The 56,444-nt window shown below is 46.3% G+C and carries 62 protein-coding genes and 1 other annotated feature (1 of these 63 only partly in view); of the genes, 53 read left to right on the top strand and 9 right to left on the bottom strand.

The annotated features are described in order from the left end of the window. The 3 genes from AC4E8B_RS18065 to AC4E8B_RS18055 form a co-directional block, all read left to right on the top strand. Position 1: a 1-nt sliver of a bifunctional cystathionine gamma-lyase/homocysteine desulfhydrase gene (locus AC4E8B_RS18065; protein ID WP_490214702.1), read on the top strand. It extends 1,136 nt beyond the left edge of the window; just 1 of its 1,137 coding nucleotides falls inside the window; the start codon falls outside the window, past its left edge; only part of the stop codon is in view: it crosses the left edge, with 1 base visible at position 1. A gap of 127 nt (positions 2-128) precedes the next feature. Further along, positions 129-389, top strand: coding sequence for a YrhC family protein (locus tag AC4E8B_RS18060; RefSeq protein ID WP_490214701.1), 261 nt, complete (start codon positions 129-131; stop codon positions 387-389). 637 nt (positions 390-1,026) lie between these two features. Continuing rightward, positions 1,027-1,167 (top strand): YrzI family small protein, encoded by a 141-nt coding sequence (locus tag AC4E8B_RS18055; protein ID WP_009796252.1) that lies wholly within the window; start codon positions 1,027-1,029, stop codon positions 1,165-1,167. A gap of 893 nt (positions 1,168-2,060) precedes the next feature. Here AC4E8B_RS18055 and AC4E8B_RS18050 read toward each other — a convergent pair. Next, positions 2,061-2,225 carry a hypothetical protein gene (locus AC4E8B_RS18050; protein ID WP_490214700.1) on the bottom strand — a complete coding sequence of 55 codons (165 nt, stop codon included), beginning with the start codon at positions 2,223-2,225 and terminating at the stop codon, positions 2,061-2,063. A gap of 192 nt (positions 2,226-2,417) precedes the next feature. Between AC4E8B_RS18050 and sigK the strand changes: the two genes are divergently transcribed. Next, the gene (gene sigK / locus AC4E8B_RS18045) at positions 2,418-3,140 is read left to right on the top strand and encodes an RNA polymerase sporulation sigma factor SigK (RefSeq protein ID WP_009796248.1); all 723 of its coding nucleotides are present in this window, start codon (positions 2,418-2,420) and stop codon (positions 3,138-3,140) included. 44 nt (positions 3,141-3,184) lie between these two features. Here the strand turns inward: sigK and AC4E8B_RS18040 are convergent, their stop codons facing one another. Beyond that, entirely contained in the window at positions 3,185-4,144 is a 960-nt protein-coding gene (locus AC4E8B_RS18040) for a F510_1955 family glycosylhydrolase (RefSeq protein WP_490214699.1), read from the bottom strand. A 281-nt stretch (positions 4,145-4,425) separates the two neighbouring features. On the opposite strand from AC4E8B_RS18040, the gene AC4E8B_RS18035 reads away from it, so the two are divergent. The 3 genes from AC4E8B_RS18035 to AC4E8B_RS18025 all read left to right on the top strand — a co-directional run bounded on the left by AC4E8B_RS18035 (position 4,426) and on the right by AC4E8B_RS18025 (position 6,685). Next, a complete protein-coding gene (locus tag AC4E8B_RS18035) occupies positions 4,426-4,617 on the top strand; it encodes a hypothetical protein (protein WP_490214698.1) in 192 nt (63 codons plus the stop codon). A gap of 17 nt (positions 4,618-4,634) precedes the next feature. Further along, positions 4,635-4,778, top strand: a complete 144-nt coding sequence (locus tag AC4E8B_RS18030; RefSeq protein WP_490214697.1) for a hypothetical protein — start codon at positions 4,635-4,637, stop codon at positions 4,776-4,778. 110 nt (positions 4,779-4,888) lie between these two features. After that, complete coding sequence (locus tag AC4E8B_RS18025; RefSeq protein WP_490214696.1) at positions 4,889-6,685, top strand: M3 family oligoendopeptidase; 1,797 nt, start codon at positions 4,889-4,891, stop codon at positions 6,683-6,685. Between the two features lie 52 nt (positions 6,686-6,737). Here AC4E8B_RS18025 and pssA read toward each other — a convergent pair whose 3' ends face one another. Further along, a complete protein-coding gene (gene pssA, locus AC4E8B_RS18020) occupies positions 6,738-7,277 on the bottom strand; it encodes a CDP-diacylglycerol--serine O-phosphatidyltransferase (RefSeq protein WP_490214695.1) in 540 nt (179 codons plus the stop codon). 125 nt (positions 7,278-7,402) lie between these two features. Between pssA and AC4E8B_RS18015 the strand changes: the two genes are divergently transcribed. Beyond that, on the top strand, positions 7,403-8,188 hold the full coding sequence (locus AC4E8B_RS18015; RefSeq protein WP_490214694.1) for a phosphatidylserine decarboxylase: 786 nt from the start codon (positions 7,403-7,405) through the stop codon (positions 8,186-8,188). 95 nt (positions 8,189-8,283) lie between these two features. Here AC4E8B_RS18015 and AC4E8B_RS18010 read toward each other — a convergent pair whose 3' ends face one another. Then, positions 8,284-8,424 (bottom strand): sporulation histidine kinase inhibitor Sda, encoded by a 141-nt coding sequence (locus AC4E8B_RS18010; protein ID WP_009796240.1) that lies wholly within the window; start codon positions 8,422-8,424, stop codon positions 8,284-8,286. Positions 8,425-8,964: 540 nt separating this feature from the next. Between AC4E8B_RS18010 and AC4E8B_RS18005 the strand changes: the two genes are divergently transcribed. From AC4E8B_RS18005 to AC4E8B_RS17970, 8 genes are read left to right on the top strand one after another with little or no spacing between them, the layout of a single operon-like run. After that, positions 8,965-9,480, top strand: coding sequence for a YqeG family HAD IIIA-type phosphatase (locus AC4E8B_RS18005; protein WP_490219766.1), 516 nt, complete (start codon positions 8,965-8,967; stop codon positions 9,478-9,480). Positions 9,481-9,483: 3 nt separating this feature from the next. Further along, the gene (yqeH, locus tag AC4E8B_RS18000; protein ID WP_490214693.1) at positions 9,484-10,587 is read left to right on the top strand and encodes a ribosome biogenesis GTPase YqeH; all 1,104 of its coding nucleotides are present in this window, start codon (positions 9,484-9,486) and stop codon (positions 10,585-10,587) included. 18 nt (positions 10,588-10,605) lie between these two features. Next, a complete protein-coding gene (gene aroE, locus AC4E8B_RS17995) occupies positions 10,606-11,445 on the top strand; it encodes a shikimate dehydrogenase (RefSeq protein WP_490214692.1) in 840 nt (279 codons plus the stop codon). Continuing rightward, on the top strand, positions 11,439-11,729 hold the full coding sequence (gene yhbY / locus AC4E8B_RS17990) for a ribosome assembly RNA-binding protein YhbY (protein ID WP_490214691.1): 291 nt from the start codon (positions 11,439-11,441) through the stop codon (positions 11,727-11,729). Before aroE ends, yhbY begins: the two co-directional genes overlap by 7 nt. Before the next feature lie 45 nt (positions 11,730-11,774). Next, positions 11,775-12,344, top strand: a complete 570-nt coding sequence (locus AC4E8B_RS17985) for a nicotinate-nucleotide adenylyltransferase (protein WP_490214690.1) — start codon at positions 11,775-11,777, stop codon at positions 12,342-12,344. After that, positions 12,334-12,903: a bis(5'-nucleosyl)-tetraphosphatase (symmetrical) YqeK gene (gene yqeK / locus AC4E8B_RS17980; RefSeq protein WP_490214689.1), complete on the top strand. Its 570-nt coding sequence runs from the start codon at positions 12,334-12,336 to the stop codon at positions 12,901-12,903. The genes AC4E8B_RS17985 and yqeK overlap by 11 nt, the downstream gene beginning before the upstream one ends. Further along, complete coding sequence (gene rsfS / locus AC4E8B_RS17975) at positions 12,904-13,260, top strand: ribosome silencing factor (protein ID WP_490214688.1); 357 nt, start codon at positions 12,904-12,906, stop codon at positions 13,258-13,260. It abuts the gene before it with no gap. Beyond that, positions 13,257-14,003: a class I SAM-dependent DNA methyltransferase gene (locus tag AC4E8B_RS17970; protein WP_490214687.1), complete on the top strand. Its 747-nt coding sequence runs from the start codon at positions 13,257-13,259 to the stop codon at positions 14,001-14,003. Before rsfS ends, AC4E8B_RS17970 begins: the two co-directional genes overlap by 4 nt. A 120-nt stretch (positions 14,004-14,123) precedes the next feature. Here AC4E8B_RS17970 and comER read toward each other — a convergent pair whose 3' ends face one another. Next, entirely contained in the window at positions 14,124-14,948 is an 825-nt protein-coding gene (comER, locus tag AC4E8B_RS17965) for a late competence protein ComER (RefSeq protein WP_490214686.1), read from the bottom strand. Between the two features lie 85 nt (positions 14,949-15,033). On the opposite strand from comER, the gene AC4E8B_RS17960 reads away from it, so the two are divergent. The 3 genes from AC4E8B_RS17960 (at position 15,034) to AC4E8B_RS17950 (ending at position 18,693) form a co-directional block, all read left to right on the top strand. Further along, complete coding sequence (locus tag AC4E8B_RS17960; protein WP_490214685.1) at positions 15,034-15,678, top strand: helix-hairpin-helix domain-containing protein; 645 nt, start codon at positions 15,034-15,036, stop codon at positions 15,676-15,678. Positions 15,679-15,760: 82 nt separating this feature from the next. Then, positions 15,761-16,348, top strand: coding sequence for a ComE operon protein 2 (locus tag AC4E8B_RS17955; RefSeq protein ID WP_490214684.1), 588 nt, complete (start codon positions 15,761-15,763; stop codon positions 16,346-16,348). 17 nt (positions 16,349-16,365) lie between these two features. Then, entirely contained in the window at positions 16,366-18,693 is a 2,328-nt protein-coding gene (locus AC4E8B_RS17950; RefSeq protein WP_490214683.1) for a DNA internalization-related competence protein ComEC/Rec2, read from the top strand. 109 nt (positions 18,694-18,802) lie between these two features. Here AC4E8B_RS17950 and AC4E8B_RS17945 read toward each other — a convergent pair whose 3' ends face one another. Further along, the gene (locus AC4E8B_RS17945) at positions 18,803-18,937 is read right to left on the bottom strand and encodes a YqzM family protein (protein WP_009796271.1); all 135 of its coding nucleotides are present in this window, start codon (positions 18,935-18,937) and stop codon (positions 18,803-18,805) included. Positions 18,938-19,239: 302 nt separating this feature from the next. Between AC4E8B_RS17945 and holA the strand changes: the two genes are divergently transcribed. Then, on the top strand, positions 19,240-20,271 hold the full coding sequence (holA, locus tag AC4E8B_RS17940; RefSeq protein WP_490214682.1) for a DNA polymerase III subunit delta: 1,032 nt from the start codon (positions 19,240-19,242) through the stop codon (positions 20,269-20,271). Positions 20,272-20,476: 205 nt separating this feature from the next. On the opposite strand, the gene rpsT is transcribed toward holA, so the two are convergent. Then, entirely contained in the window at positions 20,477-20,743 is a 267-nt protein-coding gene (gene rpsT, locus AC4E8B_RS17935; RefSeq protein ID WP_490214681.1) for a 30S ribosomal protein S20, read from the bottom strand. 294 nt (positions 20,744-21,037) lie between these two features. On the opposite strand from rpsT, the gene gpr reads away from it, so the two are divergent. The 14 genes from gpr to deoC all read left to right on the top strand — a co-directional run bounded on the left by gpr (position 21,038) and on the right by deoC (position 36,181). Then, entirely contained in the window at positions 21,038-22,162 is a 1,125-nt protein-coding gene (gene gpr, locus AC4E8B_RS17930) for a GPR endopeptidase (RefSeq protein WP_490214680.1), read from the top strand. 70 nt (positions 22,163-22,232) lie between these two features. Continuing rightward, complete coding sequence (locus AC4E8B_RS17925; protein WP_490214679.1) at positions 22,233-23,420, top strand: stage II sporulation protein P; 1,188 nt, start codon at positions 22,233-22,235, stop codon at positions 23,418-23,420. Beyond that, complete coding sequence (locus AC4E8B_RS17920) at positions 23,417-23,773, top strand: YqxA family protein (RefSeq protein ID WP_490214678.1); 357 nt, start codon at positions 23,417-23,419, stop codon at positions 23,771-23,773. Before AC4E8B_RS17925 ends, AC4E8B_RS17920 begins: the two co-directional genes overlap by 4 nt. Positions 23,774-23,914: 141 nt before the next feature. After that, positions 23,915-25,750, top strand: coding sequence for a translation elongation factor 4 (lepA, locus tag AC4E8B_RS17915; RefSeq protein WP_490214677.1), 1,836 nt, complete (start codon positions 23,915-23,917; stop codon positions 25,748-25,750). 124 nt (positions 25,751-25,874) lie between these two features. Next, positions 25,875-27,014, top strand: a complete 1,140-nt coding sequence (gene hemW, locus AC4E8B_RS17910) for a radical SAM family heme chaperone HemW (protein WP_490214676.1) — start codon at positions 25,875-25,877, stop codon at positions 27,012-27,014. Between the two features lie 84 nt (positions 27,015-27,098). Then, positions 27,099-28,130, top strand: a complete 1,032-nt coding sequence (gene hrcA, locus AC4E8B_RS17905; RefSeq protein WP_490214675.1) for a heat-inducible transcriptional repressor HrcA — start codon at positions 27,099-27,101, stop codon at positions 28,128-28,130. 132 nt (positions 28,131-28,262) lie between these two features. After that, on the top strand, positions 28,263-28,886 hold the full coding sequence (grpE, locus tag AC4E8B_RS17900; RefSeq protein ID WP_490214674.1) for a nucleotide exchange factor GrpE: 624 nt from the start codon (positions 28,263-28,265) through the stop codon (positions 28,884-28,886). A 28-nt stretch (positions 28,887-28,914) separates the two neighbouring features. Further along, positions 28,915-30,744, top strand: coding sequence for a molecular chaperone DnaK (dnaK, locus tag AC4E8B_RS17895; protein WP_490214673.1), 1,830 nt, complete (start codon positions 28,915-28,917; stop codon positions 30,742-30,744). 205 nt (positions 30,745-30,949) lie between these two features. Next, positions 30,950-32,071: a molecular chaperone DnaJ gene (dnaJ, locus tag AC4E8B_RS17890; RefSeq protein WP_490214672.1), complete on the top strand. Its 1,122-nt coding sequence runs from the start codon at positions 30,950-30,952 to the stop codon at positions 32,069-32,071. 21 nt (positions 32,072-32,092) lie between these two features. Beyond that, positions 32,093-33,031, top strand: a complete 939-nt coding sequence (gene prmA, locus AC4E8B_RS17885) for a 50S ribosomal protein L11 methyltransferase (protein WP_490214671.1) — start codon at positions 32,093-32,095, stop codon at positions 33,029-33,031. 139 nt (positions 33,032-33,170) lie between these two features. After that, complete coding sequence (locus AC4E8B_RS17880) at positions 33,171-33,917, top strand: 16S rRNA (uracil(1498)-N(3))-methyltransferase (protein WP_490214670.1); 747 nt, start codon at positions 33,171-33,173, stop codon at positions 33,915-33,917. 5 nt (positions 33,918-33,922) lie between these two features. Continuing rightward, a complete protein-coding gene (gene mtaB, locus AC4E8B_RS17875) occupies positions 33,923-35,275 on the top strand; it encodes a tRNA (N(6)-L-threonylcarbamoyladenosine(37)-C(2))-methylthiotransferase MtaB (protein WP_490214669.1) in 1,353 nt (450 codons plus the stop codon). 3 nt (positions 35,276-35,278) lie between these two features. Further along, entirely contained in the window at positions 35,279-35,419 is a 141-nt protein-coding gene (locus tag AC4E8B_RS17870) for a hypothetical protein (RefSeq protein WP_490214668.1), read from the top strand. Between the two features lie 90 nt (positions 35,420-35,509). Continuing rightward, entirely contained in the window at positions 35,510-36,181 is a 672-nt protein-coding gene (gene deoC / locus AC4E8B_RS17865) for a deoxyribose-phosphate aldolase (RefSeq protein WP_490214667.1), read from the top strand. Between the two features lie 46 nt (positions 36,182-36,227). On the opposite strand, the gene AC4E8B_RS17860 is transcribed toward deoC, so the two are convergent. Beyond that, complete coding sequence (locus tag AC4E8B_RS17860; RefSeq protein ID WP_490214666.1) at positions 36,228-37,148, bottom strand: Na/Pi symporter; 921 nt, start codon at positions 37,146-37,148, stop codon at positions 36,228-36,230. Positions 37,149-37,391: 243 nt separating this feature from the next. Here AC4E8B_RS17860 and rpsU point away from each other — a divergent pair, with 243 nt between their 5' ends. The 19 genes from rpsU (at position 37,392) to AC4E8B_RS17765 (ending at position 54,853) form a co-directional block, all read left to right on the top strand. Further along, positions 37,392-37,565 (top strand): 30S ribosomal protein S21, encoded by a 174-nt coding sequence (gene rpsU, locus AC4E8B_RS17855; protein ID WP_009791389.1) that lies wholly within the window; start codon positions 37,392-37,394, stop codon positions 37,563-37,565. A 17-nt stretch (positions 37,566-37,582) separates the two neighbouring features. Further along, on the top strand, positions 37,583-38,026 hold the full coding sequence (locus AC4E8B_RS17850; protein ID WP_009791390.1) for a GatB/YqeY domain-containing protein: 444 nt from the start codon (positions 37,583-37,585) through the stop codon (positions 38,024-38,026). 219 nt (positions 38,027-38,245) lie between these two features. Continuing rightward, entirely contained in the window at positions 38,246-39,586 is a 1,341-nt protein-coding gene (locus AC4E8B_RS17845) for an NfeD family protein (RefSeq protein WP_490214665.1), read from the top strand. A 51-nt stretch (positions 39,587-39,637) separates the two neighbouring features. Continuing rightward, positions 39,638-40,636 carry a flotillin-like protein FloA gene (gene floA / locus AC4E8B_RS17840; RefSeq protein WP_490214664.1) on the top strand — a complete coding sequence of 333 codons (999 nt, stop codon included), beginning with the start codon at positions 39,638-39,640 and terminating at the stop codon, positions 40,634-40,636. Between the two features lie 36 nt (positions 40,637-40,672). Next, positions 40,673-41,128 carry a YqfB family membrane protein gene (locus AC4E8B_RS17835; RefSeq protein ID WP_490214663.1) on the top strand — a complete coding sequence of 152 codons (456 nt, stop codon included), beginning with the start codon at positions 40,673-40,675 and terminating at the stop codon, positions 41,126-41,128. Between the two features lie 84 nt (positions 41,129-41,212). Further along, positions 41,213-41,497 carry a sporulation protein YqfC gene (gene yqfC, locus AC4E8B_RS17830; RefSeq protein WP_490214662.1) on the top strand — a complete coding sequence of 95 codons (285 nt, stop codon included), beginning with the start codon at positions 41,213-41,215 and terminating at the stop codon, positions 41,495-41,497. A gap of 67 nt (positions 41,498-41,564) precedes the next feature. Beyond that, positions 41,565-42,758 carry a sporulation protein YqfD gene (gene yqfD / locus AC4E8B_RS17825; RefSeq protein ID WP_490214661.1) on the top strand — a complete coding sequence of 398 codons (1,194 nt, stop codon included), beginning with the start codon at positions 41,565-41,567 and terminating at the stop codon, positions 42,756-42,758. Then, positions 42,755-43,717, top strand: coding sequence for a PhoH family protein (locus AC4E8B_RS17820; RefSeq protein WP_490214660.1), 963 nt, complete (start codon positions 42,755-42,757; stop codon positions 43,715-43,717). Before yqfD ends, AC4E8B_RS17820 begins: the two co-directional genes overlap by 4 nt. A gap of 184 nt (positions 43,718-43,901) precedes the next feature. Further along, positions 43,902-46,082 (top strand): HD family phosphohydrolase, encoded by a 2,181-nt coding sequence (locus tag AC4E8B_RS17815; protein WP_490214659.1) that lies wholly within the window; start codon positions 43,902-43,904, stop codon positions 46,080-46,082. Beyond that, on the top strand, positions 46,079-46,549 hold the full coding sequence (ybeY, locus tag AC4E8B_RS17810) for an rRNA maturation RNase YbeY (protein WP_490214658.1): 471 nt from the start codon (positions 46,079-46,081) through the stop codon (positions 46,547-46,549). The genes AC4E8B_RS17815 and ybeY overlap by 4 nt, the downstream gene beginning before the upstream one ends. Continuing rightward, on the top strand, positions 46,527-46,922 hold the full coding sequence (locus tag AC4E8B_RS17805) for a diacylglycerol kinase family protein (RefSeq protein ID WP_490214657.1): 396 nt from the start codon (positions 46,527-46,529) through the stop codon (positions 46,920-46,922). Before ybeY ends, AC4E8B_RS17805 begins: the two co-directional genes overlap by 23 nt. Positions 46,923-47,198: 276 nt before the next feature. Beyond that, the gene (locus AC4E8B_RS17800) at positions 47,199-47,597 is read left to right on the top strand and encodes a cytidine deaminase (RefSeq protein ID WP_490214656.1); all 399 of its coding nucleotides are present in this window, start codon (positions 47,199-47,201) and stop codon (positions 47,595-47,597) included. Next, positions 47,590-48,519 carry a GTPase Era gene (gene era, locus AC4E8B_RS17795; protein WP_490214655.1) on the top strand — a complete coding sequence of 310 codons (930 nt, stop codon included), beginning with the start codon at positions 47,590-47,592 and terminating at the stop codon, positions 48,517-48,519. Before AC4E8B_RS17800 ends, era begins: the two co-directional genes overlap by 8 nt. A 156-nt stretch (positions 48,520-48,675) precedes the next feature. After that, on the top strand, positions 48,676-48,819 hold the full coding sequence (locus AC4E8B_RS17790) for a YqzL family protein (RefSeq protein WP_490214654.1): 144 nt from the start codon (positions 48,676-48,678) through the stop codon (positions 48,817-48,819). A gap of 29 nt (positions 48,820-48,848) precedes the next feature. Next, positions 48,849-49,610, top strand: coding sequence for a DNA repair protein RecO (gene recO, locus AC4E8B_RS17785; RefSeq protein WP_490214653.1), 762 nt, complete (start codon positions 48,849-48,851; stop codon positions 49,608-49,610). 355 nt (positions 49,611-49,965) lie between these two features. Beyond that, positions 49,966-50,150: a binding site (T-box leader), on the top strand. An 81-nt stretch (positions 50,151-50,231) separates the two neighbouring features. Next, a complete protein-coding gene (gene glyQ / locus AC4E8B_RS17780; protein WP_490214652.1) occupies positions 50,232-51,128 on the top strand; it encodes a glycine--tRNA ligase subunit alpha in 897 nt (298 codons plus the stop codon). After that, the gene (gene glyS / locus AC4E8B_RS17775) at positions 51,115-53,187 is read left to right on the top strand and encodes a glycine--tRNA ligase subunit beta (protein WP_490214651.1); all 2,073 of its coding nucleotides are present in this window, start codon (positions 51,115-51,117) and stop codon (positions 53,185-53,187) included. The genes glyQ and glyS overlap by 14 nt, the downstream gene beginning before the upstream one ends. A 188-nt stretch (positions 53,188-53,375) precedes the next feature. Beyond that, entirely contained in the window at positions 53,376-54,008 is a 633-nt protein-coding gene (gene ccpN / locus AC4E8B_RS17770) for a transcriptional regulator CcpN (RefSeq protein WP_490214650.1), read from the top strand. Positions 54,009-54,034: 26 nt separating this feature from the next. Then, the gene (locus AC4E8B_RS17765) at positions 54,035-54,853 is read left to right on the top strand and encodes a pyruvate, water dikinase regulatory protein (protein ID WP_490214649.1); all 819 of its coding nucleotides are present in this window, start codon (positions 54,035-54,037) and stop codon (positions 54,851-54,853) included. 177 nt (positions 54,854-55,030) lie between these two features. On the opposite strand, the gene AC4E8B_RS17760 is transcribed toward AC4E8B_RS17765, so the two are convergent. Beyond that, the gene (locus AC4E8B_RS17760) at positions 55,031-56,137 is read right to left on the bottom strand and encodes an IS4 family transposase (protein ID WP_490214648.1); all 1,107 of its coding nucleotides are present in this window, start codon (positions 56,135-56,137) and stop codon (positions 55,031-55,033) included. Positions 56,138-56,444: the final 307 nt, after the last annotated feature.

Raw genomic sequence — 56,444 nt, 5'->3', positions numbered from 1 at the left:
AAACAGCGGAGAGCCTGAAGAGGGCTCTCCCTTTTTGTCGGATATTGGTTTTACAGTTATTTACATCGAATACCTGCAGCAATTATGTTATGGTAGATGCATAACTTAGAAAAGTGCAGGTGAACGCAATGAAGACTCAGGCTAAACAGCTTTATGAGAAGATGGTAGATTACAAGAGGTTTGCTGTCGCTCTACTGGCAGTCGGTGCGTTTTTCTATTTGGGTGTTATCATTCCGCAGGAAGGGAAGGAAGTTTTCAGCCTTAATATCATGGCTGCCGCTTCAACCGTTTTTCTGCTTGGTTCTATATATTTCTTCTTTGTTTCCAGGAAGCTGCGCAGCAAGCTCAGCGAGATGGACGAAGGCGAAGAGTTTCTGATGAAAAAATAAAGATTTATAGATAGCCGGGTTCGGGACGATATGCTCCGAACCCTTTTCTTTTTGCTGTGTTAGTATAGCTTGTTGATTTTGGGCTCATTCGTGTGAAACTTTGTTTTACACGCATTTCAGCACAGCTGAAATGCAGCCAGATATTCATTCTGCCGCCAAGAAAGCAAGCTTTCTTGGCGGCAGAATGAATATCTGGCTAAAATGAGCCCAAAAACAACAATGTTTAACAAAGCCTTCTTTTTAAAAATTGGCGGGATCCATTCCAGCCGCTATTTTCCAAACTTTTATAAAGCTGCCTGAAATGAGATGGAATAAAAAATTAAAAAATAGGCAAATTTTAGGTTTACAAATGAATTAAAAGTGGATATACTTACCAATGTAAGCGAAATTTCTAGAAAAGGAGGCTGAACGAAATGATCAATGTAATTGGAATGAATTCAAAAACAACTAAATTTAACACGTATTCAGCCTTTAAGGAATGGAACGCTTAATTTCAATGCATAGCATAAATTAGCATATCCGTGCCGCAGGGTGAATCGTGCCCTGCGGCTTTTTATGTCCATTTGAAGGCCGCAGGGGATAATCCTCTGCGGCCTTTTTGCATGCCCGCGGGATATGACAAGGGAGGTGAGACATTATGACACTAAATATTCTATTTTTATCCATTACGATCAGAAAGCGAACGATGACTGCAGAAGAAATCATGATGCAGGAGCAAGCCAAAAAGATTCATGATCAAAACAAGGATCGCCAATATTCTATGTACCGTCCATTTTAATCTGTTTTAAAAAAATACTTCGCGAAAGGTGGAATTTTAAATGATTTACTTAATGCAGGGCCGTCAAGCAATCTTCTGGGTGGAGAAGGACTCCACCTAACTGTTCGGTTGGGAGGAATGAATGATGCTATTGAACGTATTGCTGCTGACACTGCCGTTTCGGAAAAAGGCCGCTAAAAAACAAGGTTAACTAAACTTTCACAACAAGGGCGCTGTCATGCTGCTTCCCTATGGTACATTCAAGATAGAAAATGACTAACCATAGGGAGTGCTGACCATGTTCATGATTGTAATGGGATTGGTAGTCTGCTGTGCAGCCGGCCTGATCATTTCAGCCGAGGTAGGGGCGGAATGACAGAAAAGAAGCACAAGCGGGACTGGGGGCAACCCTGGGACCTGCTTGTGCTTCTTTTTTTGTAGTAGCGATTTCGGAACCGTGAGCTAGGACCGCTATTCTGCTTCACTTTAGAAATAGTGGTTCCAGAGGAGTGAGCTAAGACCGCTATTCTGTTTCATTCCGGAAATAGTGGTTCCAGAGGAGTGAGCTAGGACCGCTATTCTGCTTCATTCCGGAAATAGTGGTTCCAGAGGAGTGAGCTAGGACCGCTATTCTGCTTCATTCCGGAAATAGTGGTTCCAGAGGAGTGAGCTGGAACCGCTATTCTGCTTCATTCCGAAAATAGTGGTTCCAGAGGAGTGAGCTAGGACCGCTATTCTGCTTCATCCCGAAAATAGTGGTTCCAGAGGAGTGAGCAAGAACCATTATTCTGCTTCATTCCGAAAATAGTGGTTCCAGAGGAGTGAGCAAGAACCATTATTCTGCTTCATCCCGGAAATAGCGGTTCCAGTGAAATCACCAAGAACCACTATTCTGACAAATCCCCGTCTTAAGCTTATTTTTCTTTTTCCGGACGCTTCCACAGATAAAACGTCAAGCCGGCCGTCGCTGCCAGCAAAAACAGCCCCCTCGCAGAAATTCCTTCAAAGATAAACTCCGCTGCGGTTGATAAAAATACTATAATAAGAACCAATATAATGATTAATTTTTGCGGTAGCATAAGTTAACCTCTTTCATATCATGTCCTTTCATTCTATAGAGAATAAGCTGTTTTGTCTAATGCTGTACAGCACACCGGGAATCCTGCACGGCATGAATGTTTGGAAAAAAATATGTTGGACAGACAAAACCTGCCTTCCGCTTTCATAGGAATGAGTTATAGGCAATAGTCCTAGAAAGCGGGGGTGCATTTATGTCAGGAATTGCAACAGCACTTGGCTATTTGGTGAAGGAGATTGTTTTCCTTGTCTCTTACGTAAAAAACAATGCTTTTCCCCAGCCGCTCTCTGCTGCCGACGAGAGAAAGTATTTGCGGCTCATGGCAGAAGGCGATGCCCATGCACGCAATATGCTGATCGAACACAATCTGCGGCTGGTGGCGCATATTGTGAAAAAATTTGAGAACACAGGAGAAGATTCAGAAGATCTCATTTCTATAGGCACCATTGGGCTGATCAAGGCGATCGAAAGCTATTCGGAAGGGAAAGGCACAAAACTTGCCACCTATGCGGCCCGCTGCATTGAAAATGAAATACTCATGCATCTCAGGGCCCTTAAGAAAACAAAGAAGGATGTTTCTCTCCATGATCCGATCGGCCAGGATAAAGAGGGAAATGAAATCTCCCTGATCGATGTCCTGAAGTCTGAGTCAGAAGATGTCATTAACACGATTCAGCTGAATATGGAACTGGAGAAGGTGAAGGAGTATATTGATGTGCTGGATGACCGGGAGAAAGAAGTCATCATCGGCAGATTTGGGCTTGACCTGAAAAAAGAAAAGACCCAAAGGGAAATTGCCAAGGAGCTTGGGATTTCGAGGAGCTATGTATCCAGGATTGAAAAGCGGGCGCTCATGAAAATGTTCCACGAATTTTACCGGGCAGAAAAAGAGAAAAGAAAAAGCGGGGATAAATAATCCCTGCTTAACAGGAAGGGCACTGGGAATAGTGCCCTTCTTCATCATTTGATTCTTCCATTCTTCAGCAGCTGCTTCCAGTGATTTCCGGAATCAGCAGATTCGTATATATCATATAAATAGGTGGAAAATGAGATGGTGCCAGCTTTTTTATAATTGGCAGCAATATAAGTGATCGGATTGTCATAACTCAGAAAAGGGATGTCAAGCCCCGCAGTTTCCAAACTGGCAAGGTTAATGCTTTTTAATAGGATTTTTTCATTTTCCACGGAGGAATAGATCAGGCTGTCCTCCGTAAATGCCAGTGCAGTGGTCATGACAGGATCTGAAACTCTTTGGACCGTTTTTCCGTAATCATTGGACAGGAAGATGCCTGAACGGGTTGACATGGCCATCATGCCGTCCTTTGAAGGGTGGACAGCTATCATTCCCAGTGTATCGGACTCCAAGCCTTCCAATTCTGCTGGCTCCCAGTTCTCTCCTTTATCAATTGAACGGAAAACCCCGGCGCCAAGCTCTGATTCAGGATCCTGGCTGATGACATATAATGTTTCTCCGCTGTAACCTGCAGCCAGGAAGTAAAACTGGTTCTTTCCATAGAACTTGATCTGTGACAGGGTAGCGCCTTTGTCATTGCTTTTGATAATGCCGAGCGGGCTTTTGAGACCAGCTCCTTCTGCAGGCTTTCCGCTTGCGATGAATCCGCTGCCGACTGCCTGGAAGCCCGTATACATATGCTTATTTTTATTTTGTTCAAGCCATTGGCCGTCTTTATAGAACTTCAAGCCGTCTTCTTCGGCTGTATAAAGTGCATCATCATTTCCAGGATAGCCAAGGCCATAAATATTGCTCATCTGCTGTTTAGCTGCCTTCTTAATTTCATAGTCTTTTTCTGCCGCGGCCTGATCCTGCTCCTGGCTGCTGTTTTGCTCCTCCTCCGGGGTGCATCCCGCCAGCATCAACAAGATTAAAAACAGGGCATATAATGCTATTCTGAACTTCATTGAATTCACTCCAGCTATGTATAGTCAGCATTCCGGCTGCTTAATGAGCCGGTGTGCTGATCAATATTATATCAGAAAAAACAAAAAAGAGCCTTAAGGTTCTTTTTGCTTGTCCATTTGACAACTAGCTTCCTATAAAATGAATATCTTAGGAATGCCCAGTGCTTTTTGGCCGATCAGAGATTGCGATTTTAATTTTTCCGGTCCCTCCGCAAAGCGTGCAGCTTTTCTTGAACAGCCTGCATGCTGAAGCACGGCCTGTTCCTTTGCATCTCCGGCAAATGGAAATGATTTTCATGGAATCCCCCCGTTCCAGTGAGCCTATATTGCAGGTTATTCAGCCGGGAAGGAAATGCTACAAACTTGTGCGCTTTTTTGCAAAAACCGGCATGCCTGCCCAAACAGGGGCGTTTGCACTGCATAAAATGGCATCAGAAGAAGAAAATGATTTTCACCTGGCAGCCTTAGTCTGAAGGGAGGTAAGTAAGCAGTGTATTACCCATATCCGTACTATCCGCCGCCTCCGCCAGTGCCATACTACAGGGCAGGAGGGGCATGGTATGCGCTGATTGTCGTGCTTCTGATCCTTCTGATCGTGTTCGGGGGATGGACCTATTATGGCGGCAATTGCTAGCAGCAGCAAGGGGGAAGGCGGCGCGGCCTTCCCTTGTTATCGTGCATATTGATAGAAATTTCGGAAAAATAAACCTATAATAGAGAGGAATACATAAGGGGGGACTAATTATGGCAACAGCTACATATTCAGAGGTTTGGGATTTGGATGTTTTTTTCGAAGGGGGAAGCTCCTCCAGGGATTTTGCAGTCCATATAGATGAAACGAAAAAGCTGATTGAGGAATTTGTCACGTCTACAGAAGGCTGGCAGCCATCATCAGCAGAGCAGGATCAGAAGACCCTGCTGAATCTGATCGGGAAATTTGAAGAAGCCACTAAGAAGCTGCGCCAGGCAGGGGCATTTGTAAGCTGCCTTGAAGCGCAGAATATGGCTGACAGCAAAGCCAATGAACTGCGTGCAGCCGTGACGGTTTTAAGTGCAGGCTTTCAGAATGCGCTGACCGATTTTGACGAGAAGCTGGCCGGTTTTTCGGAAGCAGACTGGAAGCAGCTCCTGCAGGCGGATAAATTGTCAGAGCTTGAGTTCGTCCTGACAGAGCGCCGTGAAAGGGCAGCCGAGAAGCTGTCCAAGCAGGAAGAGTCCCTCATCAATGCGCTTGGAATTGACGGGTACCACAGCTGGGGCCAGATGTATGATGTAATTGTAGGGAAAGTCAGAATTCCTTTCAGTGATAAAGGACAGGAGCAGCTGCTGTCTGTCGGGCAGGCGGCCAATAAGTTCTCAAGTCCGGACAGAAATGTGCGGAAGGATGTATTTACTGAGTGGGAAGCTGCCTGGAAAAAAGAACAGGATTATCTGTCGAAGACGCTTAACCACCTCGCCGGCTTCAGGCTGAATGTGTACAAAATGCGCGGCTGGGATGATGTGCTGAAGGAGCCGCTTGAGCTCAATAGGATGAAGCAAGAAACACTGGACGCGATGTGGGATGTCATCTCCAAAAACAAACAGCCGCTGGTGAAGTTCCTGAACCGCAAAGCAAGCCTGCTTGGCCTTGAGAAACTCAGCTGGTATGATCTGGATGCTCCGCTTGGTTCCACAGAGACTAAGGTGCCGTATCAGGAGGGAGCGGAATTCATCCTGGAACAATTCTCGAAATTTGGCGGGGAAATGACTTCTTTCTCAAAAATGGCTTTCGAAAACAAGTGGATCGAGGCTGAGGACCGTCCCGGCAAGCGTCCAGGCGGCTTCCATACCTATTTCCCTGAAAGCAGCCAGTCCAGGATTTTCATGACCTATTCAGGGACTCCTTCAAACGTGTCCACGCTTGCGCATGAATTGGGCCATGGCTTCCATACTTATGCCATGAAAGACCTGCATCCGCTAAACAGGAATTACAGCATGAATGTTGCCGAGACGGCCTCTACATTTGCTGAAATGATCGTGGCTGACGCAGCTGTGAAACATGCGGCAACGGAAGAGGAAAAGCTGGCACTGCTGGAGGATAAAATTCAGCGTTCAGTGGCGCTATTGATGAATATCCATGCCCGCTTCCTCTTTGAAACAAGCTTTTACAATGAGCGCAAAAATGGCATGGTAAGCGGTGAGCGGCTCAATGAACTGATGCTTAACGCCCAGAAAGAAGCATACTCCGATAGCCTGGATGAGTACCACCCATCATTCTGGTCATCAAAGCTTCACTTCTATATTACCGGGGTCCCATTCTATAACTTCCCTTATACATTTGGATACCTTTTCTCCCTTGGCATTTATGCCAATGCATTGGAAGAAGGAAAAGGATATGAAGAAAAGTATATCAGCCTGCTTAAGGATACGGCTTCCATGACAGTCGAGGATCTGGCGATGAAGCACCTGAACGCAGACTTGACTAAGCCGGACTTCTGGGAAAAAGCGGTAAAGCTGTGCATGGATGATGTCGAAGAATTCCTGAGCCTGACTGAAAAGTGATCATAAAGAAAACCGCACATAATCTGTGCGGTTTTTTAATGCTTCTCAGTTTTTACATTTTCCTCAGCCTGAATGGGCTGATCATCAGCAGGGAAAGGACCATCATGAGGTATAAATAAAAATGCTGCGGAAAGTATGGGACAGCAAGGAAGCTGACTGTGGCAAGGCAGCCTGCTGCAGTGATCGGCAGCCCGGTAAAGTAGCCGGTGTTTTCGGAAATATTGAAGCGTGCCAGCCTGAAAGCGCCGCATGCTATATAAAAGACGGTGAAAAAGGACCCGGGAGCCCCGAAGTCAAACAAAACAGATTGATAAATGAGTAACGCCGGAGCCACGCCAAATGATATAATATCACTCATGGAATCCAGCTGTTTGCCAAGCTCTGATTCAATATTCAGCTTTCTGGCCAGCATGCCGTCAAAGCGGTCGGCAAGTGCTGCGATAAAAATGAGCAGAAGGCTCAGATTCAGGCTGCCTTTAAGGCTGTAGATGATGGCAAAACCGCCGAGCGAAAGGTTTAAGAGCGTCAAAGCGTTCGCTGTCTGGGTCTTTAGTTTTTTGACAGTGCTGTCAAAAACCTCCAATAAGAACAATCTCTTCACTCCTTATAAGCCGGAAAGGATACAACTTATTTTCAATTTGTTATATAATAATATTTTATTTTAAGTCTTTTATGCATGTACGTAAAGAGCATTCTCAAACTCTGGAGGCTGAAAACTTGATTCGTCCAATATATCGAATGTTCATTGAACTGACTAACGGCAAAGGGACCTCTGCGCTGCTGCGCAAATTTGCACGCTCGAAAAAGAGCCGCTTTATGATCCGGCCATTTTCAAATGCCTACAATATCAATATGGAAGAAATGGAAAAGTCCATCGGCGAGTATCCTACACTCCACGACTTTTTCATCCGGCAGCTGAAGGAAGGGCTTCGTCCGGCGGACGCCAGTCCGGCTGCTGCAAGCAGTCCGGTTGATGCTGTGATTGAGGATATTGGCATCATTCAGGATGACCACATGATCCGCGTTAAAGGGAAGGTCTATTCAATCGAAGAAATGCTGGGAAATCAGGATGCCCTGAAGAAATACAGAAATGGGCAATATATGATTTTTTACTTAAGCCCGAGCCATTATCATCGCATCCACAGCCCGGTGACAGGGGTTGTAAAAGGACAGTGGACGCTGGGCGGCAAATCCTATCCAGTCAATAAGCATGGACTGAAATACGGCAAAGCGCCATTATCCAAGAACTATCGCACTGTTACGGAGGTAGCCCACACTTATGGCCATCTCGCCATCGTTAAGGTAGGCGCCATGTTTGTCAATACTATTGAAGCGACCCATGAAGGGGACCAGCTTGAAAAAGGAAAAGAAATGGCCTTTTTCTCCTTTGGATCGACGGTTGTTCTCTTATTTGAAGCAGGCACCTTCAAGCCTGCGGAAAATCTGCAGCTTCCAGCACATATCAAAGTCGGGGAAGCAATAGGGGAATTCATGCAGCCGTGATTCCGGATATGAATAGAGGGCAAAGCAAAAGGGTGAGCTCTGGGCTCACCCTGCGTTCTTTCATGCCGGCTGGAATGTTTATGTATCATTGTTGTTTAGGAGGAAACCCTTATCTTATGTGTCAATGAACGCCTGTGGATTTCTGTTTCAATCAAGCGGATGAAGTCAGGGCTTAGGTTCAGCTCCCTGGCTTTGAAATAAGATTCGATCAGCAATTCGTCCGACAGCTTTCGCATATAAATTCGTACCTCCTGTCCGATAAAATAGCGGTTCTAAAAAGCTTATTTATATACATATAATGTAAGATGTTTTGTTGTACCCTTACTCTATCAGAAATAAACGGCAGGAACAACCGTTCTGGTTATCCACATGTACCGGTGGATAACCTGTGATTATTTTGTTTATAAAGGGGAAAATATTATATAAAACATAGTGGGTTTTGTGAATAAAGTTATCCACATGCTGGAAGCGCTTTGAATTTTGTCGAAAAATTTTTGGGTTTCTATTGGAATGGCTCTGTTAGTGCGCCATCTTGATCCGGGCCCATTCGTGTGAAACGCTGTTTCTCATGCATATCAGCATATCTGGTTAAAATGATCCCCAAATCAGCAGCAATGTTATACAGCCTTTGGAATCCAGCTGAGATTCCATTTGCAGCCTGGCAGGCATCTTTTATGAAATGGATCGCTCTTTGCAAGATTTATTTTGAACTGGCGGTTAAAATTGGGTATGATGGTTACATTGCAAAAATGGATGAAAATAATGAGGTGTTTTCAATGTTAAAGCATTTTTTGCCTGATCAGCATGTTAAAAATATATTCGAAATCACACCCGAGAGCCTTAAGGGAAAGGGCGTTAAGGGTGTCATCACCGACCTGGACAATACCCTGGTCGAATGGGACAGGCCTCTTGCTACCCCAAAGCTCATTAAATGGTTTGAGGAAATGAAGCATCAGAATATCAAGGTTACGATTGTATCAAATAATAAAGAAAACCGTGTAAAGGCATTTTCTGAGCCACTGGGCATCCCGTTTATCTACCAGGCGCGGAAGCCGATGACAAGGGCTTTTAACAGGGCGCTTGGTGAGATGGGCCTGAAAAAGGAAGAAACGGTTGTAATAGGTGACCAGCTGCTTACCGATGTTCTTGGCGGCAACAGGAGCGGGTTTCATACGATCCTCGTCGTCCCCGTTGCCCAGACGGACGGTTTTGTAACAAGATTTAACCGCAAAGTTGAAAGGCGGATTTTGAATTGGTTCAGAAAAAAAGGCAAGATTCAATGGGAGGATTAATGCGTGAGTGAACAATTTGTATGTATAGGGTGCGGAGTGAAGGTCCAGACAGGCAATCCCGAGGAGCTCGGGTACGCACCAAAATCTGCTATAGAAAAAGAGACGATTGTCTGCCAGCGCTGTTTTCGCCTCAAGCATTATAATGAGGTCCAGGATGTCAGCTTAACCGATGATGATTTCCTTAAAATCCTGAATGAGATCGGGAAAAGCGATGCTCTGATTGTAAAGATTGTCGATATCTTCGACTTCAATGGAAGCTGGCTTCCTGGCCTGCATCGTTTTGTCGGGAACAATAAGGTTCTTTTGGTTGGAAATAAAGCGGATCTGCTTCCCAAATCGGTCAAGCGGAATAAGCTGATCAGCTGGATGAAGCAGGAATCCAAAAACCTTGGGCTTCGGCCGGAAGACGTATTCCTTGTGAGTGCTGCAAAAGGGCAGTCCATCCAGGAAGTGGCTTCTGCTATAGATGAGTACAGGGAAGGCAAGGACGTATATGTAGTCGGCTGTACAAATGTCGGCAAATCGACTTTCATCAACCGGATCCTTAAGGAGGTAACAGGAGAAGGGGATATCATTACAACTTCCCATTTCCCTGGGACAACTTTGGATATTATCGAGATACCTTTAGAGGACGGCAAAGCTCTTGTTGATACACCGGGCATCATCAATCATCACCAGATGGCCCACTTTGTCGATAAGCGGGACTTAAAGGTGATCATGCCTAAGAAAGAAATCAAGCCGAAGGTATATCAGCTTAATGAAGGGCAGACCTTATTTTTCGGGGGACTTGCGCGCTTTGATTTTATCAGCGGAAGCAGACAGGCATTCATTTGCCATGTGTCCAACGAAATCAATATCCATCGCACAAAGCTTGAAAATGCAGATGAACTGTATGAGAAGCACGCAGGGGAAATGCTGACGCCGCCGCGTCCTGAACAGATGGATGAATTCCCTGAGCTTGTCAGGCAGGAATTCACCGTCAAAGAAGGGAAAACCGATATTGTGATTTCAGGATTGGGCTGGGTTACAGTGAGTGAGCCGGGAACGAAGGTTGCCGCTTATGTGCCTAAAGGAGTCCAGGCAATGATAAGGAAATCCCTGATTTAGCAGAAAGGGGAGAGGGTCTTGAAAAAGCTCTATGCTGTAATCGGCGATCCGATTGGCCATTCAATGTCGCCTGCGATGCATAATGATCTGTTTGATGTATATGGACTGGATGGGTGCTATATGCCGCTAAAAGTCAGCCGGGAAGATTTAGGGGACGCAGTGAAGGGGCTGCGGGCAATCGGGATTGCCGGTTTTAATGTCACTGTACCCCATAAAACCGAAATCATGCCTTTCCTGGATATAATCGATCCGCTGGCAGAGGCAATCGGGGCAGTGAATACTGTCCTCAATGAGGATGGCAAACTGATTGGATACAATACGGATGGGGAGGGTTTTGTGAGAGGCCTGGCCTCTGAGATGCCTGATTTCAGCCGGAAAAAAATCCTGATTGCCGGAGCAGGCGGAGCGGCAAGGGCAATCTACTATACGCTTGCACAAAAAGGCGTTCAGACAATTGATATCTGCAATCGGACAGCCGCAAAGGCGGAGGCTCTGGCGGATAAATGCCCCTTTCCTGTCAGGACGGGTGCTTTTGGCTTTCAGCAGGCAGAAGAAAAACTGGGTGAGTATGATATCATCATCCAGACAACACCGATCGGCATGCTGCCCGGCATAAATGCATTGCCCTTTGGACTATATAACCTGAAGGCCAATGCTTTGGTCAGCGATATTATATATAACCCGCTTGAAACCAAATTTTTGCGGGAAGCTAAAAATAAAGGTGCATCCATCCAGAATGGACTGAAAATGTTTGTCTGCCAGGGGGCACTGGCCTTCGAAAGGTGGACAGGGATCTTTCCGGATACCGACAGGATGGAAGCAGGCGTTATTACACAACTGGGAGGACAAACATGTTAACAGGAAAACAAAAAAGATTATTGCGCTCAAAGGCGCATCATTTGAACCCGATTTTTCAGGTTGGAAAAGGCGGGGTAAACGAAAATATGATCGCACAGATCGGGGAAGCGCTGGAAGCAAGGGAATTGCTTAAGGTAAGTATCCTGCAGAACTGCGATGAAGATAAAGACGAAGTTGCAGAAAGGCTCGTTAAAGGGACTAAAGCAGAGCTTGTGCAGATCATCGGCAATATGATCGTCCTTTATAAAGAATCAAAAGAAAACAAACAAATCCAGCTGCCATAATGAAGGCATGTTTGCAGCCAAGAGGCGGCAAAAGGAGGACTGCAGGTGAAGAGAATCGGGATTCTTGGAGGAACCTTCAACCCTCCCCATCATGGCCATCTGCTGATAGCAAATGAGGTGCTCCATTCCCTTTCATTGGACAAGGTTTGGTTTATGCCAAACCAGGACCCGCCGCATAAAAAGAAGTCTTCAGCTGTATCTGATCAAGCAAGGGTAGAAATGCTGGAACTGGCAATAGAGGGGCACCCGCGTTTTGAAATCCAGACGATTGAATTGGAGCGCGAGGGGCCATCCTATACTTATGATACAATGAAGCTGCTTAAAGAGCAGAATGGGGATATCGAATTCTATTTCATCATCGGGGCTGATATGATTGAGTATCTGCCGAAGTGGTATAAAATAAATGACCTCCTTGATCTTGCTGTATTTGCGGGCGTCGGGAGGCCGTCCTACAATAGCCATACTGAATATCCGGTTGTCCCGGTTGATGTGCCGCAGATGGACGTCTCATCGAGCATGATCAGGAAAAGGATCAGCCGGGGGGAAACCGTCCGCTATCTTGTACCGGACAGCGTCAGGAGATATATTGAGGAGAATCATTTGTATGGATCGTGAGATTTATCTGGAAATAGTAAAAAAACAGTTAACTGAGCACCGCTACCAGCATACGATCGGGGTGATGGAGACTGCAATTGTCCTTGCCCGCACTTATGGTGCAGATGCTAAGAAGGCTGAAACGGCAGCCATCTTCCATGATTATGCAAAGTTCCGCCCAAAGGAAGAAATGAAGCGGATCATAACTGAGCAAAAAATGCCTGAGGAGCTTCTCAAGTACAACAGCGAGCTTTGGCATGCCCCAGCTGGTGCCTACCTTGCAGAAACCGAGGCAGGTATAACGGATCCTGAGGTTTTGGATGCAATCCGCTATCATACCTCAGGGAGGCCGCAAATGCCTTTGCTTGATAAAATTATTTATCTTGCGGACTATATAGAACCCGGGAGGCAGTTTCCAGGTGTAGAGGAAGTCCGGAAGCTTGCAGAAGCAGATCTTGATAAAGCCCTTATAAAAGCGATGCAGAATACCATTATGTTTTTAATGAAGAAAAATCAGCCGGTGTTTCCGCTGACTTTTCTGTCGTATAATGATCTTGTAATGAAAAAGGAGACTGATTAAATGAGTGAACGCGCCTTGTTGGATATGGCTGTAAAAGCAGCCGATGATAAAAGAGCAGAAGATATTATGGTATTGAATATGAAAGGAATATCCCTGATTTCGGATTATTTTCTGATTTGCCACGGTAATTCTGATAAGCAGGTCCAGGCAATCGCCCGTGAAATGAAAGAAAAAGGCGAAGAGCTTGGCTATACAGTCAACCGGATGGAAGGGTTTGACGAGGCCAGATGGATACTGGTTGACCTCGGGGATGTTGTAGCCCATGTTTTCCATAAGGATGAAAGAAGCTACTATAACTTAGAACGCCTGTGGGGCGATGCACCTTCAGTGGATGTACAGAGCGTGCTCGGACAATGACTTACGGGAAGTTCGCCTACCTTTACGATGCACTGATGAAGGATGTGCCTTATGAAGGCTGGGTGGAGACAGTGAAAAGCAGTGCGGCGAAGCACGGCATCGCTGGTAATCGCCTGCTGGATCTAGCCTGCGGCACCGGGGAGCTTTCTGTCCGTCTATCACAGGCCGGATACACTGTAACCGGAGTGGATTTATCGGAGGACATGCTCGCTGTCGCCCAGGCGAAAGCAATGGAACAGGGAGCAGACATCTCTTTCTATCAGCAGGATATGGCAGAGCTTGAGGGGCTGGGCGAGTATGATATTGCAGGAATCTTCTGCGACTCCCTGAATTATCTCCAGAGTGAAGAAGAAGTTGAGCAGACTTTCCATAGTGTGGGAAGGCACCTGAAAGAAGGCGGCTTGTTCTTCTTTGATGTACATTCAGTTTATAAGATGGAGCATATCTTCAAGGATCAGACTTTTGCGCTGAATGAAGATGAAATCTCCTATATCTGGGAATGCTTCCCGGGGGAGCATCCTTTCAGTGTCGAACATGAATTGACTTTTTTTCAGCTGGATCCTTCCCTCATGAAATATGACAGATATGATGAGCTTCATCTGCAGCGCACTTATCCTATTGACATCTATAAAGACTGGCTTTTAAAAGCCGGCTTTACCCTGCTGGAAATAACAGCGGACTTTGAGACGGAGCTTCCGTCGCAAGAGTCGGAAAGAATATTTTTCATATGCCGCAAGAACTAGCAGAAAGCCGCTCCCAAAGGGGGCGGCTTTTTGCTTTATCCGGCATTCCCGGAAGGCTCTAAAAAAAAAGTTGGCGGGAGTCCATGAATAAGAAGGAATTTTTAAATGCAAAAGAGAATGTTAATGGACAGTGAACTGTTTTCTGACCTGTGTCAGGTCTTCCTCGAATTTAGAATGTGTTGCCTGGAACACATGCCGGAAAACATCACCTAATTCTTTCTCCAGCACCTTTATTCCTTCACCGGTTATTCCTCCCTTAACACACACCTTCCGCTGCAGGGCGGGAAGGGTGTAATGCCCCTTTTTCAGCAGCTCTCCCATTCCGATCAGCATTTCGCTTGCAAGGACTGTGGCAGTCTCCCGGGTTATTTTTGTTTCCGCAACGGCGGCATTGATGAATTGCTGTGTCAGATAGCTGAAAAATGCAGGTCCGCAGCTCACGATGTCAGATGAAACCCTTGTTATTTCTTCTTCTATTTCCACAGGCTTGGCAATGGCCTCGACAAGCGGCATGAGTTTCTGCTTCCATTCTTCCCTGAAATGCTCACCGTAAGTAACGAGAGCAACCCCTGCGTGTGCCCTGTTGGTGATGCTTGGAATCACACGCGCTGCTGAACAGGGGACAAAAGATTCCAGCTGTTCAGCACTGATAGGGCTTGTTATCGATACCACGCAGTCTTCGCTGCTTAAATTTGGCCGGATCTCCTGGATCACATCCGCAAAATCATGAGGCTTCACACAGATGAAAATCAAATCCGACTGAGCAGCCGTTTCGGCTGCTCCCTCCGCAAGCTTCAAGCCGCTATATTCCTTTTGTATTTCTGCCGCTTTCTCCAAAGTTCTGTTAGTAATGGTAACAGAGGAGGGGGAAATGGCTTTTGCATCAAGCATGGCCTGGATCAGAATTTTCCCCATATTCCCTGTACCGATAAAACCGACCTTCATAAGTAACCCTCCTTTGACAGCAAGCTATCTCATATAACGATATGTAATCGAAAACGCAAATATACCTTGAAAGGGGATGCCAAGAATGCTGGAATGGATCAAGCGCCGTCCGCTGGCTGCGGTTGGGGCGGCATTAATATTAGTTCTGCTGTTTTATTTTTACCTTCAGGGAAACGGCGGGGATACGGACCCGCTTGACAGTCTGCAGCTGGAAGAGGACCTGGGGGCATTGCCTGACCAGGAGGAGGAAGAGGGAGAGGGAAGGGAAGAGGAAAAAGAAAATGCACTGCCTGTCATTAAGGTCGATGTGAAGGGGAATGTGAAGAACCCGGGGCTATATGAAGCAGCCGAAGGAGAGCGTGTGGCCGATCTTATTCAGAAGGCAGGCGGGCTGTCAGAAAATGCAGATGAAACCAGGATTAACTTTGCCCAGAGAGTGGGCGATGAAATGGTCATTTATGTACCGGAAGAAGGAGAGGAAATCCCGGGGGAAGTTGAATCTACTGGAACTGTAAGTGCAGATTCGGGGGAAGAGGAGCTGGTAAATATCAACAGTGCGGGCAGCGAGGAACTTCAGGCCATTCCTGGGATTGGCCCGTCGAAGGCCGCGGCCATCATTGAGTACAGGGAAACGGAGGGGCCGTTCCAGGCGCTTGAGGACTTGATGAAGATAAGCGGGATAGGCGAAAAAACCTTCGAAAAGCTCAAAGCTTATATAAAATTGCAATGAGCCTCATTGACGGGCTTTTGAAAAAGGGATTACACTTGTAGCAGGGTTTTATTTTAGACAAAGAGGTTTTAGGAGGAGAAAAATGGAACAGCGTTTATCATGGGATCAATATTTTATGGCTCAAAGCCATTTGCTTGCTTTAAGGAGCACTTGTACAAGGCTGGCAGTGGGGGCTACGATCGTTCGCGACAAACGCATCATCGCCGGCGGATACAACGGTTCAATCGCCGGCGGCGACCACTGCATCGACCATGGATGCTATGTTATTGACAATCATTGCGTCAGGACTATCCATGCTGAAATGAATAGCATCCTTCAATGTGCCAAATTCGGTGTTCCGACTTCAGGGGCGGACATTTATGTCACACATTTTCCATGTCTGCAATGCTGCAAGGCCCTCATCCAGGCGGGCATTGCGACCGTTTATTACGCTGAAGCCTATAAGAACCATCCCTATGCAATTGAGCTGTTTGAACAGGCAGGAGTGAGGGTGGAGCAGGTAAGAAGCAAAGAAATCTCCATTGAACTATACGCTGCAGAAAAAGCTGACTATATTCTGCGCCTTTTGGAAGAATTGAAGCAAAGCGGGGCAGGACCTGAACGGATAAGCAAACTTCAGGCTGAAGCCGAAAAGCTGTTTGCGGCCGGGGACGGCAATACTGCTGAATAACTGGACAGGAGGTATCGGTGAGAGGGAATTCTTTTTATTTTGCTGCTGCTGCCCTGGCCGGACTGATGATTGTGCTGGAAGGGAACATGGCATTGTCATTTTGTATCATATTTCTGATCTGTGCACTTGCTAGAATAAAACAGTTTTCAAAAAAGTTGATTCTTCTTTTATTTTTAACGCTGCTTATTTTTGCCTGCAGAGGCTATCTTGCAGAGAAGGGGAACCACAGTGTATTAACAGGAGCCGAGAAAAATTTTCAGCTGGAGCTGTCAGAAATGAAGGTCGATGGAAACCGTCTTTCTATTAACTCCCGGGACAGAAAAACGGGGGAGAAGCTGCTTCTTGCCTATAAGCTGGATTCAGTTCAAGAAAAGCTGCTGCTGCGGAATAATCTGGTTCCAGGGCTGGTATGCCATGTGGAGGGTACTCTCGAAAAGCCCATGCAGTCTGTCAATCCGAACGGATTTGACTACAGGCTCTATCTGGAAAGAAAGAAAACTTTCTGGCTTCTTGAAGCCGATTCGCTGCTGCTCAGCCGCTGTTCCGGCCCGGAAACACATCTTATAGCAAAAATAAAGACGCTGAGGCAGTCAGGTATATCTTATATTGAAGCACATTTCCCTGGAAGCCTTGCGCCGCTTGCAGCCGCCCTTGTCTTTGGGGAAAGAAGCCTGATGGACACCGCCTTGCTCGAGGATTACCAAAAGCTCGGCATTGTCCATCTTCTGGCGATATCCGGCCTTCATGTCGGCCTTCTTGCAGGCATGATCCTTTATATTGGGAAAAGAGCCGGCATTTCGAGCGTTAGGATGAAGTTTCTGCTGCTGCTGTTTCTGCCGGTTTACGCTGTTCTGACTGGCGGGGCTCCCTCTGTCATCAGGGCGGTGCTGATGCTGATGTGCATGCTGGCCTATTCTCTGGCTGCTCGAGGAAAGAAGAAGCTTCAGCCGATTGATGTCATAAGTTCTGTGTTTGCCGCTTGCCTGCTCTTCTCCCCATATATGGTCTATGAACCTGGATTTCAGCTTTCTTTTTGTGTCAGCTTTGCCCTCATTATCTCTGCTCCCTATATCTTTAAAAATCTGAACAGCTGGATATCCCAAAGTATTGCTGTTTCATTGGTTGCCCAGCTTGCTTCAGCCCCGGTCATCTTGTATTTCTTCTATGAAATCCCGCTTTTCGCCCTCTTCGCCAATCTTCTTTATATCCCTTTCTTTTCATTCGTCCTCTTGCCTGGCATCCTGATTGGATTCCTTATTCATATACTTTCAGGGGAAAATGCGGGACTGATCTTGCGCGCGCTTGAATGGATCGCTGACATTGCTAATATGACCGCCGGGAAGCTCGGATCATTGCCTGGCGCTGTATTGGTGCTTGGAAAGCCATCTGGACCTGCTTTGGCTCTGTACATTGCAGGAGTGCCGGCATTAATGATCATTTGGGAAAAGAAGAAAAAGCACTGCTTTCTTAAAATGGCCGCAGGCGTGCTTTTGCTTTTTTCATTTCAGCCATTGGAGCAGAGAATTTCTCCAAAAGGGGAAATCACCTTTCTGGATGTCGGACAGGGCGACAGCATTTTCATTTCCCTGCCATATGGAAAGGGAGATTATCTGATCGACACAGGCGGCAGGCTGCAGTTTGAGACCGAGGAGTGGGAAAAAAGAAAAGATTTATTTGATCCAGGGAAGGATATTGTTGTGCCATTCTTGAAGAGCAGGGGCATTTCCCGGCTGGACAGGCTGATCCTGACACATGGTGATGCTGATCACATAGGGGGTGCAGCTGCTGTGCTGGACGAGATTAAAATCAATGAAGTCGTCTTTCCATCCAGTGGTGAGAGCGGGGAGCTTGAAAGATTGCTGGTCAAGAGGGCGGAAGATCTGTCCATACCAGTGATTTATGCTGAATCAGGGAGCGGATGGCAAAGCGGCAGCAGCAGCTTTCAAATCATCTCCCCCATCCAGGGCCGGGAATATGCCAGTAAAAACGATGGCTCACTTGTCATCCTGGCGAGAACAGGAGGATTGCGCTGGCTCTTTACTGGCGACCTTGAAGAGGAGGGCGAAGGATGGATCATCAAGAAATATCCTCACCTGAAAACTGACATACTAAAAGCGGGGCATCATGGCAGCAATTCTTCGAGTTCGAGCCAGTTTCTGAGGCATATTGAGCCCAAAGCGGCAATCATCTCTGCCGGGAGGAACAATCGATATGGGCATCCTCATCAAGAAGTGCTATCAAGATTGAGTTCTGAGAAAATAAAAGTCTTAAGAACTGATCTTCATGGGGCTATTACCTACACATTTACCGAAAAGGCAGGAACGTTTTCCCTCCGGCTCCCATAATATATGATTAAGAAAGCCCTTCCCAGTCACCTCAGGCTTCATCGCACAAAATGAAAAGAGACTGCATGTGTATGTGCAGTCTCCAAAAATTTACGCTATGTAGCTGTTTTTACGCTCCAATGAATTTAATGACTGTTGCAATGACAAACAATAATGCGAAAAAGCCGAAAGATACGGCAAACCCTACGCCGGAATCAACAGCATCGTTGCGTTTGCTTTGGACGTTCTTTTCAAATTCGTTCACAGTCTACCCCTCCTATATCAACTTTAGTATAAGCGATATATAAAAAAAAATCCAGACTTCGTCTGCGCGTTTTCCTGGTCTAGAAAGAGTTGTCACAAATAGTTTGATTTCACGCGGGAAAAATAAGACCATAAAGCTTTCGCACCGCCGCCAATCAAGTATCCTAGGCCTTGGCTGGCGACGTTCAATATAGATGGGGAACTGGGCGTCGGCGAGCCCAGTTCTTTTGAATGCTTGTCAAATCGTCCGGTCTTCTTTAGGATAGGAGTAGGAAAAAAAGTATTGATCGGAGCGAGAGACAATTGGTTTTAGATGTGTGGAAGCAAATAAATAACAAACAATTCACCCCGCTATATTTATTATATGGAACAGAAGGTTTTTTGATTAATGAAACAAAACAGCTGCTCATCAATAATGTGCTGTCTGAAGATGAGAGCGACTTTAATCTGTCTACATACGACTTGGAGGAAACACCGATAGAAGCGGCACTGGAAGATGCGGAGACCTTCCCGTTCATGGGGGACAAGCGGCTCATCTTCCTTCAGAATCCGTCTTTTCTGACTTCAGAAAAAACAAAAGGGAAGACTGAGCACAATCTGGCCAAGCTGGAATCATATTTAAAAGAGCCGTCTCCATATTCAATCGTTGTGTTCACGGCACCATATGAAAAGCTGGATGACCGAAAAAAGATTACCAAGGAACTGAAGAAGAAAGCAAGTGTACTTGAGGCCAAAAAGCTGGGGGAACAGGAGCTGAAAGTCTGGATCAGGGAAAGGGCTGCCCAGAACGGTGTCCAGATTGAGGAAGAGGCAGTACAGCTTATGCTGACATTGGCAGGTACAAACCTCTTTATGCTGACAGGCGAAATTGATAAATTGGCTTTATATGCAGACGAGGAAAAGCTGATTGACGCCGATGCCGTTGACAGACTGGTCGCAAGATCGCTTGAGCAAAATATTTTCACTCTTGTGGACAAGGTTGTCCACAGAAAAATAGACCAGGCCCTGCGGATTTATTATGATCTGTTAAAGCAAAATGAAGAGCCGATTAAGATTCTTTCTATTCTGACTGGGCAATTCAGGCTGATATACCAGGTGAAGGAGCTGTCGAGGAGAGGATACGGCCAGCAGCAGACTGCTGGATATTTAAAGGTCCATCCCTTCCGGGTCAAGCTTGCAGCCGGACAGGCCCAGCTTTTCGGAGATGAAGAACTGTCGCGCATCATGAAGCTCCTGGCAGAAGCGGATTATGATATGAAAACCGGCGGCATGAACAAGGAAATGCTGATTGAGATGTTCTTGTTCAGGCTGCACGACCATGCTCTCCATAAATAGGCAATAAAAAATGGCCAAAAGGCCATTTTTTATTTTTATGCTCTGTTAGTGTGTCATATTCATCCAGCTGCGCATGCGTGTGAAACTTTGTTTCACACGCATGCGCAGCTGAAATGAGCCCAGAATCACATCAATGTTTTACACAGCCTATTTTTTAGGCATAAGAAAAGGCTATCTGGAAAGATAGCCGGGAATCTTTAAACGATTACGCGTTCAAAGAGTTTAGTTTTTTAGCAAGACGAGATTGCTTGCGTGCAGCAGCGTTTTTGTGGATAAGGCCTTTTGCAGCAGCTTTGTCAAGCTGGCTAACAGCGTTAGCATGTGCAGTCTTAGCAGCAGCTGTATCCTCGTTCACGATTGCAGCTTCAGCTTTTTTGACAGCAGTACGCATTGAAGACTTAACAGTCACGTTTTGAGCATTGCGGGCTTCGCTTGTTTTTACGCGTTTAATAGCAGATTTAATGTTTGGCATTCCATTCACCTCCTAGAAAAAAAGCAATCGAGATTATATTAACTCGACTTTCATATCATTCATTAACAATAATTAAGAACAAGTGCTATTTTATCAAAGGCATGCCAATAATGCAATACTGTAGTTTAAAATCAATTCTTTTTCAGGAATGCGCTAAACAAGCAGTTTATGAATTTTTGGGAAGGAATGAACTTAAGCTTCTGGCTGTAAAGGCTTCTGAATGAATTGGCGTTGTTCAGGCAAAGCTAGGGAAAAGCACCGGCTTTGCCGGATCAATGAAATGAGGGTAGAGATGTGAAAGAGCCTTTAGATCTTAGCAGCTATTCGATCAGAACCGACCTTGCCATTGAAGCCAGGGAGATTGTAATAGATGAACGCTCAAAAAATCTCGGAAAAGAAGAGGATCTCTCTCAGCTTGAAGGGGTCATAATTAAAGAAAAAGAAGAAGATGATCTCAAGATTTCATATGTGGAGGTCACATCAGAGGGATCCAAAACCCTCGGGAAAAAAGAAGGTAAATATTTAACCATTGAGGTCCAGGGAATACGGCAGCAGGACACAGAGCTTCAGCAGAAGGTTGAAAATGTGTTTTCTAGAGAATTGGCCCGCTTCATTGAAGGGATGGGAATCAATAAAGAGGCAAGCTGCCTTGTCGTCGGCCTAGGGAACTGGAATGTCACTCCCGATGCACTGGGGCCCCAGGTTTGTGAAAATATTTTGGTCACACGCCATCTTTATCAGCTGCAGCCGGAAAATGTCGAGGAGGGCTACAGGCCGGTAAGTGCCCTTGCCCCGGGCGTTATGGGACTGACCGGGATTGAGACAAGCGATATCATCTTTGGGGTAGTGGAAAAGACGAAGCCGGATTTTGTACTTGCAGTGGACGCCCTGGCCGCGCGCTCGATTGAAAGAGTGAACTCTACCATCCAGATTTCTGATACAGGCATTCACCCTGGTTCAGGGGTCGGCAACAAGCGGAAGGAGCTCAGCAAGGAAACTCTCGGTATTCCCGTGATTGCGATCGGGGTGCCGACTGTCGTGGATGCAGTCAGCATTACAAGCGATACGATCGATTTCATTCTTAAGCATTTCGGCAGGGAGCTTAAGGAAGGTGACAGGCCTTCCCGGGCGCTCGCCCCTGCAGGCATGAATTTTGGGAAAAGGAAGAAGCTCACAGAGGAAGACCTGCCTGAAGAACAGCAGCGTCAGACTTTCCTTGGCATAGTCGGCACACTGCCAGAGGAAGAAAAAAGAAAACTGATTTATGAGGTACTTTCCCCTATCGGCCATAATCTGATGGTAACGCCGAAAGAGGTCGATGTGTTTATGGAGGATATGTCCAATCTGATAGCCAATGGGCTGAATGCTGCCCTCCATAGCAAAATCAACCAGGAAAACTCCGGTTTTTACACGAGGTAGCCTGCATTAGGTTCTATCTACTCTAGCATAGTCATATGATTTACTAGACTCTTGCTGAAGAGGTGGACCTATGAAAGCAGCGAAACGGACTAATAACTCCCAGGGAATGAAAGGGACTGGATTTCTGAAGGCATGTGCCGCCTGCCTGCTGTTTTCCTGCCTGGTTTTTGCAGTCAGCGGGGCTGTTGTTTCTTTAGACCATGAGCAAAGGATTGCCCCTGAATCTATCAGGGCTGCACTGTCCCATGTGAAAGCGGAGGGGCTGTACCGGCTTATTGGCCTGGAGAACCGCCATTTCCATGCAGCGCTGCCGGAAAAGCCGGTGCATCCTTCCCTGTACAGCTTTATACTCGAGCTGTTCAATAGACGCCTAAATGATCCGCGCAGCCTTCTTGGAAGAGAACTGCCTGCCTTTCGAGGTTATGAAGGCAAACTCCTCACGGCAGGTGCAGGAACGAATAATGCCATTATGCCAATCGAATCCCCGCCGCCAGTGGAAGTGCTGCGGGCTGAACAGGAAGCTTCCCTGCTGAATGGCGGCAAGGTGCCGGGCAACAGTGAAGAAGCAAGGGTATCGACCGGCGGCAAAAAAATCGTTTATATTTACTTTTCGCATAATCGTGAATCTTTCCTTCCTTACTTGGATGGAGTGAAAGATATTGATCAGGCATTTCATCCTGAACACAATATCACCAAAGTGGGAGACCGCCTGAAGTCAGCCCTGGACGCAAAGGGCATTGGCGCCGCGGTGGACAAGACTGACATCCAGGCTGACTTAAGCAGAAAGAACTGGGCTTATTCACGGTCTTATGACCAGTCGAGGGAAGCCGTTGAAACTGCTTTGGCAGCTGATCATAATTTGGCTTATTTAATTGATATCCATCGGGACGCCAAAAGAAAAAGCGATACAACGAAAAAAATAAATGATGTCAATTTTGCTAAAATCGCTTTTATCATTGGTGCTGAGCACAAAGGATATGAGAGGAATCTCTCATTTGCCAAAGAGCTCCATGACCTTTTGGAAAAAAGATATAAAGGCTTGAGCAGGGGGGCATTCACAAAGGAAGGCAGCCTGACAAATGGAAAATTCAATCAGGATTTGTCTGAAAATGCAATACTGGTTGAAATCGGAGGGGTGGACAATACCTTCGAGGAGCTGTACAGATCAGCTGAAGCTCTGGCAGAAGTGTTCAGCGACTATCACTGGCAGGCAGAGAAAGTAGACTCTGCCGGAAAAGACCCTGCTGACAAGAAATGAAAAAGGTGATTGAGATGAAAATGTTCATGGTAAAAGCTTTCCTTGCTGCAGCATTGATGTTCATTGGCGTCCTTTTTGGCATGCAGCACGCCAATGAAGGGACGAGGGCCATGAGAGGCTATGATGACAAAGGGCTGAATGCTGCTTTCTCTGTTAATGAAAGCAGCACCGGGGATCTGGAGGCCTCCATCCTCGGACGGGACGTATCTTCACATGATCTTGAAAAGAAAAAAGAAAAACTGGAGGAAATGAAGGCATATAATTTCTTTTCCTCTGCCGGCAGGGATCTTGCCGATGGGCTTTCAAAGGCCGCAGACAGCGCCATACAAAAAGTGGCTGATCTGATAAAATAATGGAGAACAATCGGCTGTCCAGGGGATGGCCGTTTTATTTTGGAGGACCTCTTAGTGCTTCCGCTTTTCCTTGAATGTTCCAATCCCTGCTGATATAATCAAAAATAGTGTATATGCGCGAGTATAGTAGGAGTGAACGCTATGAATAGAGAAGACAGACTAGAAAGACAATCCAGAACCCGGAATTTTTCAATCATTGCCCATATTGACCATGGGAAATCCACGCTTGCTGATAGAATCCTGGAAAGAACGAATGCCTTGACGGCCCGGGAAATGAAAGATCAGCTGCTCGATTCCATGGATCTGGAAAGAGAACGCGGGATTACAATTAAATTGAATTCTGTGCAATTAAAATATAAAGCAAAAGATGGAGAAATCTACACCTTCCATCTGATTGACACCCCCGGGCACGTCGACTTTACTTACGAGGTGTCCCGAAGCCTTGCTGCATGTGAAGGCGCAGTGCTTGTTGTCGATGCTGCGCAGGGCATTGAAGCCCAGACTCTGGCAAATGTGTACCTTGCCATTGATAACGATCTTGAAATCGTACCGGTCATCAACAAAATCGACCTTCCAAGTGCAGATCCTGAACGGGTGCGCGGCGAAATCGAGGATGTCATCGGGCTTGATGCGAGTGATGCCGTCCTGGCATCTGCAAAAGCGGGAATAGGGATTGAGGATATCCTGGAACAGATTGTTGAAAAAGTTCCTGCTCCACTGGGAGACCCTGATGCCCCGCTGAAGGCGCTGATTTTTGACAGCCTTTATGATGCATACAGAGGCGTTGTCGCTTATATCAGGGTTGTAGATGGGACTGTAAAGGTCGGCGATAAGGTTAAGATGATGGCGACCGGAAAAGAATTCGAAGTCACGGAGGTAGGCGTTTTCACGCCGAAGTCAACTCCGCTGCCTGAGCTTTCTGTCGGGGATGTAGGCTTCCTGACTGCAGCGATCAAAAATGTCGGCGATACGCGTGTCGGCGATACGATCACAAGCGCAAAGAATGGCGCTGTTGAACCGCTTCCAGGTTACCGGAAGCTGAATCCAATGGTATACTGCGGCCTGTATCCGATTGACAGCGCCAGATTCAATGATTTGCGAGAAGCTCTTGAAAAGCTGGAGCTTAATGACTCAGCGCTCCAGTTCGAGCCGGAAACTTCCCAGGCATTGGGCTTCGGCTTCCGCTGCGGATTCCTTGGACTGCTTCATATGGAAATCATTCAGGAACGCATAGAGCGGGAGTTCAAGATTGACTTGATCACAACTGCCCCAAGCGTTATCTACGATGTTGTCATGACAGACGGCACTCTGATGAAAGTGGACAATCCTTCAGATATGCCTGATGCGCAGAAAGTTGACCGTGTGGAAGAGCCTTATGTAAAGGCAACGATGATGGCGCCAAATGATTATGTCGGTGCAATCATGGAGCTATGCCAGGAAAAACGCGGTATTTTCATTGATATGCAATATATGGATGAGACCCGAGTGAGCATAGTGTATGAGATCCCGCTTTCGGAAATTGTGTACGACTTTTTCGATCAGCTTAAATCCAGCACAAAAGGCTATGCCTCATTCGATTATGAGCTGATTGGCTATAAAGAATCCAAGCTTGTCAAAATGGACATCCTGCTCAATGCTGAGAAGGTCGATGCGCTCAGCTTTATCGTCCATAGAGATTTCGCTTATGAACGCGGAAAAGTCATTGTAGAGAAACTGAAGGAACTGATTCCACGCCAGCAGTTCGAGGTGCCGATCCAGGCTGCAATCGGGCAAAAGATCGTTGCGCGTTCAACGATTAAAGCGATGAGGAAGAACGTATTGGCCAAATGTTACGGCGGAGATATTTCCCGGAAAAGAAAGCTGCTGGAAAAGCAGAAGGAAGGGAAAAAGCGCATGAAGCAGGTCGGTTCTGTGGAAGTTCCTCAGGAAGCATTCATGGCGGTCCTGAAAATGGACGATACGACCCCCAAGAAGTAACAGGCTCCAGGTTTGATTTGTTGCCGGAGGTTAGATATGCTTGCATACAAGCAGCTCTAGCCTCTTTTTTCATTGAAAAAAAAGCACCTGCCGTTGAGCAAATTATTAAAGGTTGTGACGATGTATGATAAATGCGGCTTATATCCATATACCGTTTTGTGAACATATATGCCATTATTGTGATTTTAATAAAGTGTTTCTCAAAGGCCAGCCGGTTGATGAATATCTGCAGGCCCTTGAAAAAGAAATGGAATTGACGCTTCAGGATCGTGCTTCAAGCCCTTTCACTTCAATTTTCGTAGGCGGAGGGACACCGACTTCCCTGGATGCGCGCCAGCTCGAGATGCTGTGCGCTTCAATCAGAAAGCATATGCTCCTGGAGGAAGGAGCGGAATTTACATTCGAAGCAAACCCGGGCGACCTTTCCGAAGATAAGCTGAAGGCACTTTACGATGCCGGGGTGAACAGGCTGAGCTTTGGAGTCCAGACCTTCAATGAAGAATTGCTGAAGAGGATTGGAAGGACACACAGGGCAAAGGATGTATTTGCGTCAATCGAACTTGCGAGGAAAACAGGATTCAGCAATATCAGCGTAGACCTGATTTACAGCTTGCCGGGCCAGTCTGTTGCTGACTTCAAGGAGACGCTCGATACTGCCTTTACCCTTGATATCCAGCACTATTCCGGCTACTCCCTGATCATCGAACCAAAGACCGTCTTCTATAATCTTATGAGAAAAGGGAAGCTCCCTTCCCCAGGTGAAGATGCAGAAGCAGCTATGTATGAGCTTCTTATGGAAAGGATGGAGCTGGAGGGCTTCAAGCAATACGAAATCAGCAATTTTGCGCTTCCCGGTTTTGAAAGCAGGCATAACCTGACATACTGGAATAATGAAGAGTATTATGGATTTGGAGCAGGGGCCCATGGCTATACAGAAGGAAGCCGGAATGCCAATTACGGGCCGCTGAAAAAATATATGGAGCCATTGGCGGAAAACAAACTTCCTGTCATGGAATCGCATATTGTGACAAAAGCTGAAATGATGGAAGAGGAAATGTTCCTGGGACTTAGAAAGGCCGATGGTGTGGAAGTGTCCCGTTTTCTGGATAAATTTGAAGAAAATCCGCTCCAACTGTTCAAGAGCGAGCTGGAAAAGCTCAAGAAATTAGAGCTGATCGAAGCTGGCGGGAAATCGATCCGGCTGACGCGAAAAGGGCGGCTTCTCGGGAACGAAGTGTTTCAATCCTTTATCGGCGTAATCTAATGATTGACATCGCGCCTATAAATTTGATAATTTATTATTAGATTTAGCACTCGCTGTTGAAGAGTGCTAACAGAGGTGATAAACGTGTTAACAGATCGTCAATTATTGATTTTCCAGGTGATTGTTGATGATTTCATTCGGTCTGCCCAGCCAGTCGGTTCGAGAAGCCTGTCGAAAAAAGAAGAAATTTCTTTCAGTTCGGCAACAATCCGAAACGAAATGGCTGATTTAGAAGAACTGGGTTTTATCGAGAAAACACACACCTCTTCCGGAAGGGTCCCTTCTGAAAAAGGCTACCGCTATTATGTTGATCATCTATTGTCACCCCAGCAGCTGAATCAGCAGGATATTTTCACAATCAAGTCCCTCTTTGCAGAGCGGATCTATGAGCTCGAAAAGATCGTGCAGAAATCTGCCAGAATCATGTCCGAACTGACCAGCTATACGTCAATTGTCCTCGGTCCTGCAGTAAAAGAAAACAGACTGAGAAAAATCCAGATTGTTCCTTTGAACAAGGATACGGCCATTGCCATCATCGTGACTGATACAGGGCATGTTGAAAACAAAATGTTCAGCATACCTGAAAACATCCACCCTGGGGAGATAGAGAAACTGGTCAATATTTTGAATGAGCGGCTGGCCGGTGTGCCTATAGATAATCTAAACGATAAGATCTACAAAGAAGTGGCATTCCTGCTCAGGCAGCATGTCAACCATTATGATCTCCTGCTCTATTCTTTTGCCGACATACTGAAGCTCTCTGCGAATGAAAAGCTCTTTTTCGGCGGCAAGACGAACATGCTCAGCCAGCCTGAATTCCATGATATCGAGAAGATCAGGAATCTGATGAATATGATTGAGCAGGAAGAAAGCATCTATGATTTAATACGCAAAGACAAATCAGGAATCAATATTAAGATTGGCAGAGAGAATGAAAACTCGGCCATGGAAAACTGCAGCCTCATTACTGCCACCTATTCAATGGGTGCAGAACAGCTGGGGACCATCGCGGTCCTTGGACCGACGAGGATGGAGTATTCCAGGGTGATCAGCCTGCTGCAGATTATCAGCGCAGACCTCACTGACGTCCTGACGAAGCTGTATCAAAAGAGCTGACGCGGGTAATATTGATATGGGTGGAAGCTTTCTTCCATCCCTTTCCTTGCGTTTAAATATTTATATCCGATCAGCGTCCTCTGGCATGCAAGGCAGGCCAGGCATGCTTAACCTTTAAGGGAGGTGAACTAGTTGGCAGACAATAAGGACTTTTTAAACGAAGAACACAAAGCAGCCACTGCAGAAGAAAGCAATGAGCCGATAGAATCAGTGTTCGGAGAATCAGCTGAAACATCTGAAACTGGTAGAAATGGTGAGGAACCATCAGCAGGCCGGGAAGAAGACTCCGAAGAGCTGAAAACTGCGCATGAAAGAATTGCAGAGCTTGAGGAGAAATTGGCGGAAGCTGAAAATCGCTATCTCCGTCTTCAGGCAGACTTTGATAATTCCAGGCGCCGGGCAAAGCTTGATCAAGAGGCGGCTGAAAAATATAGAGCACAAAAACTGATTACTGAACTGCTTCCAGCCCTTGATAATTTTGAGAGAGCGCTGAATATGGAAACTGACAATGAGCAGGCCAAAACGCTCCAGCAGGGAATGGAAATGGTATACCGCAGTCTGGCAGAGGCAATCAAAAAAGAAGGCGCCGAAGCAATCGAGGCTGTCGGAAAAGAATTTGACCCGCATCTGCATCAAGCTGTCATGCAGGTTGAAGACGAAAACTTTGCATCCAACACGGTTGTTGAAGAATTCCAAAAAGGCTACTTGCTTAAGGACAGGGTCATCCGTCCGGCAATGGTAAAAGTAAACCAATAACACTACATATATCGGGAGGTAAAGGAACATGAGCAAAATTATTGGCATTGACTTGGGTACTACAAACTCATGTGTATCCGTTCTAGAAGGCGGAGAGCCTAAAGTAATTCCGAATCCGGAAGGAAACCGTACAACTCCATCAGTTGTCGCATTCAAAAACGGCGAACGCCAGGTTGGCGAGGTAGCTAAGCGCCAATCTATTACAAATCCAAACACAATCATTTCTGTTAAACGCCATATGGGTACAGACCATAAAGTGGAAGCAGAAGGCAAGGAATATACGCCGCAGGAAATGTCTGCTATCATCCTTCAGTATCTTAAAGGCTATGCAGAAGATTATCTTGGCGAAAAGGTTGAAAAAGCTGTTATCACAGTTCCAGCTTATTTCAATGATGCTGAACGCCAGGCAACAAAAGATGCAGGCAGGATTGCCGGCCTTGAAGTAGAGCGCATCATCAACGAGCCTACAGCAGCGGCTCTTGCATACGGCCTTGACAAAATGGACGAAGACCAGACAATTCTTGTTTATGACCTTGGCGGCGGTACATTTGACGTATCCATCCTCGAGCTTGGCGACGGCGTCTTTGAAGTTAAGTCAACTGCCGGCGACAACCGTCTCGGAGGAGATGACTTCGACCAGGTAGTCATTGACTATCTTGTTGAGCAATTTAAAAAAGATAACGGCATCGACCTTTCAAAAGACAAAATGGCGCTTCAGCGTTTGAAAGATGCAGCTGAAAAAGCGAAGAAAGATCTGTCAGGCGTCACTTCTACACAAATCTCGCTTCCGTTTATCACTGCAGGGGATGCAGGTCCCCTTCACCTGGAGGTTACACTGTCCAGGGCGAAGTTTGATGAACTGTCAGCGGGCCTTGTAGAACGTACAATGGGACCTACCCGCCAGGCGCTTAAAGATGCCGGCCTTTCTCCATCAGAAATCGATAAAGTAATCCTTGTCGGCGGATCAACCCGTATCCCTGCCGTTCAGGAAGCAATCAAGAAGGAAGTTGGAAAAGACCCTCATAGAGGCGTCAACCCTGATGAAGTAGTGGCAATGGGTGCAGCAATCCAGGGCGGCGTCATTTCCGGAGATGTCAAAGATGTAGTGCTATTGGATGTAACCCCATTATCACTGGGGATTGAAACAATGGGCAGCGTCTTCACGAAGCTGATTGAGCGCAACACTACAATCCCGACTTCCAAGTCCCAGGTATTCTCTACAGCGGCTGACAGCCAGACTGCTGTTGACATTCATGTGCTTCAGGGTGAACGCCCGATGGCTTCTGACAATAAGACGCTTGGCCGTTTCCAATTGACTGATATCCCGCCGGCACCGCGCGGCGTTCCTCAAATCGAAGTATCATTCGATATTGATAAAAACGGCATCGTCAATGTTCGCGCCAAAGATCTTGGAACAAACAAAGAGCAGACCATCACAATCAAATCTTCCACAGGCCTTTCTGATGATGAAATCCAGCAAATGGTCAGGGAAGCGGAAGAAAACGCAGAGGCAGATAAAAAGCGCAAAGAAGAAGTTGAGCTTCGCAATGAGGCAGACCAGCTTGTCTTCACTACCGAAAAGACTCTGAAGGATCTTGAAGGCAAGGTGGACGAAGCGGAAGTTGCGAAAGCGAACGAAGCTAAAGATGCGCTGAAGGCGGCAATCGAAAAGAACGAGCTGGAAGAAATCCGTACTGCGAAGGATGCCCTTCAGGAAATCGTCCAGAATCTCTCTATGAAGCTGTATGAAGAAGCAGCGAAGCAGGCCCAGGCAGCCCAGGGTGCTGAAGGCCAAGGCGGAGATGATAATGTCGTTGATGCAGAATACGAAGAAGTAAACGACGACGACAAAAAATAATAGCTAAGCAGCAGGGTAAAAAAAGTCAAAGTCAGGTTTCACTTGGCTTTGGCTTTTTTCTTTACCAGGAGGGGGCACAGGCAAGGTGTTTAGCCTGCGTTCCTTATTAGGCAAGCGCCCTCCGCTTTTAGTTTAACTATTGCACTTTTTCTTTATAGAATGATACAATAATCTTTATGTGAAATGACCGGGGAGTGTGAAATTCATGAACAAACGGGATTATTATGAGGTCCTGGGGGTCAGCAAAAGTGCCAGCAAGGATGAAATAAAGAAATCCTACCGCAAGCTTTCAAAAAAGTATCATCCTGATATTAATAAAGAAGCGGATGCAGATGAGAAATTCAAGGAAGTAAAAGAAGCATACGAAGTTTTGAGTGATGATCAGAAGCGCGCGCATTACGACCAGTTTGGCCATACAGATCCCAACCAGGGCTTTGGAGGCGGAGATTTCGGCGGCGGCTTCGGCGGCTTCGAGGATATCTTCAGCACTTTCTTCGGAGGCGGGGGAAGGAGAAGGGATCCGAATGCACCAAGGCAGGGGGCCGATCTTCAGTACACAATGTCCCTTTCTTTTGAAGAAGCGGTATTCGGAAAAGAAACTGATATTGAAATACCGAGGGAAGAAACCTGCGAGACTTGCGACGGGTCAGGGGCCAAGCCTGGCACAAAGCCTGAAACATGCCGGCATTGCCATGGCTCAGGCCAGCTGAATGTTGAGCAGAATACGCCATTTGGAAAGATTGTCAACAGAAGGGTCTGCCAGTACTGCAGCGGAACAGGCAAAGAAATCAAAGAAAAATGCCAAACATGCGGCGGAACAGGCAAAGTGACCAAGCGGAAGAAAATCCATGTGAAGATCCCGGCCGGCATTGATGACGGACAGCAGCTGCGCGTAACTGGGCAGGGAGAGCCGGGCATAAACGGGGGCCCTCCAGGAGATCTTTATGTAGTTTTCCATGTGAGGGGCCATGAATTCTTTGAACGTGAAGGCGACGATATTTACTGCGAAATGCCGATTACGTTTGTCCAGGCATCGCTTGGAGATGAAATCGAGGTGCCGACCCTTCATGGCAAAGTAAAATTGAAGGTTCCTGCCGGGACACAGACAGGCACCCGCTTCCGCCTGAAAGGAAAAGGAGTGCCGAATGTGAGGGGCTATGGAAATGGCGACCAGCACATACTTGTGCGGATTGTTACACCGACAAAGCTGACAGAAAAACAGAAGCAGCTTTTGCAGGAGTTTGCCGAAGTGAGCGGCCAGCTGCCGCAGGGAGAACAGGAAGAAAGCTTTTTCGCAAAGGTGAAAAGAGCCTTCAAGGGTGAATAAAGAAATGGGAGTTGGTAGAGAATGAAATGGTCAGAAATCAGCATTCATACAACAAATGAGGCGATTGAACCGATTTCAAACATTTTGCATGAAGCCGGAGCAAGCGGTGTTGTCATTGAGGATCCGTTTGACTTGATTAAAGACAGAGAAGATCAATTCGGTGAAATCTACCAGCTGAATCCCCAAGATTACCCAGAGGAAGGCGTCATTGTGAAAGCCTATCTTCCGGTCAACAGCTTCCTGGGGGAAACGGTTGACGAAATTAAAGAAGCGGTCAATGGCCTCATTTTATACAATATTGATATCGGGCTTAACAAAGTGACGATCAGTGAAGTGAACGAAGAGGAATGGGCCACTGCCTGGAAAAAGTACTATAATCCTGTTAAAATATCTGAACGGTTCACCATTGTGCCGACCTGGGAGGACTATACTCCTGTAAGCAGCGATGAGTTGATTATCGAGCTTGATCCAGGGATGGCTTTTGGGACTGGGACTCATCCGACGACAGTCATGTGCATCCAGGCACTGGAGCGTACGGTAGCAAAAGGAGACAGAGTAGTTGACGTCGGAACCGGTTCCGGTGTGCTCAGCATCGCTGCTGCCATGCTTGGAGCTGAAAAGGTGGAAGCTCTTGATCTTGATGAAGTGGCAGTAAAGTCAGCAAGGCTTAACATCAAGCTGAATAAGGTCCATGAGACTGTAAGTGTGTCGCAGAACAACCTGTTAAACGGAGTGCAGGAAGGAGCCGATGTCGTGGTTGCCAATATCCTGGCCGAGGTCATCCTGCGCTTTACAGATGACGTGGCCAGAACAGTTAAAAAGGGCGGCTGTTTCATTGCCTCAGGCATCATCCAGCAGAAAAAGCAGCAGGTCAAAGATGCAATCATCCAGGCAGGTTTCGATATTGAAGAAATCCTTCAAATGGAAGACTGGGTCGCCATCATTGCAAGGAATAAATAAGACAAATATCTGGCTGGACGGAAAAATGGGAGTAATTGAAGCTGGGATAGACCCATGCCTTTCAAGTGTCCCTTTTTTCCGTTTGGCGGATTTGCAGCCGTACGGCATTTGCAAAAACGAAAGGTAGGCAGGTGCAGCCATGCAGCGATATTTCACAGATCGGGATACAGATGGCAGATTCAGCATAGCAGGCGATGATTTTCACCACATCACAAGGGTCATGCGCATGAAGGAAGGGGACAGCATAATTTGTGCGGTCCGCGGGGGCAGAAGTGCAGAATGCCGGATTGCAGAAATTACCGATGAACAAGTGATTGCCGAAGTAGTACAATGGAAGGAAGCGAGCGCAGAGCTTCCGGTCAAAGCTGCAATTGCGAGCGGATTGCCTAAAGGGGATAAGCTCGAGCTGATCATCCAAAAGGGGACAGAGCTTGGAGCTTCCGTGTTTATCCCTTTTACTGCAGCCCGTTCAATTGTAAAATGGGATGAAAAGAAAGCTGGGAAGAAAACAGAACGCTGGCAGAAAATCGCTAAAGAAGCTGCCGAGCAATCACATAGAGACCTGCAGCCGGATGTGCTTCAGCCTGTCAGCATGACAGAACTGATTGAACTGTGCAAAAGCTATGACCATAAAGTGATTGCCTATGAAGAAGACGCCAAAGATGGGGAAAGCTCTGCTTTTGCAGCTCTTTTGGCAGGAATGGAAGAAGGGCAGTCCCTTCTTATGGTGTTTGGACCAGAAGGCGGCCTCTCGGAAAAGGAAGTTGGACTCTTAAAGGACAATGGTTTTGTGTCATGCGGACTTGGCCCAAGGATATTGCGTACTGAAACAGCGCCGTTATATGCGCTTGCGGCTGTTTCTTATCATTTTGAACTAATGAGGTGAATTCAATGGCAACAGTTGCTTTTCATACACTTGGCTGTAAAGTGAACCATTATGAAACAGAAGCAATTTGGCAATTGTTTAAACAAGAAGGCTACGAACGGACAGATTTCGAATCTGCTTCCGATGTATATATAATCAATACCTGTACAGTAACCAATACCGGCGATAAAAAAAGCCGCCAGGTCATCAGAAGGGCGATCAGGAAAAATCCTGATGCCGTCATCTGTGTAACCGGCTGCTATGCCCAGACCTCCCCTGCAGAAATCATGGCCATACCTGGAGTGGACATCGTCGTGGGTACACAGGACAGGGTCAAGATGCTGGAGTATATCGAACAATATAAACAAGAACGCCAGCCGATCAATGCGGTAGGGAATATCATGAAAAACCGCGTGTACGAGGAACTGGATGTTCCTGCCTTCACAGACAGGACACGCGCTTCCCTGAAGATACAGGAAGGGTGCAATAACTTCTGTACATTCTGCATCATCCCGTGGGCGCGGGGCTTGATGAGATCCCGCGATCCGCAGGAAGTCATCCGCCAGGCGCAGCAGCTTGTCGATGCCGGCTATAAGGAAATTGTCCTGACCGGCATCCACACAGGCGGCTATGGAGAAGACATGAAGGATTATAACCTTGCCATGCTGCTAAGGGATTTAGAGGCACAGGTAAAAGGCCTGAAGCGTCTGCGCATTTCCTCTATTGAAGCAAGCCAGATCACTGATGAAGTGATCGAGGTGATGGACAAGTCTGAAGTGGTTGTAAGGCACCTGCATATACCTCTTCAGTCAGGCTCTAACACTGTACTTAAGAGAATGAGAAGAAAGTACACAATGGAATTCTTTGCAGAGCGTCTGGATCGCCTAAAAGAGGCGCTTCCCGGCCTTGCTGTCACATCTGATGTTATTGTCGGCTTCCCTGGAGAAACTGAAGAAGAGTTCATGGAAACCTACAATTTTATCAAAGAGCATAAATTCTCTGAGCTGCATGTATTCCCTTACTCAAAAAGAACCGGTACACCTGCAGCCCGGATGGAAGACCAGATTGATGAGGAAGTCAAGAATGAGCGGGTGCACCGCCTTATTTCCCTTTCCGATCAGCTGGCAAAGGAATATGCATCACAGTTTGAAAATGAAGTGCTTGAAGTCATTCCTGAGGAAATCTTTAAGGAAGATCCTGAGAGCGGCCTTTATGTCGGGTATACTGACAATTACCTGAAAGTCGTATTCCCTGCATCCGAAGAAATGGTAGGGAAAATCGTAAAAGTCAAGATATCCAAGGCAGGCTATCCTTATAATGAAGGACAGTTTGTCCGCGTCGTTGACGAGGATGCTGTTTACGAGGAAGCGGCTGTTTAAGTATTGGATAAAAAAGAATGGGGAGGCTTTCCCATTCTTTTTTATTTGCCAAAAAGTGGCCTGAGGATACTTCGGGCTGCATATTTCCCTTTTGATAAAGAAAAAATAGACAGGACTAAGAAAACGATTGCAAAAAATGATTAAAACCTATAATTTCAGCTACATTTTTCGGGAAGACAATGGTATGATGTAGAGGTACGGACAACTTGTTTGTTTGAAAGGAGAACCATTGATATGGCAGCTAATGTAGCAAAAATGATCGATCATACATTATTGAAAGCGGATGCGGCAAAAGAACAGATAGAGGTTCTTTGTTCAGAAGCTAAAGAATACAGTTTCGCGTCTGTCTGTGTTAACCCTGCGTGGGTCAGCTACGCGAGTGAACTGCTGAAGGGATCAGGCGTAGATGTCTGCACAGTCATCGGCTTCCCGCTGGGGGCATCAACTTCTGAGGTAAAAGCATTTGAGACTAAAAATGCCATTGAAAACGGCGCAACTGAAGTAGACATGGTTATTAATATCGGCGCATTAAAGAGCGGCAGCAATGATCTTGTAGAAGCAGATATCCGTGCAGTCGTTGATGCGGCAAAAGGGAAGGCACTCACAAAGGTCATTATTGAAACATCCCTCCTTACAGAGGACGAGAAGGTCCTGGCATGTGAGCTGGCCGTAAAAGCGGGCACAGATTTTGTCAAAACTTCTACAGGCTTCTCCACTGGCGGCGCAACCGTTGAAGATATCAGGCTGATGAGAAAAACAGTCGGTCCTGAGATCGGTGTTAAAGCATCAGGCGGTGTCCGCAGCACAGAAGATGCCCAGCAGATGATCGAAGCAGGAGCTACAAGAATCGGGGCAAGCTCAGGTGTGGCGATCGTTAACGGATTAACAAGCGATTCAGATTATTAATATGAAAAAGACAGGACAGCATCAAGCGCTGGTGCCTGTCTTTTTTTTATCTATCATGGACTTTCATGATGAACTTTCCAAAGTGTTCAGCAAAAGGAAGGACCATTAAGGAGGTAAGCACATTGAATAACACACTCACATGCGCCAGCTGGACATCCGGCTCGGCAGCTGCCCATTCACCGAAAGAGGAAAGATAGCCTATAAAAGGGAGGAAAAGGGCTGCTCCCGCTATATTCAGCCAGATATGTGCAAAGGCGGTGAGGCGCGCCTCCTTCCCTGCGCCAATGGATGCAAGATAGGCAGTAAGGCAGGTCCCGATATTGGCCCCGAGCATAAAGGCTATGCCAGCATCCAGTTCCATGATCCCGCCGTTCAGAAACCCCATGATGATCCCGACAGCGGCAGTGCTGGATTGGATGATGGCGGTCAGCACCATGCCTGCTGCGGCCCCTGCCAGATGGCTGGTGTCCATGAGCTCGAGAATTTCCGTTAGAAATGGTACATCTTTCATCGGCGATGCAAGATATTCAAAGCCTTTCATTGAGGAAAGCACAATGGATATGCCAAGGACACCCATGCCGATATGCTTCAGCCCCTTTCTGCCAAATAAGAACAGGGCCGCTCCGATCACTGCAAGGGGGATGATGAAAGATTCAATATTAAAGGTAATGAATTCTGTTGTAAAAGTAGTTCCGATATTTGTCCCCAATATGATGCCGATTGATTGCGGGAAAGTCAGGATCCGGGCGGAAATCAGCCCGATCGTCAGCACCATGACAGCAGAGCTGCTTTGCAGGACAGCGGTGATCAGGATGCCTGCAAGCATCCCCTGCCAGGGAAAATGGGTGTAACCAGCGATCCTCCGCTTAAAAGTGTCGCCTGACAGCCCGTATAATCCGGATCTTAACAGAGTCATTCCGTATATGAAAAAAATAATCAAAAATAAAAACAGGCAAATCAGCAGCATGCTTTCTCACTCCTTCATTTAATCTCTATGATGGAGCGAGACTGGACATGCCTGGCGTAAAAGGTTTAATTTTTCAGCTTCTATGGTAAATTATTTGGAAGGACAGTGCCTTCAGAAAAAAAACTGCACCTGCCCGTGATGAATTACAGTTGACCTTGTATCACTGATATATTATAATTGCAAGGTACATGGAAATCTATGTTTCTGATGTAAGTGTGTTGTGCTCGGAGGGAGGGAAAGAGAATGTCTAAAACAGTCGTTAAAAAGAACGAATCGCTTGAAGATGCTCTTCGTCGCTTCAAACGTTCTGTATCTAAAACAGGTACTTTACAAGAGGCGAGAAAGCGCGAATTCTACGAAAAACCTAGTGTAAAGCGCAAGAAGAAGTCCGAAGCTGCTAGAAAACGTAAGTTCTAAGAGAGGGTGTATCAACTATGAGTCTTCTCGAGCGTTTAAATGATGATATGAAACAAGCGATGAAAAACAAAGAAAAAGATAAACTCACTGTCATTCGGATGATTAAAGCATCTCTGCAGAATGAAGCCATCAAGCTTGGCGGAGAGCTTAACGAAGAGCAGGAGTTAACTGTCCTTTCTCGCGAAGTGAAACAACGCAAGGACTCCCTCCATGAATTTGAAAAAGCAGGTCGTGAAGACCTTGTTGAAAAATTGCGGAACGAATTGATATTCGTCGAGCTATATATGCCCAAGCAGCTGTCTGAGGATGAAGTATCAAAGATTGTCCAGGAGACAATTGAAGAAACTGGAGCGTCAGGAAAAGCAGATATGGGAAAAGTGATGTCAGCCATTATGCCTAAAGTAAAAGGCAAAGCGGACGGCTCACTTGTAAATAAACTTGTACAACAACACCTTTCATGAAAAAGTATGCCAAAAGACCGCAAGCATTCTGCCTGCGGTCTTTTTATTTTAGGGCATACTCCAATAATTTTCAGGGTACGTATGGAAGGTGGGCCGCTGATAAAAACTACTACATAGGAAAATAAAGCTAAGAACAGAATATGTGCTAAAGATGAATCTTTTTTCTTTCTGAAACGTAAGTAAAAGAAGATTGACTTTTGTTTGTGAAAGGAGGAGGATATGGTGGCTCTCAGAAGGGCAGTCACTCTGCTGGCATTTTTCGGTATCATGTTAATCATGCTGTTCCCGGAAAACGGGAATGCTGATAACGAAGTGGTATATGTTGTCCCAATTGAAGAAACAGTGGAAAAAGGCCTCTTTGCATTTTTGAACAGGGCTGTCAGCACGGCTGAAGAGAATGGGGCATCGGCCATTATTTTTGAAATGAATACACCTGGGGGCGCAGTGGATGCAGCCGGGAAAATTGGCAAACTGCTTGCGGAAACAGAATTGAAGACCGTGTCATTTGTGAATAACCAGGCCCTGTCGGCCGGCGCCTATATCTCTTTGAATATGGATGAAATATATATGGTGCCGGGAGCTGTCATGGGTTCTGCTGCTATCATCGACCAATCAGGCAACACTGCAGGAAAGAAAGCGGAGTCCTATTGGCTTAGTGCGATGAGAAGCGCAGCTGCCCAGTCTGACAGAGATCCGGAGATTGCGCTGGCGATGGCAGATGAGTCGGTTGATCTGCCGGAATATGGCGCCCCAAAAGGGAAGCTTCTCACTTTGACATCAGAGCAGGCAGAGCAGGCAGGGTACTCTGAAGGTACGGTTTCATCTCTTGATGAGCTGCTGGAAAAGCTTGGCTACTCTGGGGCAGAGGTCCGGAGCCTGGATGAAAGCTTTGCAGAGAAAATAGCCCGTTTCATCACCCACCCTGTTGTTGTGCCGATTCTCTTGTCCGTCGGCAGCCTTGGCCTTGTGCTAGAGCTTTACTCACCGGGATTCGGCATCCCGGGATCTATGGGGCTTGCTGCCCTCCTGCTGTTTTTCTACGGCCATATGGTCGCAGGCCTGGCAGGATATGAATCCATCGTTTTGTTTCTGGTCGGCCTGGGGCTGATCATCCTGGAGTTTTTCCTCCCAGGGGGAATTGCCGGGGCAATTGGCCTTGTTTCGGTTATGGGGAGCTTGTTTCTTGCAACTGATAATGTTGTCCATACAGCCGTCTCTATAATAATTGCCATCGGCATTTCCATTTTGGCATCCATCTTAATGATAAAGGTGTTTGGTAAAAAGATGAAATTTTTCAGGAAAATTATTTTGAGCGATTCGACAAGCACTGAGAAAGGTTATATCTCAAACAGGACGCGTGCAGAGCTTCTTGGCCTTGAAGGCTATACTCTAACCGCCCTGAGGCCGTCCGGGACGGCTGTGTTCGAAGATGAAAGAATCGATGTTGTCAGCGAAGGCGGTTTCATCCAGAAAGGGGCCAGGATCAGGGTCGTAAAAGCAGAAGGCTCCCGGATTGTTGTGAGGGAATTGCTCAATATGGATAAAAAAGCTGATCAATGAATGGATCCCCCCGAAAAACGGGGAGACAAATAGATATTAAGGAGGAACAAAATGTTAGGAGAAGGAACTGTATTTATATTAATAGCCGTAGTTCTGGCAGTCATCCTGCTGGCTGTGCTGTTTACTTTCGTGCCAGTGGCACTGTGGATTTCCGCCCTGGCGGCAGGCGTCAGAGTCAGCATTTTCACTTTGATTGGAATGAGGCTCCGCCGGGTCATCCCTAATAGGGTCATCAATCCTTTGATCAAAGCCCATAAAGCGGGTCTGGAAGTTACGACAAATCAGCTTGAGAGCCATTATCTTGCTGGAGGAAATGTGGATAGGGTTGTCAATGCACTGATTGCTGCACACCGTGCCAATATTGAATTGAGCTTTGAAAGAACCGCTGCTATCGACCTTGCGGGACGGGACGTTCTGGAAGCCGTACAGATGAGCGTCAATCCTAAAGTGATTGAGACCCCGTTCATTGCCGGTGTAGCAATGGATGGGATAGAAGTCAAAGCTAAAGCGCGGATTACGGTCCGGGCAAACATTGAGCGCCTTGTAGGGGGAGCCGGGGAAGAAACCATCGTTGCCCGTGTTGGCGAAGGGATCGTTTCAACCATCGGTTCTTCCAATAATCATAAAAAAGTACTTGAAAATCCTGATATGATATCGCAGACAGTCCTGTCCAAAGGCCTCGATGCAGGTACGGCATTCGAGATTCTATCCATAGATATTGCGGATGTTGATATCGGCAAGAACATCGGTGCCGAGCTTCAGACTGAGCAGGCTGAAGCAGACAAAAAGATTGCCCAGGCGAAGGCCGAGGAAAGACGTGCAATGGCAGTAGCCCAGGAGCAGGAAATGAAAGCAAGGGTAGAAGAGATGAGGGCAAAAGTTGTCGAAGCCGAAGCCCAAGTCCCTCTTGCCATGTCAGAGGCGCTGCGTTCAGGGAATCTTGGAGTAATGGATTACATGAACATCCAGAATATTTCCGCGGATACTGATATGAGGGGTTCAATCGGAAGAACGACAGATCCAGGCCAGGATGGGAAAAATAAGAACTAACCAGCCGGCTTGTGCAAGGAAAGGAGGGGATTCTCCTTGGAATTCATTCTGGAAAACCCATTTATTCTTGTTGTATTGATCGGTATTATCTCGTCGCTTTTCAGCAAGGCGAAACGCGGCGGGACTGCAGGTCCAGTGCAGAATACAGGGAATACAGAGCCGGACCGGGTCCCATATGCGGATGCTGAACTAGAGCCGGAGGTACAGGTTAAAAAAGCAGGCCGGCAAGCGCTGGATAGCATGGAGGCTTATTATCAGGAGAAAAAGGAACTGGCAGATGAGCGTGCAAGGAGGCTTTCTGAAAGGCAGGATCTGCTCGAGAGAAGGATTCAGAATTCACGCAGCGCTGCTGATAAACCTGTAAAGAGCATGCCTGCTGAACCGGCAGGCCGTATTGGGGTGAGCCGTGAGAAGCTTGCAGATGCTGTTGTCTGGGCCGAAATCCTCGGGCCGCCCCGTTCAAAGAACCCGCGCAGGGCACACCGGCGCTGAACCGGCCAGGATATAACGAATAAAAAGAGTGCTAGAACCTTCTTCCATCTCATACATATGAGATGAAAGGGGGTTCTTTTTTTTATGGCTAAAAAGTGGGGACATTTAATTCGCAGCTGGATGACCAACCAAATGGAGCTTCCTCAAGATGTCATGATGGATTTACCCCGGATAACCATGATTGGGCAAATTCATATATATATTGAGAACCACCGCGGACTGATTGCTTTTAGTGATAAAGAGCTCAGGCTCCTGCTCAAGCAAGGGCAGCTGCTCATCAAAGGAAGCACCTTTGTCATTAAGACAATTCTCCCTGAAGAAATACTGCTGGAAGGCAAAATCGACCAGGTGCAGTATATAGACGAATAAAGGCCGGCCGGCGGACGATCCGCTGACCGCGTGGCTGGCTGAAAAAGAGAATCCGGAGGGAAGGAAAATGAAGAATCAATGGATTGCTTTTTATTCTGGAATAATCACTGTAAAGGCTGCAGGCTCCGGCATTGAACGGCTGATCAACTCACTGACCAGGAACGGCATCATGGTTTGGCAGGTTAAAAGGCACGGAGAGGAAGCTGTTACCTTCAAAATAAAACTGACGGACGTAAAGAAGCTCCGTGCTGCAGTAAGGAAGAGCGGATGCAGGGTTGAATTCCTGCAGCGCGCCGGCTTGCCCTTTCTGCTGAAAAGAAGCCTTAAAAACAGCGGGTTTCTTTTTGGAGCCGCCTCTTTTCTGATCATTCTTGTACTTTTGTCCAATATGGTGTGGGGAATCGAAGTCAAAGGGGCAGACCCTGCCACTGAATATAAAATCCGCAAGCAGCTGGATGAAATGGGCATACGAAAAGGGAAACTCCAGTTTTTTGTAAAAAATGTAGAAGGAATCCAGCGTGAGCTATCCAACGAAGTGGATGAAATCACCTGGGTAGGTGTGGAGCTCAAGGGGACAACCTACCACTTCCAGGTGGTGGAGAAAAATGAGCCGGATAAACCGGAGCTTTTAAGCCCGAGACATCTGGTTGCCAAAAAGAAGGCTGTTATTTTGGACATGTTTGTAGAAGAAGGAAAGCCAGTGGTCAGCATAAATGACCATGTCATCCCTGGCCAATTATTGGTTTCAGGCATCATTGGTCAGGACGGCCAAACACAGACTGTCCCGGCAAAGGGGGAAATCTGGGGGGAGACATGGTATAAATCAGAGGTGAAGCTCCCGCTGAAAAGCACTCTCCAGGTGTTCAGCGGGAATGAAAAAAGAAAGTACTATGCTGACATTGGGAGTTTCTCCATTCCTGTCTGGGGGTTTGGCAAACCGGAATTCAGTGAATATGAGATAGAAGAGAACCGAAAGGATATTAAATTCCTGAAATGGACTCTCCCTCTTGGCTTTACAAGCAGGACTATGCGGGAAAGCGAAACCGTTACAAGGATTTACTCCAATGAGGAAGCCTTTGAAGTGGCAAAAGATTTGGCGAGAAAAGATATAAAAAACAGCTTGAGTGAGGATGCTAAGATCAAGGGAGAAAAAATTTTGCACCAATCCGTCGAGAATGGTAAAGTATTTATAGCAATACATTTCCAAATTATTGAGAATATTGCAGAAGGACAATCCATTATCCAAGGAGACACAGAATGACAGAAGACTTAAAAACCATGAATGTTCATCTGGAAGATCCTAATGAAGCAATAGCACTGATCGGGAATTCGGATGCCAACCTGAAAATAATTGAACAAGAGCTTAATGTGTCTGTCGTTACAAGGGGAGAAACGATTTTCGTATCCGGCGAGGCAGATGCGGTGGAGCTTGCCGGGCAGATCCTGGACAAACTCATTTATGTGATCCGCAAAGGAATCAATATCAGCGGCAGGGATGTTATGTACAGCATCCAGATGGCCAAAAAAGGCACACTCGAATATTTCAGCGACCTGTATGAAGAAGAAATAACGAAGAATGCAAAAGGCAAGTCCATTAGGGTGAAAACGCTTGGGCAGCGCCAATATATAAATGCGATTAAAACAAATGACCTAGTGTTTGGAATTGGCCCTGCAGGTACAGGCAAGACCTATCTGGCTGTTGTGATGGCCGTCAATGCACTTAAAAACGGAAATGTAAAGAGAATCATCCTTACAAGGCCCGCCGTTGAAGCAGGGGAAAGCCTTGGCTTCCTCCCCGGAGATCTGAAAGAAAAGGTCGATCCGTATCTGCGGCCGCTGTACGATGCCCTGCATGACATCCTAGGCGCCGAGCACACTCAAAGGCTGATCGAAAGGGGGACCATTGAAATTGCCCCTCTTGCCTATATGAGGGGCCGTACGCTTGATGATGCATTCGTCATTCTTGATGAAGCGCAGAATACGACACAGGCACAAATGAAAATGTTCCTGACCAGGCTGGGCTTCAGCTCCAAGATGGTCATCACCGGGGACCGCACCCAGGTCGACCTTCCAAAGGGCGTCCGTTCCGGGCTGATTGCTTCGGAGGAGATCCTGTCAGCTGTAAAAGGGATTTCATTTTCTTATCTGGAGCAAAGCGATGTGGTGCGGCATCCGCTTGTAGCACGGATCATTTCAGCTTACGAAAAAACAGACCATTGATAAAAACCGTCCTGAATGGGCGGTTTTTATTCCGTTTAAGTGACAGGCGAACCTTCTGTTTTGGCAAGTTGATTCGATTAGAGGGTGAAACTTGGCGGGAAAACTGTTATCATTTTACATAATCATAGTTCAAATTAAATGTGAGCTTATCCGGCCGGCTTATGCCCGGATAGGAGGGGGAAGCATGGAAAAATTACAGCGCCAGTTGGCAAAGGTCAGAAACCTGTTGGATATGACATTCTTTAGAGCCGTCTTATTTCTTCTGCTCGGCATCGTACTATATGCTGCCATGTACAGCAATGTAAAGCCTGAAAAGCTCGACATAAGCTTGTTTTCCGTGGCTGAACAGACAATCCGCTCACCGATTACGATAGAAGACAAGGCGAACACCGAGAAGGAAAAGAAGGCGGCTGCCGACCAGGTGACCGATGTATACATAGTTAAAAAGGAAATCAATCAGAATCGTGTCGATCTCGTTACTTCCATCTTTGATTCAGCAGCAGAAGTAAACGAAGAGATAAAAGAGGATGCGGCACAAAGCGGGAATGAACAGGGTGAGGGAGACCAGGAAACTGCCTATGTCCCGCCTTCCTCTTCGGAAAAGCTGAAAATGCTCAAGGAAAAGCTGACAGATAATGTGACAAAGGAAGTATCGGATGCAGTCCTGTCACCGCTTTTGCAGGCTTCCAGGGATGATCTCACGATTGCAAGGGATCTTACTGTAACTGCGATCAACAATGTGATGGGCAGCAAGATCCCTGCTGATGAAGTGGAAAACAGCAAGAAAAGGGTGGAGGAAGAGCTGAAGTATACCAGCTTGAGCCCGAATCTGAGAAGCTCGGCTATTGAGCTTGGCAGATACGCGGTCATCCAGAACGAATTCTATGACCCGGCTGCAACTGAAGAGCTCAGGCAGCAGGCTGTAGAGAATGTAGAGCCGGTCAAAATCCTCCAAGGCCAGATCATTGCCGAAGAGCGCCAGCTGATAAACCGGGAAATATACAGGCAGCTGGAGCTAACGGGGCTTCTGGACAACCAGAAAAGCATTCAGCCATTTTTAGGGCTGGGCCTTATTGTCTGCATCATATTGGCTGCACTTTATTATTACTTTTATGAGCTTAATGTCCAGAAGGAGCTTAAGCAGAATTTCCTCCTGCTGTTCAGCCTGATTTTCATCCTTTCTCTTTTGCTGATGAAATGCGTAAGCCTGCTGCAGCTGCTTCAGTATCCAGAGATTGGTTTCATATTCCCTGCCGCCATGGCAGCCATGCTGATCAGGATACTGATCAATGAAAGGCTTGCCATTCTGATCACAATTGTCCTGGCCATCTGCGGAAGCGTTATGTTCAATGAAGGCACTGCCGGGACATTGAATATTAATATGGGCATCTATATCATTTGCTCCGGCTTTGCGGGCATATTATTCTTAAACAAGCAAAACAACAGGTCCAAGATCCTTCAGGCCGGACTATTTGCAGCGGGTGTGAACCTTGTTGTGATCATCTCCCTCATGCTGCTCAGGAACACTCATTTTGAGGCAGTTGAATACAGCTTCCATTTAGTGACTGCATTGATTTCAGGAGTGGCTTCATCGGTGCTGGCCATCGGCCTGCTTCCATTCTTTGAGGGAAGCTTTGGCATCCTTTCAGCCATGCGGCTGATTGAACTGTCAAATCCAAATCATCCGCTCCTCCGCAAAATCCTGACTGAGGCGCCAGGTACTTACCACCATAGTGTAATGGTGGCCAATCTGGCTGAGTCTGCATGTGAAGCAATCGGGGCAAATGGCCTTCTTGCCAGGGTAGGCTGCTATTACCATGATATCGGAAAGACAAAGAGGCCCCATTTTTTCATTGAGAATCAAATGAATATCGAAAACCCGCATGACAGGCTGCCGCCGCAGACGAGCAAGAACATTATTATTGCGCATGCTGTCGACGGCGCTGAAATGCTCAGGAAGCACAAAATGCCAAGAGAAATCGTCGATATTGCCGAACAGCATCATGGCACCTCTTTGCTGAAATATTTTTACCATAAGGCCAAGCAAAATGGGATGGATGTAAACGAAGACGATTACCGGTATCCGGGGCCGAAAGCACAGTCAAAGGAAATCGCGGTCATCGGAATTGCCGACAGTGTCGAAGCGGCAGTCAGGTCCATGGCCAATCCGACACCTGAACAAATAGAAAGGCTTGTCAGAAATATCATTTCAGACAGGCTCCAGGATGAACAGCTGAATGAATGTGATTTGACACTGAAGGAATTGGAAATCGTTGCACATGCATTTTGTGAAACTCTTAAGGGAATCTTCCATTCCAGAATAGAATATCCAGAATCCACGAAACAGAAGGTGAAGCAAGCATGAGTTTAAATATTGATTTTATGGATGAGACGAATGAAGTAAAAAGCAGCCATATTGAGCAGGTTGAAAAGCTGCTGAATTTTGCGGCACAAAAGGAAAATATCGAAGCGGGTTCGGAATTGTCCGTGACCTTCGTGACGAATGACCGGATTCAGGAAATAAACAGGGAGTACCGTGATAAAGACAAGCCTACCGATGTTATTTCCTTTGCCATGGAAGAGCTTGGGGAAGGAGAAACCGAAATTGCCGGGGAAGGTATTCCGAGGGTGCTCGGGGATATCATCATATCAATCCAAAGGACAGAAGAACAGGCCGGTGAGTATGGACACTCTTTTGAACGCGAGCTGGGCTTCCTGGCTGTCCATGGATTCCTCCATCTCCTTGGATATGATCATGAAACAGATGAAGAAGAAAGAGAAATGTTCGGCAGACAGAAGGACATCCTTGATGAGTACGGGCTTACACGATAAGAAGCCTGGTGCCGGCAAAGGCTTGTGGCCTGTGTTTGCAGTTGCTTTTGCCGGAATCGGCAATGCATTGAGGCAGGAAAGGAATATGCGGATACACGCCTTTTCATCTGCTGCAGTCATTGCAGCAGGCGCCGGCTTTTCCCTGAGCCAGGCCGAGTGGATGTTCATCATACTTGCCATCGGCGGGATGTTTGCGCTTGAACTGATCAACACAAGTATCGAAAGGGCTGTGGACCTGTCCACGGAAGAATGGCACCCGCTGGCAAAGCAGGCCAAGGATGCTGCAGCAGGAGCTGTCCTGGTGTTTGCCATTGCGTCCGCAGCCATCGGCGCCATCATATTCATTCCGAAAATATGGGCACTTTTTCAATAGAGAGCGGCTGCAGGGATGCCGTTCTTTTTTTGTTCGCCTGCCATTTATACATACCAGTATAATGGGCAAGATTAGCGGGCCCATATTTCATTGCTTTCTTGAAAACGCTGTCTGATTTGGTTAAAATGACAGAGCATACAATCAAAAAAGAAACAAACGTTTTTGGAAAATTCAAATTATTTATTACGAATTTGCTACAATCGATGAAAATCTTGCAAAAATAAGGTAAAATATAAGAAGGAGAATATTCATCTCCTTCGAAAGGAAGAATGACTGATGAAAACGGAAGTGTTGATTGAAGAAGCAAAAAAGGCTAGGGACAAAGCATATGTGCCATATTCCAATTTCCCGGTGGGAGCAGCCCTCCTGACTGAAGAAGGCAAAGTTTATCATGGCTGCAATATTGAGAACGCGGCATACAGCATGTGCAATTGTGCTGAGCGCACCGCCCTTTTCAAAGCATATTCCGAAGGAGAAAAAAAATTTACAGCAATGGCAGTCATAGCTGATACAGAGCGTCCGGTTCCCCCATGCGGAGCCTGCCGCCAGGTTATTTCAGAATTATGCCCAAATACGATGAAAGTGGTTTTGTCGAATTTAAAAGGGGATATAAATGAATTAACAGTAGAAGAGCTGCTGCCTGGAGCTTTTTCACCGGAGGACCTTAATGAATAAAGAATGGAATAGCAATCGCGAACAAACTCATAAATCCGGATTTATATCCATTATCGGACGGCCTAATGTTGGTAAATCAACATTCTTGAACAGAGTCATTGGCCAGAAAATCGCCATCATGAGCGATAAGCCCCAAACCACAAGGAATAAGGTTCAGGGTGTGCTTACAACCGATGATGCTCAGTTTATATTCATTGATACACCAGGGATCCACAAGCCAAAGCATAAGCTGGGCGACTTTATGATGAAGGTAGCGCAGAATACGCTGAAAGAAGTGGACCTCATCCTGTTTATGGTGAATGCTGAAGAAGGCTTCGGCCGCGGCGAGGAGTTCATCATCGAGAAATTTCAAAATGTGAAGACTCCCATCTTCCTTGTCATAAATAAAATTGATCAGATTCACCCTGATAAGCTTTTCTCCATCATTGGATCGTATAAAGAGAAATACGGCTTTAAGGAAATCATCCCGATATCAGCGCTGGAAGGGAACAACGTGGACACACTGCTGGAGCAGATCAAGCAGTATATCCCGGAAGGCCCGCAATTCTATCCGGCGGACCAGGTGACAGACCATCCTGAAAGGTTCATTGTATCCGAGCTGATCAGGGAAAAGGCCCTGCACTTGACCAGGGAGGAAATTCCGCATTCTCTTGCTGTAGTGATTGACAAGATGGAGCGGCGCGAAGACAAGGATGTTATTAATGTTATGGCTACTGTCATAGTAGAACGCGACTCCCAAAAAGGGATCGTCATTGGTAAACAGGGCATAATGCTCAAGGAAATCGGCAAGCGGGCAAGGACAGATATAGAAAATCTGCTGGGCTCAAAGGTTTATCTGGAACTTTGGGTAAAGGTGCAGAAGGATTGGCGCAACAAAATGAGCCAGCTGCGTGATTTCGGATTCAGGGAGGATGACTATTAAGGGTCAATTCAGCCATAACTAACCTATTTCACCTCAACTGGAATTATGCAGATTTTTTATTAACAATTATTACGTCTTATGATTTTTTAATGACAGGCTATGATAAAGGTAAGGAATTAATAATTGCTAGTTAAAAATTGAAAGGTGGGGTTTCCAATGTTGGATTTTACCTGGAAGGTCTTTAAACAGACAGGTAATATTGACACATATCTTCTTTTTAAGGAGCTTGAAAAAGAAACTCAGGATGTGCCCGGAAGCAGTGAACATGAACTAGCAGAAGTTGACTTTCCCATCTCATAGGTTTGTCTCTTGCAGGGATGGTGGCATAAATGTTTGAAAAATGCGAAGGCATCGTATTGAGAACAGTGAATTATGGTGAAACCAATAAAATAGTTACCCTATATACCCGGGAATGGGGAAAGGTTGGCGTGATGGCCCGCGGTGCAAAAAAGCCTAACAGCAGGCTTTCGGCTGTCACCCAGCCTTTTACTTATGGCTACTTCCTTGTTCAGAGAAGCAGCGGGCTGGGGCTTATGCAGCAGGGTGAAATGGTCTCATCCATGCGCTCAATCAGGGAGGATATCTTCCTGACGGCATATGCCAGCTATATTGTGGATCTGACTGATAAAACAGTTGAAGAGAAAAGGCCGAATCCCTTTCATTTTGAACTGCTCCACCAGACATTGAGTTACATTAATGAAGGCTATGACCCTGAGATCATGGTAAATATTTACGAAATGAAAATGCTCAATTCCCTTGGACTTTATCCAGTCCTGGATAAATGCTCCATCTGCGGAAGTACTGATGGGCATTTTTCTTTTTCCATCAGGGAGGGCGGTCTGATTTGCCACCGCTGCCTTGAAAAGGACCCATATCACTATAAGATTTCGCCGGCAGCTTTAAAACTCCTGCGTCTTTTTTATTATTTTGATCTGTCGAGGCTTGGAAATATTTCAGTTAAGCCGGAAACTAAAGCTGAGCTGAAAAAAATCATCTCAGCCTACTATAATGAATATTCCGGTCTCAGCCTGAAAACGAGAAAATTCCTTGACCAGATGGACAAGATGGGCGGTTTCTTTGAAAAAGGGTAATGCCTGAAGTATTCCGGCTCGTCTTATGTCGCCGATACTCAGGCCCCTTCCGCATTTCGATTTGTCCAGCTGCAGGCGTTAGCCCCTCGAGTCTTAAGCCAAGCAGATCAGAAGGTTAAAGAACAACCTTCCGCTCTGCTTGTCTTAAGCTTGTCGGGGCTGAGCAAACGCCTTCCGCATTTCGATTTGTCCAGCTGCAGGGGCCATCGGCTCGAGTCATAAGCCAATCCGGCCAGGAGGTTAAAGAACAACCTCCCGTCCGGCTCGTCTTATGCTTGTCGCCGATACCCAGGCCCCTTCCGCATTTCGATATTGACTTTTAAGTTTTTTTGTTTTATGATTCTCAATAATTAATAGTTCTGCTTTGACGGAAAGAAGTAGTCCAAATGGTCTGTAGAAGCGAGTCCGGGATGGTGTGAGCCGGATTACGGGTTTTGGGTGAAAGGCGTTCCTGAGCGGATTGCGTGCTTTTGGCACATAAGGTGGCTGCCTTGGATGGCAGCAAATAGGGTGGAACCGCGGGTAACTCTCGTCCCTATGCTTCTTGGAGCATAGGGACGGGAGTTTTTTGTATTTTGTCCCGGTGCTCTGATAACACAAATACCTATTGGAGGTGCCAGGATGAATATTCAAAATATGATTCTGACTTTGCAGAAGCACTGGTCAGAGCAGGGCTGTATCCTTATGCAGGCCTATGATGTCGAAAAAGGGGCAGGGACGATGAGCCCGTATACGTTTTTGCGTGCGATCGGGCCTGAGCCTTGGAATGTGGCCTATGTAGAGCCTTCACGCCGCCCTGCGGATGGAAGGTATGGCGAAAATCCAAACCGCCTTTATCAGCATCATCAGTTCCAGGTGATCATGAAGCCGTCACCTGACAATATCCAGGAGCTTTATCTCGACTCCCTTCGTGCCCTTGGGATCAATCCTTTGGAGCATGATATCCGGTTTGTCGAAGATAACTGGGAGAATCCTTCCCTTGGATGTGCCGGATTGGGCTGGGAGGTCTGGCTTGATGGTATGGAAATCACCCAATTCACTTATTTCCAGCAGGTCGGCGGCATTGAATGCAAGCCTGTTTCTGTGGAAATCACTTACGGAATCGAGCGCCTTGCTTCGTATATCCAGGATAAAGAGAATGTTTTTGATCTGGAGTGGACCGACGGGTTTACTGTAAGGGACATCTTCCTTCAGCCTGAATATGAGCATTCCAAGTACACATTTGAGACCTCTGATCCGGATATGCTTTTTAACTTGTTTAATATTTATGAAAAAGAAGCCCATAGGCAAATGGAAGAAGGCCTTGTCCATCCGGCATATGATTATGTATTGAAATGCTCCCATGTTTTCAACCTGCTCGATGCAAGGGGAGCCATTTCTGTAACAGAAAGGACCGGTTATATCGGACGCTGCCGGAACCTTGCGAGGAAGGTCGCTAAAACATTCTATGAAGAACGGGAAAAATTAGGCTTCCCGATTTTACAGCGGAAGGGAGAGATTGAAAATGGCGAAGCGTGATCTATTGCTTGAAATCGGCCTTGAGGAAATGCCGGCAAGATTTGTGACAGACTCTATGAACCAGCTTGCTTCCAAAGTGGAAAAGTGGCTGGAAGAAAAGAAGGTGCCGCATGGCGGAATCAGCGCCTTTTCAACTCCCCGCCGCCTTGCTGTCCTTGTAAAGGATGTAAGTGAAACACAGGAGGATATCCATGAAGAGGCGAAAGGGCCTGCCAGGAAAATCGCCCAGAATGATGCTGGAGAGTGGTCAAAAGCCGCGATCGGCTTCTCCCGCGGCCAGGGGTTGGGCGTGGATGATATCTATTTCAAAGAAATAAACGGCATTGAGTACGCACATGTAAATAAGTTCATCAAAGGAGCCCAGACTGCTTCTATCCTGCCGGAGCTGAAGGATATCACGGAAAGCCTTACTTTCCCTAAAAATATGCGCTGGGCAGACAGAGATATGAGGTATGTAAGGCCAATCAAGTGGATTGCAGCTCTTTTCGGCCAAGACGTAATCCCGTTTGAAATTGCCGGTGTGCCTGCATCCAACTGGACTCTCGGGCATCGTTTTCTTGGAGAGAAAGTGGAGATCACTGAGCCTGCAGAATACGAAAAAAGCATGCTTGGCCAGTTCGTCCTTGTCGATGCGGAGGAAAGAAAAAATGGGATCCGCAGCCAGATTGAACGCTTGGCAGAGGAAAATAGCTGGGTGATTCCAGTAGATGAGGAACTGCTCGAGGAAGTAACAAACCTTGTGGAGTACCCAACGGCCCTTTTTGGAAAATTTGAGGAAGAATTTCTTGAAATTCCTGAGGAAGTGCTGATCACTTCAATGAAAGAACATCAGCGCTATTTCCCTGTAAAGTCTGCAGAAGGAAAGCTGCTGCCTTTCTTTGTGACTGTCCGCAATGGAGATCACAATCACCTGGAAAAAGTGGCGAAGGGGAATGAAAAAGTTCTTCGCGCCAGGCTGGCGGATGCTGCATTCTTTTATAAAGAAGACCAGAAGATGGATATTGAGTCAGCGCTTCAGAAGCTTGGCAGCATCGTTTACCATGAAGATATCGGCACGCTTGCTGAGAAAGTTGAACGAGTTAGAAAGCTTGCCAATGGGCTTGCAGAATCGCTTTCTCTGAACCACGAAGAAAAGAAAACGGTTGACCGTGCCGCTGAAATCAGCAAGTTTGATCTCGTATCGCAGATGGTATACGAGTTCCCTGAATTGCAGGGCTTCATGGGTGAAAAATATGCTGCCCAAAAAGGTGAGGATGCCGCTGTAGCTAAAGCAATCAATGAGCATTATATGCCCCGGAATGCAGAGGATTCTGCACCTGAAAGCAATGAAGGTGCAGTCCTGGCTGTGGCAGAAAAGATGGATACGATTGCTTCCTTTTTTGCGATCGGGATGATCCCAAGCGGTTCACAGGACCCTTACGCTTTAAGAAGGCAGGCAGCAGGAATCGTCCAGATCCTCTCTGTTAAGGGATGGAAGCTGGAGCTTGAAGAAGTGATCAGGAAGTCGCTTGCGTTTGTCAAAGAGTCAGGCATCGGCAAGAAAGAGGAAGAACAGGTATTTGAAGAACTGCTGTCTTTCTTTAAACTCCGCATCAAGCATACTCTGCAGGAGCGCAGCATCCGCTACGATATTATTGATGCCGTTTTATCAGGAAAAATCGGTGCAATGGCTTCTTTGATCAAGAGAGCGGAAGTATTGGAAGCACACAAAGGTGAGGAAGGCTTCAAAGAGAGCATGGAGGCTTTGAGCCGTGTTCTCAATATTGCTTCTAAAGCAGAACAGCCTGCAGCAGTTGATCAGGGACTTTTTGAAAATAAGGAAGAAACTGAGCTGTACAGCCGTTTCCTTGAAGTTTCCGCGGAAATCGGCAAGGGTGTTAAAGAGGAAGATTATTATAGGCTGCTGGTCTCTATGAGACCTGAGATCGGTGCCTACTTCGAAAATACAATGGTCATGGCTGATAATACTGCTTTGAAGGAAAACCGTTTGAGCATGATGGCTGAAATCGCATCGCTGATACAGGCATTTGCCAAGGTGAACGAAATAGTGGTCAAGTAATAACTAATTTTTGCTTTTTTGCTTTTTAAAAGATAAGATTATGCAGAGAGCCTGTCTATAATTCCGACAGGCTCTTTGAAATTTTTTCCTGCATGCCAGGATAAATGTTAAATCATTCTTTTCATTTATAGCAAATAGTATATAATAATTTTATAAAAGTATGACATTATTAGAGTGCAAGCAAGGTGGTGAGGACAATAGAGCTTAACAAAAGGCAAGAGCTAATATTGGATATCGTGAAAGAAAATGGCCCGATAACTGGTGAGCATATTGCAGACAGGCTGAATTTGACAAGGGCAACCTTAAGGCCTGATTTGGCCATATTAACCATGGCGGGCTATCTGGATGCAAGGCCGAGGGTCGGTTATTTTTATACAGGCAAGACAGGAGCCCAGCTTTTGACTGAAAGTCTGCAGAAGCTGCTGGTGAAGGATTATCAATCCATCCCGGTTGTCGTGAATGAAAATGTATCTGTCTATGATGCGATCGTCACTATGTTCCTTGAGGATGTCGGCACATTATTCGTAGTTGATCAGTCTTCCCTGCTGGTCGGGGTGCTGTCCAGGAAGGACCTGCTGAGGGCAAGCATCGGGAATCAGGAGCTAACGGCCCTTCCGGTGAATATTATCATGACAAGGATGCCGAATATTACCACCTGCAAAAAAGATGATTTATTGATTGATATAGCAAATAAATTAATCGAAAAGCAGATAGACGCATTGCCGGTCGTGAAAGAAACCGATAAGGGCTTTGAAGTGACCGGCAGAATAACAAAGACCAATCTGACAAGGGCATTTCTGGCTCTTGCAGAACAAAGGTGATATTTAGAAGAGGAGATGGATGAGCAATGGGTACAGTGCCAATCATCTATGTCGTTTCCGATTCGGTGGGGGAAACGGCAGAATTAGTGACGAAAGCGGCCATCAGCCAGTTTAATGGCAGCGATCTGACAATAAAAAGATTTCCTTATGTAGAGGATAAATTCAATATTGATGAAGTATTATCGCTCGCGAAGATGGACCAGGGAATGATTGCTTTTACATTGGTAAAGCCGGAAATCCGCAGTTATATGGCAGAAGCAGCGGCCCGGGAGAATATCTATGCGATTGATATCATCGGGCCATTGATGGACAGAATCCAATCGATCTGCGGCGAAACACCGCTGTATGAGCCAGGGCTTGTCAGGAAGCTGGATGACGACTATTTTAAAAAAGTGGAAGCGATTGAGTTTGCGGTACAGTATGATGACGGCCGGGATCCGCGCGGCATCCTGAAGGCTGATATTGTCCTAGTCGGCGTTTCAAGGACATCCAAGACGCCTTTATCGCAATACTTGGCGCATAAGCGGCTGAAGGTAGCGAATGTTCCGCTTGTCCCGGAAGTGGATCCGCCGGAGGAACTGTTCCAGGTATCGCCTTCCAAGTGCTTCGGCTTGAAGATCAGCCCTGAAAAACTGAATAATATCAGGCGGGAAAGACTCATTTCACTAGGTTTGAGTGACAGTGCCAGCTACGCCAATCTTGAACGGATCAAAAGTGAAATAGGCTATTTCGACCAGATTGTCACCAGGATCGGCTGTCCTGTCATCGATGTCACGAATAAGGCAGTGGAAGAAACAGCAAATGTCATTTTTAATCTTTACCGGAGAAATATTTCCGCAAACTAGCACATACTCTTGAGAATATGTGCTTTTTCTAATTTTAGGGCAATCTATCCACTAGTCTTGCAAATAAGAGGTTAAAAATGGAAATTTGTTCAAACTAGCTTTAATTAGCTTGTTTTTTCGAAAATGAGGGCATGCCAAAAAAGACATGACGGTCGCATTTTTTAAAAATTTTCCTTCTTAGTTTCCGTGGATGATTTGCACAGTCTTCAATTTTTTAGGATGTTTCCTTCGTCTACCTGGCTTTCCTTTTTTCCTTCTTCCTTTTGATGGTTTGGTAGGTTTTCGATCCAGAGCCTGGATAAACCGGTCCCAGCTATCATGCCAATAGAACCGAAGAAGCTTAAGCACCCGCCATGTTGACCGCTTAGTACCTGTCTCGATTTTAATCAGTTCGCTTATGCCATATGCAATCATTGCGAGCCATAATTGATTCCAAACAGCTGCGGGCTTATGGTTGTAAAGCTTGACGAGTTTAAGGTGCTGTTTCACCCACTTGAAAAAAAGCTCGATTTTCCAACGCATCCTGTAAATTTCAGCCACTTGTTCGGCGGAAAGATCTCTTCGTGTGGTCAGGATTCGAAACTTATTGTCCTTTTCATCCCGGAATTCCACCAGCCTGAGAGGGAATTTCCGGTCATTCTTGATATCGTGGATTTCAACCTCCGCATCCTTAACAATTCGGCTGTTGGAAGGAACCGAATGCTCCGTGAGGAGTTTGGTCCTTGAATTTCCTTTAATACGAACGACAAAATTGATTTTCCTCTCAATCCAATTATGGAAATGGCTGTAGTTGATATACCCGCGATCCATTACGTAAGTGGCATCCTTATCAACTACTAAATCAATGGATACTTCCTTATCTGCAACGCCTGTTGTGGAAAGTATTGCATCTTCCGGATAATAAGTTTTTTCATCCAGAACGGCCAATTTCAAGTGGATTTTAACGCCATTTTTGGATTTTGAGGAATACGCCCATTCGCCTGCCTTTTCCGGTAAAGAGATTTCAGTCGAGTCAATTACCGAAAGCCTCCCGGCTTCCATGGTGCTTACCTTTTGTGTGTAATGGCCATCAATCCGGGAGAATAATTTCATGGCTGTATCCTGCAGAAGCCAGGTTGGAAGTTTTTCAAGTTTCCGGTACAGAGTGGAGGAGTGGATTCCCTCAAGTTCTGTCAGTTCCTGCAGTTTATCCTTAGCCTTAAGGTTTTCCTCCAAATCCCAAAGGGAACCCCTTTGGTGAAGGAAAGCTTCTACGAATAAAAGGATGGCTTTACCCGATAACAATTTCTTGGCTCCGTGGTCAAGGTAAGGGTCTCGGAAATTTTCAAGTTTTAATAGGCACAAACACTTTTCAACGACAGTAGAATTGGGTAAATGATCAATGAGCATTTTACCATCTCCTAATTGTTGAAGTGTATTAAGGTGTTGCGACCGCCTTATTTGTCTTACTTCTTCAATTAGGAGATTTTTTATTATCTAAACCTTTAATGCTCTGGAAATATATACCATTCATTTGCAAGACTAGTGCAATCTATCCGGTTGAATAGAAAAATTAGAGCTGACAGTAAAAAATAATGGCAAAACTGACTTT

The sequence above is a fragment of the Bacillus sp. SRL543 genome, from assembly GCF_984799205.1.
This window is presented reverse-complemented; position numbering and strand designations above follow the sequence as displayed.

What these genes read in the sequence shown, in the direction of transcription:
- AC4E8B_RS17880 (WP_490214670.1), top strand. Translation starts at nt 33,171, where the DNA reads ATGCAGCGATATTTCACAGATCGGGATACAGATGGCAGATTCAGCATA.
- AC4E8B_RS18005 (WP_490219766.1), top strand. Translation starts at nt 8,965, where the DNA reads ATGTTAAAGCATTTTTTGCCTGATCAGCATGTTAAAAATATATTCGAA.
- rsfS (WP_490214688.1), top strand. Translation starts at nt 12,904, where the DNA reads ATGAGTGAACGCGCCTTGTTGGATATGGCTGTAAAAGCAGCCGATGAT.
- lepA (WP_490214677.1), top strand. Translation starts at nt 23,915, where the DNA reads ATGAATAGAGAAGACAGACTAGAAAGACAATCCAGAACCCGGAATTTT.
- AC4E8B_RS18055 (WP_009796252.1), top strand. Translation starts at nt 1,027, where the DNA reads ATGACACTAAATATTCTATTTTTATCCATTACGATCAGAAAGCGAACG.
- yqfC (WP_490214662.1), top strand. Translation starts at nt 41,213, where the DNA reads ATGGCTAAAAAGTGGGGACATTTAATTCGCAGCTGGATGACCAACCAA.
- AC4E8B_RS17970 (WP_490214687.1), top strand. Translation starts at nt 13,257, where the DNA reads ATGACTTACGGGAAGTTCGCCTACCTTTACGATGCACTGATGAAGGAT.
- AC4E8B_RS17805 (WP_490214657.1), top strand. Translation starts at nt 46,527, where the DNA reads ATGAGTACGGGCTTACACGATAAGAAGCCTGGTGCCGGCAAAGGCTTG.
- yqeK (WP_490214689.1), top strand. Translation starts at nt 12,334, where the DNA reads ATGGATCGTGAGATTTATCTGGAAATAGTAAAAAAACAGTTAACTGAG.
- AC4E8B_RS18025 (WP_490214696.1), top strand. Translation starts at nt 4,889, where the DNA reads ATGGCAACAGCTACATATTCAGAGGTTTGGGATTTGGATGTTTTTTTC.
- hemW (WP_490214676.1), top strand. Translation starts at nt 25,875, where the DNA reads ATGATAAATGCGGCTTATATCCATATACCGTTTTGTGAACATATATGC.
- AC4E8B_RS17790 (WP_490214654.1), top strand. Translation starts at nt 48,676, where the DNA reads ATGTTGGATTTTACCTGGAAGGTCTTTAAACAGACAGGTAATATTGAC.
- glyQ (WP_490214652.1), top strand. Translation starts at nt 50,232, where the DNA reads ATGAATATTCAAAATATGATTCTGACTTTGCAGAAGCACTGGTCAGAG.
- AC4E8B_RS17800 (WP_490214656.1), top strand. Translation starts at nt 47,199, where the DNA reads ATGAAAACGGAAGTGTTGATTGAAGAAGCAAAAAAGGCTAGGGACAAA.
- rpsT (WP_490214681.1), bottom strand. Translation starts at nt 20,743, where the DNA reads ATGCCAAACATTAAATCTGCTATTAAACGCGTAAAAACAAGCGAAGCC.
- AC4E8B_RS17860 (WP_490214666.1), bottom strand. Translation starts at nt 37,148, where the DNA reads ATGCTGCTGATTTGCCTGTTTTTATTTTTGATTATTTTTTTCATATAC.
- AC4E8B_RS18060 (WP_490214701.1), top strand. Translation starts at nt 129, where the DNA reads ATGAAGACTCAGGCTAAACAGCTTTATGAGAAGATGGTAGATTACAAG.
- yhbY (WP_490214691.1), top strand. Translation starts at nt 11,439, where the DNA reads ATGTTAACAGGAAAACAAAAAAGATTATTGCGCTCAAAGGCGCATCAT.
- AC4E8B_RS18050 (WP_490214700.1), bottom strand. Translation starts at nt 2,225, where the DNA reads ATGCTACCGCAAAAATTAATCATTATATTGGTTCTTATTATAGTATTT.
- floA (WP_490214664.1), top strand. Translation starts at nt 39,638, where the DNA reads ATGTTAGGAGAAGGAACTGTATTTATATTAATAGCCGTAGTTCTGGCA.
- AC4E8B_RS17960 (WP_490214685.1), top strand. Translation starts at nt 15,034, where the DNA reads ATGCTGGAATGGATCAAGCGCCGTCCGCTGGCTGCGGTTGGGGCGGCA.
- prmA (WP_490214671.1), top strand. Translation starts at nt 32,093, where the DNA reads ATGAAATGGTCAGAAATCAGCATTCATACAACAAATGAGGCGATTGAA.
- ybeY (WP_490214658.1), top strand. Translation starts at nt 46,079, where the DNA reads ATGAGTTTAAATATTGATTTTATGGATGAGACGAATGAAGTAAAAAGC.
- AC4E8B_RS17845 (WP_490214665.1), top strand. Translation starts at nt 38,246, where the DNA reads ATGGTGGCTCTCAGAAGGGCAGTCACTCTGCTGGCATTTTTCGGTATC.
- dnaK (WP_490214673.1), top strand. Translation starts at nt 28,915, where the DNA reads ATGAGCAAAATTATTGGCATTGACTTGGGTACTACAAACTCATGTGTA.
- glyS (WP_490214651.1), top strand. Translation starts at nt 51,115, where the DNA reads ATGGCGAAGCGTGATCTATTGCTTGAAATCGGCCTTGAGGAAATGCCG.
- AC4E8B_RS17820 (WP_490214660.1), top strand. Translation starts at nt 42,755, where the DNA reads ATGACAGAAGACTTAAAAACCATGAATGTTCATCTGGAAGATCCTAAT.
- rpsU (WP_009791389.1), top strand. Translation starts at nt 37,392, where the DNA reads ATGTCTAAAACAGTCGTTAAAAAGAACGAATCGCTTGAAGATGCTCTT.
- era (WP_490214655.1), top strand. Translation starts at nt 47,590, where the DNA reads ATGAATAAAGAATGGAATAGCAATCGCGAACAAACTCATAAATCCGGA.
- AC4E8B_RS18040 (WP_490214699.1), bottom strand. Translation starts at nt 4,144, where the DNA reads ATGAAGTTCAGAATAGCATTATATGCCCTGTTTTTAATCTTGTTGATG.
- AC4E8B_RS18010 (WP_009796240.1), bottom strand. Translation starts at nt 8,424, where the DNA reads ATGCGAAAGCTGTCGGACGAATTGCTGATCGAATCTTATTTCAAAGCC.
- mtaB (WP_490214669.1), top strand. Translation starts at nt 33,923, where the DNA reads ATGGCAACAGTTGCTTTTCATACACTTGGCTGTAAAGTGAACCATTAT.
- deoC (WP_490214667.1), top strand. Translation starts at nt 35,510, where the DNA reads ATGGCAGCTAATGTAGCAAAAATGATCGATCATACATTATTGAAAGCG.
- recO (WP_490214653.1), top strand. Translation starts at nt 48,849, where the DNA reads ATGTTTGAAAAATGCGAAGGCATCGTATTGAGAACAGTGAATTATGGT.
- AC4E8B_RS17925 (WP_490214679.1), top strand. Translation starts at nt 22,233, where the DNA reads ATGAAAGCAGCGAAACGGACTAATAACTCCCAGGGAATGAAAGGGACT.
- comER (WP_490214686.1), bottom strand. Translation starts at nt 14,948, where the DNA reads ATGAAGGTCGGTTTTATCGGTACAGGGAATATGGGGAAAATTCTGATC.
- AC4E8B_RS17850 (WP_009791390.1), top strand. Translation starts at nt 37,583, where the DNA reads ATGAGTCTTCTCGAGCGTTTAAATGATGATATGAAACAAGCGATGAAA.
- dnaJ (WP_490214672.1), top strand. Translation starts at nt 30,950, where the DNA reads ATGAACAAACGGGATTATTATGAGGTCCTGGGGGTCAGCAAAAGTGCC.
- AC4E8B_RS17765 (WP_490214649.1), top strand. Translation starts at nt 54,035, where the DNA reads ATGGGTACAGTGCCAATCATCTATGTCGTTTCCGATTCGGTGGGGGAA.
- sigK (WP_009796248.1), top strand. Translation starts at nt 2,418, where the DNA reads ATGTCAGGAATTGCAACAGCACTTGGCTATTTGGTGAAGGAGATTGTT.
- AC4E8B_RS17815 (WP_490214659.1), top strand. Translation starts at nt 43,902, where the DNA reads ATGGAAAAATTACAGCGCCAGTTGGCAAAGGTCAGAAACCTGTTGGAT.
- AC4E8B_RS18035 (WP_490214698.1), top strand. Translation starts at nt 4,426, where the DNA reads ATGGAAATGATTTTCATGGAATCCCCCCGTTCCAGTGAGCCTATATTG.
- yqfD (WP_490214661.1), top strand. Translation starts at nt 41,565, where the DNA reads ATGAAGAATCAATGGATTGCTTTTTATTCTGGAATAATCACTGTAAAG.
- AC4E8B_RS17920 (WP_490214678.1), top strand. Translation starts at nt 23,417, where the DNA reads ATGAAAAAGGTGATTGAGATGAAAATGTTCATGGTAAAAGCTTTCCTT.
- AC4E8B_RS17955 (WP_490214684.1), top strand. Translation starts at nt 15,761, where the DNA reads ATGGAACAGCGTTTATCATGGGATCAATATTTTATGGCTCAAAGCCAT.